The following is a 57,671-nucleotide window of genomic DNA, read 5'->3' as shown; positions in this document are numbered from 1 at the left end:
CGGGCTGCCGAGGCGTGTGGCTGGATCGTGGCGAGCTGGACAAGATCATCGAGCGCGCCGGTGCCGGTGCGGCCGTGCCGCCGCCAGCGCCCGTGCAGGCCCAGCCGGCGTCCGCGCCGCCACCGGTAATGCACCGTGATACCCGCCACCTCGGCCAGCGCTACGAGGACAACCGGGGCCACGGCTACAAGAAAAAGAAGAAGGACAGCTTCCTGTCGGAACTGTTCGATTTCTAATTTGTAGCGTCGAGCATGGCTCGACGCTACATGGATCGCATGATCACGCCCGGCGCAGGATGAACTCGCGGTCGTGGGTGTCGCCGACGATGAAGTCGTACTCGCCAGCCTTTTCGCAGCCATAGCGTGCATAGAAGCGCTGCGCACCGAAGTTCTCCTCCCACACGCCCACCCACAGGGTGCGGCGCTGCGGCTGGTCCAGCCAGGTCATGAACGCGTCCATCAGGCGCGCGCCGTGGCCGCCGTTCTGGTGCGCGGCCAGGATGTAGAACCGCTTCAGCTCGATATCGCCTTCGCGTGCATCCGCATGCGGCAGGGTGTTGGCACCGGCCGCCAGATAGCCGACCACGGTTTCATCGTCCATCAGCAGCCAGATGGCACTGCGTGGGTCGGACAGTTCGATGCGCTGCGGTTCGCGGCTGTAGTGCGCCTGCAGGAAATCATGCAGCTCCTGCGCCGGGTACGAGTCGCCCCAGGTTTCGTTGTAGGTGGTGATGGCGATCGCCGACAGGGCGTCGACATCGGCAAGGGTGGCGCGGCGGATCTGCAACGACATGGCGGGGCCTGCAATGGAGCGTGGCGCAGTGTAGCCGGCCCCGGCGACTGCCGGGGCTGGCCATTGCTCACGAACCGCTGCTCAGAACCACATGCGCACGCCGGCCACCCAGCGTGTGTCGCGCGCGTGGTCACCGGCGTAGTCGGCGGTGTCGCCAAACGTGCGTTCGTGGCTGATGCCGATGTACGGCGCGAAGCGGCGGCTGAACTCATAGCGCAGGCGCAGACCGGCCTCCACCTTGTTCAGTCCGCGACCAATGCCGTACTCCGGTTCATCCCTGGCCGCGATGGTGGCTTCCAGCAGCGGTTGCAGGATCAAACGGTTGGTCAGCAGCACGTCATACTCAACCTCGGCCTTGGCCAGCACCTGGCCACCGGAGCCCATGTACAACGTGGCCGAGCTTTCGAACTTGTACGGCGCCAGGCCCTGGATGCCGACCGCTGCCCAGGTGCGCGAGTCGGCCGGGCGGAAGTCCTGGCGCACGCCGACCAGCACGTCCCACCACGGCGACACGCTGCGGCCGTACAGCGCTTCCAGTGACGACGATTCGGTGCGGCCACGACTGCGTTCGCCATCGGTGCGCAGCCACAGGCGGTTGATGTTGCCGCCGATCCAGCCGGTTGCCTCCCAGGCCTGGCCATTGCTGCTCTTGCCATCCCAGTGTTCGAGGCGGTCGATCAGCAGCAGGCTGTTGATCTCCGGCGCATGCTCCATCGCACCGTGGGCGATGGGCGGGAAGGCAGCGGCGCGGTCGGCATCGGTCGGCACCGGGATGGGTTCGCGCGGCTCAGTGGGTGCGGGCGCGGCGTGACCCATCGCCGCATGATCCATCCTGGAAGGGGCCATCGTGGTGTTGTCCATCGCCGCCGGTTGCATCGCGCCATGGTCCATCTTCGAGTGATCCATGGCTGAGTGGTCCATCGCGCCCGGATCCATCTTCGAATGATCGACCGGTGCGACCGGCGTCTTCGCGGTCGTTGCGGGCGGATCCATCGCGGCCATGTCATGGCCTTCGTGCGACTGCGCGAACACCGGCAGCGCGGCGGCCAGGCCCAGCGCCAGCAGGCTGGGGGAAAGCAGTGAGCGGCTCATTCTTCGATCCTCACTTCGCGCATCATGCCCGCTTCCATGTGGTACAGCAGATGGCAGTGGTAGGCCCAGCGGCCGAGCGCATCGGCGCGCACGCGGTAGCTGCGGCGGGTGCCGGGTGGCATGTCGATGGTGTGCTTGCGCAGCTGGAACTCGCCCTGCGCGTTTTCCAGATCGCTCCACACGCCGTGCAGGTGGATCGGGTGCTGCATCATCGTGTCGTTGACCAGCACGATGCGCATGCGCTCGCCGTAGTTCAGCCGCAGCGGTTCGGCGCTGGCGAACGGGACGCCATCGAACGACCAGGAGAACTTCTCCATGTGGCCGGTCAGGTGCAGTTCGATCTCGCGGCTCGGCTCGCGGCCATCGGGATCCTCGAACAGGCTGCGCATCGCACCGTAGGTCAACACCTGGCGGCCGTTGTCGCGCAGGCCGATGCCGGGGTCGTCCAGCTTCGGTTCGGTGGCCGAACTCTGCATGTCCACCAGCGGGTTGTTGCGCTCGCTGGCCGGGTGCTTCGGCGCCTTGCTGGCGTCGCCGCCGGCGGACGCGCCGTGGCCCATGCTGGCGCCGCAGCCGCCTTCCATGCCCTTCATCGCGGCCATGTCGTGGCCGCCGTGGCCACCAGCGCCCATGTCGTGCCCCGACATGCCGTGGCCCATGTCGGCCATGGTCAGCAGCACGCGTGGGTCGCGCTCGGGAATCGGCGCCTGCAGGCCGTGGCGAACCGCCAGCGTGCCGGCGGCGTAGCCGGTGCGGCCCATGTCCTGGCAGAAGATGGTGTAGGCATCCTGGCCGCTCGGTTCGACGATCACATCGTAGGTTTCGGCCGGGGCGATGCGGAACTCATCGATGCTGACCGGGTGGATGTACTGGCCATCGGCAGCGACCACGGTCATCTTCAAACCAGGAATGCGCACGTCGAAGTAGGTCATCGACCCGCCATTGATGAAGCGCAGCAGCACCTTCTCGCCACTGCGGAACAGGCCGGTCCAGTTGCCGGCCGGGGCAGTGCCGTTCATCAGGTAGGTATAGGTGTTGGCGTTGACGTCGGACAGGTCGGTCGGTGTCATCCGCATCCGTCCCCACATGCCACGGTCGGACAGCGCCGCCGACCAGCCGTCGCGCTTCACGTCGCGCAGGAAATCCGGCAGCGTGCGCATGTAGTAGTTGTCGTACGCCGCCAGCTTCTTCATGCGGCGGAACAGCGCGCCCGGGTCCATGTCGGTCCAGTCGGACAGCATGATCACGTGCTCGCGGTCGTGCCGGTACGGCGCCGGCTCGGCGGGATCGATGATCAGCGCGCCGTACAGGCCGGCCTGCTCCTGGAACATCGAGTGGCTGTGGTACCAGTAGGTACCCGACTGCTTCAGCTCGAAGTGGTAGTGGTAGGTCTCACCGGGGCCGATGCCGTTGAAGCTCAGGCCCGGCACGCCGTCCATGTTGGCCGGCAGCAGGATGCCGTGCCAGTGGATCGAGCTCGGGTGGCGTTCCAGCGTGTTGCGCACGAACAGGTCCACGGTCTGGCCCTCGCGCCAGCGCAGGATCGGTGCAGGCAGCGATCCATTGACGGTGATCGCCGGGCGGGTGCGGCCGGTGAAGTTGGCCAGCGATTCGCCGATGGCCAGTTCGATGCGGGTGTCGCTGAGCACGGCGGGGGCGCCGGCCAGGCGCGGGGCGGCCGTGGCGGCGGCGAGCGCGCGCTGCGGCACACCGACAGCGGCGACGCCGGCAACCACGCCACCGGCGGCCAGGCCCTGTACGAACAGGCGGCGCGACGGCATGGGCACAGCGCCCGGACCGGGGGGAATGCGGGTATTCATGGTGGTGACTCCAGACACGTAAAGACGCCGGCAGGCGGCCGGCTACGGTGCGCAGGGCGCACGGTGCGTGTGGAATCAGCCGATGGGAGGACGAGAGATCGGCGGCAGCGGCGGCGCCGGACGGCCAGTGGCCGGAATCGGCTGCGGTGCCAGTGACAGTGCCGGGCCGGCCATGACCGGCAGCGGCAGCACCACCAGCAGCGGGTGCTGGGCGCAGCTGCGCACGCAGTCCTTGATCTGGCAGTGGGCGTCGTGGGGCGGGGCCTTGGCCTGTGGGGCCGGGTCGGCCTGCATGCCGGCGTGGTGGTGGCAATCAGGGGTGCCGCCATCAACAGCAGCGGCTGCGGCGTGGGCCATCCGGCCCATTTCCTCGTGACCGCTGGCCATGGCCGCGTTCAGCCCGTTGAGCAACAGGCTGAGCATGAGCACGACACGGAGCAGGGTCGAGGCCAGGGACATGGCGCTAATCTAGCTGCAAGTGGGCGCGGATGCACTTCCGGCTGAATGGCCGGTTCAAGATTGGAGCAGCACCAGTGTAGAGCCGAGCCCATGCTCGGCTGCTTCTGCGGCAACGGCAGCCGAGCGTCGCCCCGGCTCTGCAGGAAGCCCGGCGTCAACCTTCTTCGCGCACGATCTCGACCAGGCGCGGGCCGTAGCGGCTCAGCTTGGTGCCACCGATGCCGCCGACCCGGGCCAGCGCATCCAGGCTGGTCGGGCGCTGTTCGGCAATGTTGCGCAGGGTGCTGTCGTGGAAGATCACGAACGCCGGCACGTTCTGTTCGCGGGCCAGTTCGGCACGCAGGCCGCGCAGGGCGTTGAACAGGGCCAGATCCTGCGGCAGCACCGACAAGCCGGTGCGCTGCGCACTGCGCTCGCGGCCACTGGTGCTGCTGGCGGGATCGCGGCGCATGCTGATCTGGCGACGGCCGGTCAGCACGTCGCGGCTGGCATCGGTCAGGCGCAGGCCACCGTGGCCCTCGCTGTCCACTTCCAGCAGGCTGGCGGCGACCAACTGGCGGAACACGCTGCGCCAGGTGCGTGCATCCAGGTCGCGGCCGATCGCATAGGTGCTGAGCTTGTCATGGCCCTGCTGCTTCACCTTCTCGTTCTCGCTGCCACGCAGGATGTCGATCAGGTGGCCGACACCGAAGCGCTGGCCGCTGCGGTAGACGCAGCTCAGCGCTTTCTGTGCAGGAATGGTGGCGTCCCAGGAGGCCGGTGGTGTCAGGCAGTTGTCGCAGTTGCCGCAGGGCTGGGGGTAGGTCTCGCCGAAGCCGGCCAGCAGCACCTGGCGGCGGCATTGCATGGATTCGCAGTAGCCCAGCAGGTGGTCGAGCTTGGCCCGCTCCAGCTGCTTGCGCTCTTCACCGGCCTCGGACTGCTCGATCATCTGCTTGAGCAGCACCACGTCGCCGAGGCCGTAGCACAGCCAGGCTTCGGCGGCCTCACCATCGCGGCCGGCGCGGCCGGTTTCCTGGTAGTAGCCTTCCATCGACTTCGGCAGGTCGGTATGCGCCACGAAGCGCACGTCCGGCTTGTCGATGCCCATGCCGAAGGCGATGGTGGCGCACATCACGATGCCGTCCTCGCGCAGGAAGCGGCGCTGGTTGTTCGCGCGCACGTCCGGCGGCAGGCCGGCATGGTAGGGCAGGGCGTTGAAGCCCTGTCCGCAGAGGAATTCGGCGGTCTCCTCGACCTTGCGCCGCGACATGCAGTAGACGATGCCGGCCTCGCCACGGTGGCCGCGCAGGAAATCGGTCAGCTGCTTGCGGGCGTTGTCCTTCTGCACCACGGTGTAGCGGATGTTGGGGCGGTCGAAGGAGCTGACGAAGTGGCGCGCTTCCTGCAGATCGAGGCGCTCGGCGATCTCGCGCTGGGTCGGCGGATCGGCGGTCGCGGTCAGCGCGATGCGCGGGATCTGCGGCCAGCGTTCGTGCAGCACGGTCAGCTGGCGGTACTCGGGGCGGAAATCATGGCCCCACTGCGACACGCAGTGTGCTTCGTCGATGGCGAACAGGGCGATCTGGCTGCGCGACAGCAGCGACAGGAAGCGACCGGTCAGCAGCCGCTCGGGGGCGACATAGAGCATGTCCAGCTCACCCGCGAGCAGCTCGCGCTCGACGCGGCCGGCGGTCTCGGCGTCGAGGGTCGAGTTCAGGTATTCGGCACGCACGCCGAGCTGGCGCAGGGCTTCGACCTGGTCCTGCATCAGCGCGATCAGCGGCGAGATGACGATGCCGCAACCGTCACGCAGCAGGGCCGGGACCTGGTAGCACAGCGATTTGCCACCGCCGGTGGGCATCAGCACGAGGGCATCGTGACCGGCAGCCACATGCTCCACGATGTCCTGCTGGGGACCACGGAAATCGTCGTAACCAAAGACGCGTTGGAGCAGGTCGTGCGCGGGACGGGAAGCCATCCGGCTAGTTTACCCCGGCGGGGGTGTCTCGGCAGGGCTGCGCCCTGGGAACGCGCCATCGCATGCGCGCTGCCGCTCCCACGCTTCGCTGCGCGAAACGCGGGCCCACTTACCAGCTCCCAGACCCCCGCCGCTTCGCGGCCGCCCCCTGACTCAGGGGGCTCTCCCCCAGACTTGGCCCGGTGGCCAGTAGATCCACGCCATGCGTGGATGAAATCTGTCAGATATCGACAAACAAAATGGGTCAGATCCATTTTCCGCAGGAAAACGGATCTGACCCCAATGGCTTTGCTGGCAGATCGCGGAGACCTGTCGAAGGCGGGGTGGGTCCGGTGGCAGGGGTGTCCGCGGCATGGATGCCGCGGCCAAGCCCCCATGGGTGAGGGCGCTTTGCTTGCGAAGCACTGCTTCGCAAGCGCCCGAACGCACAGCCGCCAGCGGCTGGGCCGGACCGCGGAGCGGGGTTTACGGCGTCCCCTGCCACCGGACCCACCCCGCCTACCCACAGGAAACCAGCTTTTGCTCCGGCTGTTGCCGTTGCCGTTGCCTCTGCGGGTGCAGGGCTGCAAGCCCTGCCGCCCCCCCTCAAACCTTACTGGAGCAGGGAACGCAGCATCCAGGCGTACTTCTCGTGCGTCTGCAGGCGTTGGGTCATCAGATCCTCGGTCGGGGCGTCGTCACCCTTGGCCGCCACGTCCAGCACTTCACGTGCCGTACGGCAGACCGCTTCGTTGGCGACCACCAACTGGCGTACCATTTCACGCCAGTCCGCACTGTCGGTCAGGCCCGGTTCCTCGGCGATCGAGGTCAACGCAGCGAATTCCCGGTAGGAGCCCGGGGCATTGAAGCCCAGCGCGCGGATGCGCTCGGCCACGTCGTCCAGTGCAGCCCACTGCTCGGTGTACTGCGTCTCGAACATGGTGTGCAGCGAGTTGAACATCGACCCGGTCACGTTCCAGTGGAAGTTGTGCGTCTTCAGGTAGAGCGTGAACGCATCGGCCTGGAAGCGCGACAGACCGTCGGCGATCTTCTTGCGGTCGCCCTGGGTGATCCCGATATCGATGTTCGGCGCCGACGGTGCCGCCGCTGCAAGCTTCTGCTTGCCGGTCTTGGCCTTGGTCGTGCTCTTGGTCTTCGCCATGGGGTTCCTCCTTGTGGAATCGTTGGCCTTCACAATAAACCGGTCGTGATGACTGGTCGCTTTCAAAGTTTTGAACGAACCGATTGATGAACTCTATCGATAAAAATCCATCGCCCCGCCTGCGCCAACAGCGTGCCGCCATCGACGGCGCCATGAGCCGCGACCGGGGCCGTTTGCTGGGGATGCTCTCGCGTTGCCAAGCCAAGCCACAGGATGCGGCACTGGCCGCCACCTTCGAGCAGGCCTTGCAGGCATCGGTGCAGCGCCGAATGACACGGGCGCAGCAGCAGCCGTCCATTACTCTGGACCCGCAGCTGCCGATTGCGCGTGAAGCCGACGCCATCATCGGGCTGATCCGCGACCACCAGGTGGTGGTGATCGCCGGTGAAACCGGCTCGGGCAAGACCACCCAGCTGCCGAAACTGTGCCTGGCCGCAGGCCGTGGCCAGGCCGGCATGATCGGCTGCACCCAGCCGCGACGGATTGCCGCACGTGCGGTGGCCAGCCGCGTGGCGCAGGAACTGCAGAGCGAACTGGGCCAGCTGGTCGGCTACCAGGTGCGCTTCAACGACAAGGTCAGCGAAGACAGCCGCATCAAGTTCATGACCGACGGCATCCTGCTGGCGGAGATCGCCAGTGACCGCTGGCTGTCGAACTACGACACGATCATTGTCGACGAGGCGCACGAACGCAGCCTCAACATCGACTTCCTGCTGGGCTACCTGAAGCAGCTGCTGCGCAAGCGCCCGGACCTGAAGCTGATCGTGACCTCGGCCACCATCGACACCGAACGCTTCGCCCAGCATTTCGACAATGCGCCGGTGATCAGCGTTGAAGGCCGCACCTACCCGGTGGAAGTGCGCTATCGCGCGCTGGAAGGCGAGGGCGAAGACCAGGGCGAACGCACCGTCAACGACGCCATCGTGTCGGCCATCGACGAGATCACCCGCCTGGATGCGCGTGGCGATGTGCTGATCTTCCTGCCGGGCGAGCGCGAGATCCGCGATGCGCACCAGTCGCTGGAACGGCGCAAGTACCGTAATACCGAGGTACTGCCGCTGTACGCGCGCCTGTCCAACCAGGACCAGGACCGGGTGTTCAATCCCGGGCCGAACCGGCGCATCGTGCTGGCCACCAACGTGGCGGAAACCTCGCTGACGGTGCCGCGCATCCGTTACGTGGTCGATCCGGGCTTCGCCCGCGTCAAGCGCTACAGCCCGCGCAACAAGCTGGACCGCCTGCACATCGAGCCGATCTCGCAGGCCAGCGCAAACCAGCGCAAGGGCCGCTGCGGCCGTATCGCCGAGGGCATCTGCTACCGCCTGTACGCCGAGGCCGACTTCCAGGCACGGCCGGAATTCACCGATCCGGAAATCCGCCGCTCCAGCCTGGCCGGGGTGATCCTGCGCATGCTGCAGCTGGGCCTGGGCCGCATCGAGGAGTTTCCGTTCCTGGAAGCGCCGGATGAGCGCGCGGTGGCCGACGGCTGGCAGCAACTGACCGAACTGGGCGCGATCGACGCCGAGCGGCGAATGACCACCATCGGCAAGCAGATGGCACGCCTGCCGGTGGACGTGAAGCTGGCGCGCATGCTGGTCGCCGCGCAGGCCGCCGGCTGCCTGCGGCCGATGCTGGTGATTGCCTCGTTCCTGGGCATCCAGGACCCGCGCGAACGCCCGCCCGAAGCGCGCGGCGCGGCCGACAGCGCGCATGCGCAGTTCGCCGATGGGCGTTCGGAATTCGTCGGAGTGCTGCGCCTGTGGGACGCCTACCGGCAGGCCCACGAAGACCTGACCCAATCCAAGCTGCGCGACTGGTGCGGTCGTCACTTCCTCGGCTTCCTGCGTATGCGCGAGTGGCGCGAGCTGCACCGCCAGCTGCGCCTGCTGTGCGAGGAACTGGGCTGGAAGGATGAAGCCAGTGATGCCTCGATGGCACCGCTGCTGGCCGGCAGCAGTGCACCGGCCCCGGCGCGTGATGATGCCGCCGCAGTGAAAGCCACCCGTGGCCAGCTGCACCGTGCCGCGCGGCTGGCCCGCGAAGGCAAGGCCGAAGCGGCGCCGGCGCCATTGGCCGTGCGTGCACAGAAGGAACAGGCGCCGGTGGGCGGCGGTTTCAGCGAGCGCGTGCGTGCCGCTGCGTACCAGACCCTGCACCGCGCGCTGGTGGCAGGCCTGCCGACGCAGATCGGTCACCGCACCGAGAAGGGCGATTTCCAGGCGCCACGCCAGCGCCGTTTCCTGCCGTTCCCGGGTTCGGCGCTGTCCAAGCGGCCGCCGCCGTGGCTGCTGGTGGCCAACCTGCTGGATACGCAGAAGGTGTGGGGCATGACCCTGGCCGCGATCGAGCCGGACTGGGTCATCGCCGAGTTGCCGCACCTGCTGCTGCGCAAGCACTTCGATCCGCACTGGTCGCGCGCGCAGGGCCAGGTGCTGGCCTCCGAGCAGATCAGCCTGTTCGGCCTGGTGCTGGCGCCAAAGAAGCCGGTGCACTACGGCCGCATCGAACCGGGCGAAGCGCATGACATCTTCGTGCGCCAGGCGCTGGTGACCGGCGAGATCAACACCCGCGCCAGTTTCGTGGCCGACAACCAGAAAGTGCTGGAGATCGCCCGCGAGGAAGAAGCCAAGCTGCGCCGCGCCGGCATCGTGGCCGACGAGGACTGGCAGGCGCGCTGGTACCTGGACCGGGTGCCGCCGCAGATCCATTCGGCCGCAGGACTGGATACCTGGTGGAAGGGGCTTGCACCGGAACAGCGCAAGACCCTGCACTGGTCGCTGGTCGACCTGTTGCCGGGCGAGGGCAGCGAACAGGAGCGCTACCCGAAGTACCTGGCGCTGGGCCAGGCACGCCTGCCGCTGCATTACCGCTTCGAGCCGGGGGCCGACGATGACGGCGTGACCCTGGACGTGCCGCTGCACCTGCTCAATGCGCTGGATCCGGTGCAGCTGGGCTGGCTGGCGCCGGGCTTCGTTGCCGACAAGGCCTCGGCACTGATCCGCAGCCTGCCCAAGGCGATGCGCCGCAACTACGTGCCGGCGCCGGACTTCGGCCGCGCGTTCTACGAAGCGTTCCCGCAGCCCAGCGCCGATGCCATCACCGGCGAACTGGCGCGCTTCCTGTCACGCGCCACCGGCGCCACGGTGACCGCGCTCGATTTCGAACCCGGTTCGATCGAACCGCACCTGCACATGAATCTGCGCCTGCGCGACGAACAGGGCAAGGTGCTCGCGACCTCGCGCGACCTCGATGCGTTGCGCGCGAAGTTCGGCGGCCGTGCCGGCGATGCCTTCGCTGCACGTGCTGGCCGCGAGATGGCGGCCGATGGCCTGCGCACGTTCCCGGCCACACCGGTTCCGCTGCAGGTGCCCGGCGAAGCCGGCGTACCGGCCTATCCGGCGCTGCTGGACGAGGGCGACAGCGTGGCGCTGCGCATCTTCGCCGACCGCCTGCAGGCGCAGGAGGCCCACCCGCTGGGTGTGCGCCGGCTGCTGGAGATCGCGTTGGCCGAGAAGGTGAAGCAGGCACGCAAGCAGTTGCCGGTCGGTGCCAAGACCGGCCTGCTGTATGCCGCCATCGAATCGCAGGAGCGCCTGCGCGGTGACCTGGTCGATGCGGCGATGAACGCAGTGCTGGCCGAGGGCCTGGAAGACATCCGCGATGCGGCGGCTTTCGAGCAGCGCCGCGAGCATGCCGCCAAGGCCCTGTTTGGCGAGGCGATGTCGCGACTGAAGCTGGCCGAGAGCATCCTGGCGCTGGTGGCAGAACTGAAGCCGATGCTGGAAGCACCGTTGATGGGCTGGGCGCGCGGCAACCTGGACGATATGGAAGCGCAGCTGGTCGGCCTGATCCATCCCGGCTTCCTGCGCGATACGCCGGCCGACGCGCTGGCGCAGTACCCGCGCTACCTGAAGGCGATGATCCTGCGCACCGAGCGCGCCAAGCGTGATCCGCCGCGCGACCAGGCGCGCATGCTGGAACTGCATCCGTTCCTGGAGGCGCTGGAGACGGGCGAGCAGCAGGGGTTGCGCGAGCGGCCGCAGTGGCAGGCCCTGCGCTGGGACCTGGAAGAACTGCGGGTATCGCTGTTCGCCCAGGAGCTGGGCGCACGTACCGGCATCTCGGCGAAGAAGCTGGCGCAGCGGGTGGCCGCACTGCGCCAGGCGTAAAAGCGTGCAATGGCCGCCCCATCGGGCGGCCATTGCCGCCGGGCATGGACCCGGCGCGGCTGGAATGCCCGGGTGTTACTTGGCGCGGCGAACCTTCGGCTGCACGTTCACACCGTCCACCTTCATGTACCAGGCCCCCATCACGCCCGGGCGCATGCTGACCTTCGGAGCTTCCTTGCGGCCACCGGAATAGTGCGTGGCATCAATCTGCTCCCACTCCTGGCCGTTCTGCAGCACGTAGCGGCGGCCCTGGCTGAAGCCACGGAATTCGCCCTGCAGGGTGCTTTCGATCGGCTCGCTGCTGCCGAAATCGAAGAAGCCGCGGTTCTTCTTGATCACTTCCTGGCGGCCTTCTTCGCGCGCTGCGGCGACGGCCTGGGTGGTGGCCGCCTCCACTTTGCCCTGCAGCCAGCGATTGAGCGTGGCCAGTTCGTTGGCACTGAGCTTTTCCAGACCGGCGGCCTTGAACTCAGCGGGCGACATCTGCTGCTGCAGGTCGCCCTCCACCACGCGCTGGGCCAGCGCTGGCGCGGAAAGGGACAGCAGCACGGCGGCACAGGCCAGCATCCGGGGACGGACGCGCAGGGCAATCGAAGGCATGGCAGGTCTCTCCTGGGTGTGCTGGCGAGTGTAGCGGCATGTCTTCATGCCGGGTGATGGTGGCCGCGGTGATTGTCCCTGAACGGCGCCGGCGCTAGTGTAGGGGCCTCTGTCTTGCCTGCTCGATGCTGTGAACCGCGCTTCCGTCCCTGGCCTGGATGCCTTGTTGAACCGTCCCTCGGCAGCCGTGCTGCCTGCTCCGCTGCGCCAGGCCCTGCGCGAGCATTGGGAAGCGCCGGACTGCGACCACCAGATGCGCGCCACCTGGTCGGTGCTGGGCGATACCCTCGATGCGCTGGCGATGCTCTCGGCTGACGAGGGAGCGGTGGTGGCAGCATTGCTGTTCGACCTGCCGGGCCTGCGCGCCAGCCTGGACCAGCTGCCGCTGGGCAGCCACAAGGCGGCAGTGATCGGCCTGCTTGATGGCCAGGACGCCGCCGACCCGGTGTGGGCACTGCATGCCGGCCGCGAGGCCGGACGCAACAGTGAAGGCCTGCGCCGGCTGCTGCTGGCGATCATCCGCGACCTGCGCGTGGTGCCGATCCTGCTGGCACGCCAGCTGGCGCGGATGCGTGCGGCCGACAAGCTGGACGAAGAGCAGCGCCGTGCGCTGGCCCAGCTGACCCGCGATATCCACGCGCCCCTGGCCAACCGCCTGGGCATCTGGCAGCTGAAGTGGGAGCTGGAGGACCTGGCATTCCGCCACCTGGAGCCGGAGACCTACCGCCGCATCGCCCGCGAGGTGGACGAAACCCGCATCGCCCGCGAGCGCTACGTCGAGAACGTCAAGAAGGTGTTGTCGCGCGAGCTGGTCGCCCAGGGCATCAAGGCCGAAGTCAGTGGCCGCCCGAAGCACATCTACAGCATCTGGCGGAAGATGCAGAAGAAGCGGCTGGCCTTCGACCAGCTGTATGACATCCGTGCGGTGCGCGTGATGGTCGACGACGTCGCCGCCTGCTACGCCGCGCTGGGCGTGGTGCACGCGCTGTGGGCGCCGGTGCCGAGCGAATTCGATGATTACATCGCCCGGCCCAAGGCCAATGACTATCGCTCGCTGCACACCGCCGTGGTCGGTCCGGAAGGGCGCACCATCGAAGTACAGATCCGTACCCACGAGATGCACTCGCAGGCCGAGCTGGGCGTGGCCGCGCACTGGAAGTACAAGGAAGGTGGCAAGGGCGCGGAGAAGTCCTTCGACCGCAAGATCACCTGGATGCGCCAGCTGCTGGAACAGGCGCAGGACGGGCAGGGCAATGAACTGGCCGGGGCGCTCGATGCCGAGCTGACCGAGGACCGGGTCTACGCGCTGAGCCCGAAGGACGAAGTGCTGGACCTGCCGCAGGGTGCTACGCCGCTCGATTTCGCCTACCAGGTGCACACCATGGTCGGGCACCGCTGCCGCGGCGCCAAGGTCAACGGCCGTATCGTGCCGCTGACCTATCGGCTGCGCAGTGGCGATCGCGTCGAGATCCTGACCGGCAAGGAGGCCGACCCGCGCCGCGACTGGCTGATGCCAGCCAACGGCTTCCTGGCCAGCAACCGCTCGCGCGAGAAGGTACGCAGCTGGTTCCACAAGCTCGACCGTGCGCGCAACGTGCAGGCCGGTCGCGAGCTGCTCGAGCGCGAACTGAAGCGGCTGGGCCTGCAGCACTCGGACCTGGCCGTCGCCGCGAAGAAGTTCCATGCCGACAGTGTCGATGACCTGTACATCCAGGTGGCGCTGGGCGATACCGGCCCGAACCAGGTCAGCCGTACGCTGCTGGAAGCAGAGCGTGCCGCCAGCCAGCCGGCGCCCGCGCCGAGCCTGCCGCGGCCGACCGCGCGCCGCGAGAACCTGGGCAAGTCCAAGTTCACCGTGCAGGGCGTGGGCAACCTGCTGGTGCAGCTGGCACGCTGCTGCCAGCCGGTGGCCGGCGAGCCGATCGTCGGTTACCTGACCCGTAGCCGTGGTGTCACCGTGCACCGTGCAGACTGTGCCGCGCTGGCCCGGCTGGCCGCCACCAGCCCGCAGCGCATCCTGCCGGTGGAATGGGGCCAGGCCGGCGGTGGCTATGAAGTGGACGTGGTGGTCACTGCTGTCGACCGCCGCTGGCTGCTGAAGGACATCACCAACCTGATCGCCCAGGAAGACGCCTACGTGCTCGACATCCACAGTGACAACGTGCGCAACAGTGGCCGCGCCCATCTGCGGCTGCGGCTGAAGGTCAGCGACTACGGGCAGTTGTCGACCCTGCTGGGCAAGCTGGATGCGCTGCCGGGCGTGAGTGAGGCGCGTCGCCTCGGCTGAGCTTCACGCTGCCCCGGCTACCCTGCACGCATGGAACGCGAGCCCCCGCATCGCCCGCATGGCGCTGAACATCCTGCGCTGGACCGCGTCCGTCGCGAGGGCCGTTGGTGGTGGCTGCAGGCGCGCCATGCGCGCCGGATCTGGCGCTGGGCGCTGCTCGCAGCGCTGGCCGTGTTCGTGCTGCTGGTGCTGCTGCGCAAGCCGTTGGCAGACTGGTTCTGGGACGAGCCGCAGATCGAACAACTGCTGGCCGAGGGGGATCGTGCATTGGCCGCCGGTCGCCTGAGCGATGCCGACGGCAGTGGTGCGCGTGAGCGCTACCAGGCAGTGCTGGCGCTGGACGGTGATCGTCCGCAGGCGCGCCAGGGCCTGGCCAATACCGGTGCGGCAGCGCTGCAACAGGCGCGCGATCGCCTGCAGGCCGATGACCTGGACGGCAGCGCGCAGGCACTGGCACTGGCGCGTGAGCTGCAGGTGCCGCAGGGCGAAGCCGATGCGGTCGCCCGCCAGCTGCAGGCGCGACGCAGTGCCGGAGCGGGCATTGGTGCGTTGTTGGCACAGGCGCGCAACGCGTTCGCTGCTGGACGCCTGGATGACGGCGACAGCAGTGCGCTGCCCTTGTTCCAGCGCATCCTGGCCCTGCAGCCGGACAACCTGCCGGCGCTGGAAGGGCGCGAGGATGCGCTGAGCGACCTGCTGCTGCAGGCGCGCACGCTGGCGGGGCGTGGGGAGCTGGCCGAGGCGGCCGCGATCCTGCGTCGTGCCCGCCAGTTCGATGCCGGTCATGCCGATCTGCCGGCCAGCGAGGAAGCCCTGGCGCGCGCGGTGGACCAGCGCTTGCGGCAGGCGCAGCGTGCGTTGCAGCGGCAGCAGCTGGAAGCCGCGGCCAAGGGCTTCCTGGCAGTGCTTGCGGTGGCTGCCGATGATCCGAATGCACAGCGCGGGCGTGAGCAGGCACTGCAGGCAGTGGTCGCGCGTAGCCAGACATCCGCCGACGACTTCCAGTTCGATGCGGCGCAACGCGATGCGGCCCTGGCGGCGGAGCTGGGGGCTTCGCAGGCAATCCGACAGCAATTGACGCAGCGCCTGCAGCGCGCGCAGCAGGCACAACGGGCCCTGCAGCAGCCGGCGATCAGCACGGCGCAGCGCGAACGCCAGCTGCGCGACCATCTGCGGAAGATCGAGCATGCCGAGCGTGCAGGGCAATGGATCAGCCCACCGGGGCACAGCGCATTCGACGCGCTGCGCGAAGCCCAGTCACTGGCCCCTCGCGACGTGCGGGTGAAGGCCGCCGCCGCGCGCCTGCTGCCCGCCAGCCGCCGCTGCTTCGACGACAATCTGCGTCAGAATCGTGTACAGGCGGCAGGCGCCTGCCTGCAGGCCTGGCAGACCCTGTCACCGACTGCGGCCGGGCTGCCCTCGGCGCGGCTGCGGTTGGCCCAGCGCTGGCTGGCGATCGGCAGCGAACGGCTCGGCAATGGCGACCTGGCCTTCGCTGCGCACGCCGCCGAACAGGCGCGCTTGCTGCAACCCGACCTGGCCGAACTGCCGGCATTCGAAGACCGCCTGCGCCGCGCCGGTGGTGAGCTGCGACCACACTGATATCGACAGGATTCGTGCAGGTCGTACTGGTCGGGTATAGTCCAGCCGCTGCATCACGCTCAAGCGGTGCAGTGAGTTGTCAGTCTTGCTGTCAATGTTATTGCTGCAGGTTTGGCGGGAGATGGCCTTCGGTCGTTTTCATCGTTTTTCACACAGCCTGCGTTCCGCAGCCAGCGACATGACGTCATGAATCCAGTGATTCCGCAGGGACCCGGTCCGGGGTCCGCCTTCGATGCCTCCCTTGTCTGCGCTGTCATCGTCACCTATGGGCCCGAGCCGGACCTGTTGCGGCGGGTGGTTGACAGTGTGCTGCAGCAGGTGGGGCATCTTGTGGTGTTCGACAATGGCAGCACGGGTGTTGATGTCGACGAACTGCTGGCCGGAAAGGGCGGAATCAGCGTAGTTGCCTCGGCGCACAACGTTGGCCTCGGGAGTGCCTTGAACCGGGCCTATGAGCGGGCACAGGCGCTCGGCTTTGCCTATGTGCTGCTGATGGATCAGGACAGTGTGCTGGCGCCAGGGATGGTGGATGTCCTGGGGACTGCACTGATCGAATTGGCCCGCGCAGAGCGCGTGGCCGCTGTCGGCCCGCAGTTCCGCGATTCGCGCAGTGGCATGCTTGCCCCGTTCGTTCGCTTTGGCTTCCCGTTCAACCACAAGTTGCGGGGGGGAGCGGGCCAGCGCATCTCCTGCGATTTCCTCATTACCTCCGGTTCGCTGGTGCCGATGTCGGCATTGCAGGATATCGGTGCAATGGACGAATCCCTGTTCATTGACAACCTGGACATGGACTGGTGTTTCAGGGCCAAGCGCCATGGTTATTCCCTGTATGGCATCTGCGACGCGCAGATGACCCATAGCATCGGCGAGGAGCTGCTGCCATCACGTACGAAGCCGGATGGCGTGATCGTGCACAAGCCCTTCCGCCTTTACTTCATCATGCGCAATCGCGTTCTGCTCTACGCGCGTGCCTATACGCCACGGGTGTGGATTGCCCAGGATGTGCCGCGCCTGCTGCTGAAGCTGGTAGGCAACGGCGTGTTCCTCGCCCCTCGCTGGATTCGGTTGCGGTTCATGTTGAGAGGGCTGTGGGATGGGCTTCGGGGCAAGGCCGGGCCCCTGCCTCCGGTAAATCACTGAACAGGCAGTTTGGTGAACCTGCCTTGGGGAAATGGGCTGGGGTAGACTCCGCTGACGCCCCTGCCATGCTTCTCCCGTGCCCCGACGCTACGATTCCGACGACATCGACGATTTCGACGACGACGACCAGCAGGACAACGGTCCGCTGTGGCGGCGCCGGCTGATCACCTGGAGCATGGCTGCGGTCGCGTTGGGATTGGGTTTCCTCATCCCCTATACGCTGTACCTGAACCAACAGGTGACCCAGCGTTTCGGTGAACTGCGCTGGCAGATCCCGACGCGCGTGTACGCGCGCCCGCTGGTGCTGACTCCCGGCAAGGCGATGGATGCGTCCACGCTGAAGACCGAGCTGGCAGCCTCTGCCTACCGCGATGACGGGCAGGGCAAGGAGCCGGCCACCTATGCGGTGAACGGCGGGCGCTTCGTCATCTCCAGCCGCGGCTTCAACGACGTTGACGGCCGGGTGGCCCCGCGCCGGGTGGAGCTGTCGCTGGCCGACGGCGGCGTGGCCTCGCTGCGCGACGCTGACAACCGCAAGGCGCTGAAGGCCGCGCGGCTGGATCCGGCGCGCATCGCCACCCTGTACGGCCAGAAGCAGGAAGAGCGCCGCCTGATCCGCATGGACGAGGCGCCGGACCTGCTGGTGACCGGCCTGCAGGCAGTGGAAGACAAGGATTTCAACCGCCATCACGGCATCGACCTGTCCGGCATCGCGCGCGCGGTGTGGGTGACGATCCGTTCCGGTGGCCAGAGCCGCCAGGGCGCTTCGACGCTGACCCAGCAGCTGGCCCGCAGCGGCCTGCTCGGCATCGGCAAGGAACAGACGGTCACCCGCAAGTTCAATGAGGTGCTGTACGCACTGATCATGGAAGCGCGCTACGACAAGCGCACCATTTTCGAGGCCTACCTCAACCAGGTGTACCTGGGCCAGCGCGGCAGCCAGGCGATCCATGGCATGTCCTCCGGCGCCGAGTTCTGGTTCGGCCGTGACCTGCAGTCGCTGGAGACCGAGCAGATCGCACTGCTGATCGGCCTGGTCAAGGGCCCGTCCTTCTACGACCCGCGGCGCAACCCGGAGCGCGCGCTGGATCGCCGCAACTTCGTGCTGGGCAAGCTGCACGAGGCCACGCTGATCGACGATGCCGAGTACCAGCGCGCGCTGAAGGCACCGCTGGGCGTGCCCAAGACGCCGGGCCTGGTGGCAGCCAACCGCTTCCCCGCCTACGTTGACCTGGTTCGCCGCCAGCTCGGCCATGACTATCCGGAATCGGCGCTGCAGGGCGCGGGCCTGAGCGTGATGACCGGCATGTCGCCGTCCGCGCAGGCCTATGCCGAAGGCGCGGTGACCCGCACCATCAAGTCGCTGGAAAGCCAGCGCCGCCCTGAACTGCAGGCCGGCATGGTGTTGACCGACGTGCACAACGGTGACGTGCTGGCGGTGATCGGCAGCCGCGAGGTGTCCGAGGTCGGCTTCAACCGCGCGATCGAGGCACAGCGCCCGGTCGGTTCGCTGCTCAAGCCGTTCGTGTACCTGCTGGCCCTGGCGCAGCCGGACCGCTATTCGCTGGCCAGCTGGGTGGATGATTCGCCGGTGACGGTGCAGCTCGGCCGCGGCCGCAACTGGAACCCCGGCAATGCGGACAACCGCAGCCACGGCACGGTGCGCCTGATCGACGCACTGGCGCATTCCTACAACCAGGCCACGGTGCGCGTGGGCATGCAGGTCGGCCCCGAGCGCGTGACCCAGCTGATCCACGTGCTGGCCGGGATCAAGGCCGAGGCCAACCCGGCGGTGATCCTCGGCTCGACCGACCAGAGCCCGTACGCGATGGCGCAGCTGTACCAGTTCCTTGCGTCCGGCGGCGAGATCCAGCCGCTGCACGCGGTGCGTGGCGTGCTCGATCCGCAGGGCAAGCTGCTCAAGCGATACGACAAGACCCCGGCACCGGCGCAGGAAGGCGATTCGATTGCCGCCAACCTGATCAGTGTCGGCCTGCAGCAGGTGGTCGCCAGCGGTACCGCGCAGCGGCTCAATGCCGATGGCCTCGGCCGCCTGCAGCCCGCCGGCAAGACCGGCACCACCAACGATGGCCGTGACAGCTGGTATGCCGGCTACACCGGTGATCATCTGGCGGTGATCTGGATCGGCAACGATCAGAACGAGCAGGCCGGCCTGTATGGCGCCACCGGCGCGATGCGGGTCTGGTCGGGCATCTTCCAGCGCCTGCCGAGCGCGCCGCTGCGGGTCAGCAACAAGGGCCTGGATTGGCAGTCGGTGGCGCCCACCGGCCTCAACAGCACCGATGAAGGCTGCCCCGGCGCGCGTCGTTTCCCGTTCGTGGTTGGCTATGCGCCGGCCTATGCGCCGTGCGCACCGGCGGTGTCGCCGGACGGGCAGGGCGGGGCCGAAGGCGAGGGCGGTGGCTGGCGCAGCTGGTTCGGCCTGGACCGCAAGCCGGAAGCACCTGCCGAACCTGCCGCGGCACCCGCCGCCGCTACTCCTCCCCCGAGCCGATGATGCCGATGAACATGCGATCCCTGCTGCAGCCCCTGGCCCTGACCGGCCTCAGCCTGGCCCTGGCCGCCTGCGTGAGCAGCGCACCGCCGGTGGTCAAGCCGGTCGACACCACCACGCCGGCGCATCGCCTGGCTGCCGTGGATGCAGCAGCAGGCCCGGACGACAAGGAACTGTCGGTGCAGCCGCTGCGTGATTCGCAGGTGGAAGACCTGCGGTTGACCGCACAGGCGCAGCGCCAGGCAAACGATCTGGCCGGCGCGGCCAGCAGCCTGGACCATGCGCTGGAAATCGTCGCCGGCGACCCGGCGGTTTTGCAGGAACGTGCCGAGCTGGCACTGCTGCAGGGCCAGTGGGCACAGGCGGAGACGTTCGCGCGCAAGGCGGTGGATCTGGGTTCGAAGACCGGGCCGCTGTGCCGCCGGCACTGGGCGACGATCGAGCAGTCGCGCCTGGCGCGGGGCGAGAAGGAGAATGCGGTGTCGGCGCATGCGCAGCTGGAAGGCTGCACCGTGCCGGGGATCAAGCGGTACTGAGTTATTCCACTCCATCGGGCGCTGCCCCCTCTGCGGCAAGCGCTCGCACTGATGGATGGTCGTGATGGGCCGTGTGGGTGGGGCGTGCAGGACGCGCCGTAAACCCATCCCTGGGGGCTCGATGGCGCCATCCATGGCGCCAACGGTCCTGCACGCCCCACCCACCCGGCCCGCCATACATCGCGCGGGCCGCAGGCAAGAACAAAATCAAAATCAAAAGCGGGTCGCACGCTGCGCGCACTCGCGGTAACTCATCGTTCTTCCCGTTCCCTCCACCGCTTTTGACATCCCAGTCGAGCAAGCTCGACGCTACGAAGTGCGTCCCTCCGTCACCGGGAAACTGTCGGAGGCGGGGGACTGTGGGTTTGCGGGGTGTCCGCGGCATGGATGCCGCGGCCAAGCCCCCAGGGACGGGTTTACGGCGTCCCCGCAAACCCACAGTCCCCCGCCAGTCCCCAGTACAACCCAGAGCCATGAACACCGCTGTTGCTGTTGCTGTTGCTCCGGCTTGAAACGGGTGCCGGGCAGCGCCCGGCCGGGTATCCTTTCCCTCTGATGTCCGACCTTGTCCATGCCAGCCGCGAAGCCCTCAGCGAAGGCGGCGCGCTCGCCTCGCACCTGGATGCCTTTGTCCCGCGTCCGGCACAGCTGCACCTGACCGAAGCCATCGCCGATGCGCTGCAGCAGCGGGACCTGCTGCTGGCCGAGGCTGGTACCGGCACCGGCAAGACCTTCGCCTATCTGGTGCCGGTGCTGCTGTCCGGGTTGCGCACCATCATCTCCACCGGCACCCGCGCGCTGCAGGACCAGCTCTATCACCGCGATCTGCCGCGCGTGCGCCAGGCGCTGGGCGTCGGCCTGCGCAGCGCGCTGTTGAAAGGGCGCGCGAATTACCTGTGCCGCTACCGACTGCAGCAGGCGCGGGGTGAACCGCGGTTTTCCAGCCCCGAGCAGGCCGCGCAGTTCCAGCGCATCCTGGCCTGGTCCGGCCGCTCGGAGTTCGGCGACATCGCCGAACTGGAAGGCCTGGCCGATGACTCGCCGCTGCTGCCGATGGTCACCTCCACCGTCGACAACTGTCTGGGTACCGATTGCCCGTTCTGGGATGACTGTTTCGTGGTGCGTGCGCGCCAGCGTGCGCAGGCGGCCGACGTGGTGGTGGTCAACCATCACCTGCTGCTGGCCGACCTGGCACTGAAGCAGGATGGCTTCGGTGAGTTGCTGCCGGGGGCGCAGGCCTTTGTCATCGACGAGGCGCATCAGCTGCCCGAGTTGGCCGCGCAGTTCTTCGGCGAAGGCTTCGGCATGCGTCCGTGGCAGGAGCTGGGCCGCGACTGCCTGGCCGAAGCTCGCGGCGTGGGCGGTGCGCAGTCGGCCCTGCAGGAACCGGTCGACCAGTTGCAGCAGGCGTTGCTGGCGTTGCGTTCGGCGATGGAGGGGCTGCCGCCACGTGGTACGCAGTGGCGCGCGCTGGCGATGCCACAGGTGCGCGATGGATTCGATACGGTGATGGCCGGCCTGGTGACGCTGGAGCAGGCATTGCAGCCGCTGCGGGAAGCGGCGGCGGGCCTGGACGCCTGTCATGCGCGGGCGCGCGAAGCTGTGTCGCGGCTCCAGCGCTGGCTGGGCGATGATGAGCCCACCCTCGATTTCGATACCGATCCGGCGGAGACTCCCAGTGCCGCCGATGTGCTCTGGTATGAGCTCACCCCGCGGGGTTTCCGCTGCCAGCGTACGCCGATGGATGTGTCCGGCCCGCTGCGCGAGCATCGCGAGCGCAGCCGCGCGGCGTGGATTTTCACCTCGGCCACGCTGACCGTTGGCGGTGGCTTCGACCACATCGCCACGCGCCTGGGCCTGGACGATCCGCACACGCTGGTCCAGCCGAGTCCGTTCAATTGGCCCGAGCAGGCATTGTGTTACCTGCCCGAAGGCCTGCCCGATCCGGCGGCGCGCGGGTTTGGCACCGCGCTGATCCAGACTCTACGGCCGGTGTTGCAGGCCTCGCAGGGCAGGGCGTTCCTGTTGTTCGCCTCGCACCGTGCATTGCGTGAGGCCGCCGAGGCACTGCGCGACGGGCCGTGGCCGTTGTTCGTGCAGGGCGAGGCGCCACGCGCGACGCTGCTGCAGCGCTTCCGCGAATCGGGCAATGGCGTGCTGCTGGGCTCGGCCAGTTTCCGCGAGGGCGTGGACGTGGTCGGCGAAGCGCTGAGCGTGGTGATGATCGACAAGCTGCCGTTCGCGGCGCCGGATGACCCGGTCTACGAGGCGCGGCTGGAGGCGATCCGCAGCCAGGGCGGCAATCCGTTCCGCGACGAACAGCTGCCGCAGGCAGTGATCGCACTGAAGCAGGGCGTCGGCCGCCTGATCCGCAGCGAAAGCGACCGGGGCGTGCTGGTGCTGTGCGACCCGCGCCTGCTCAACCGCGGCTATGGCCGGGTCTTCCTTGAGTCGCTGCCGCCATTCCGGCGCACCCGCAGCCTGGCCGATGTGCAGGCCTTCTTTACGCCACAATGGCTACCCGTGGCCGATGATGCGGCTGCCCCGGCCGCCGTTGCGGCAGGGCCGGAGCCGGCTCCCGGTGCCACGTTCCCCTTGTTCTGACCTGATCCGATGAAACTGCTCGCCTTTGAAACCGCCACCGAAGCCTGTTCCGTTGCCCTGCATGTCGATGGGCAGGTGCTGGAACGCTTCGAGATCGCCCCGCGCCGGCACGCCGAACTGAGCCTGCCGTGGGCCGAGGCGCTGCTGGCCGACGCCGGCATCAGCCGTCGCCAGCTCGATGGCATCGCGCTCAGTCGCGGTCCGGGTGCGTTCACTGGCGTGCGCCTGGCGATTGCCATCGCCCAGGGCATCGCACTGGCACTGGACCGCCCGCTGCTGCCGGTCTCGACGCTGCAGGTGCTGGCGCTGCGGGCACCGGCGGAAGAAACGCAGATCCTGTCGGCGATCGATGCGCGGATGGGCGAACTCTACGTCGCACGTTTCGAGCGTGTGGACGGCCTGCCGGTCGCGCGCGATGCCGAGCGCGTATGCGCGCCTGCCGCGGTGACGCTGCCAGAAGGGCTGTCCGCCTACGGTGTGGGTACCGGTTTCGGCGCAGCCGAGGGCGCACTGGTGGCACAACTTGGGGCTGGCCTGAGTGGATTCGATGCCGCCGCTTTGCCGCGCGCGTCGGACGTACTGGCACTGGCGGTGCCGGCCTTCGCGCGCGGTGAAGCCATCGCACCGGAGAAGGTCGAGCCGGCCTACCTGCGCGACAACGTGGCACTGACCCTGGTCGAGCAGCAGGCGGCGCGCGAGGCGAAGGCGAAGGCCAACGGCTGAGCCCCTCGTGGCGGGGGTGGTTGCGTAGATCAAAAGCCGTGGTTTGGCCGGGCGGGTGGGCTGCGCAGGGGGCGCTGCAAGTACGTCCCTGTAAGCTCGGTCGCCGCATCCATGCGGCTCACGCCCCTGCGCAGCCCACCCGCCCGACCTCTGACAGTTTCCTTGTGCGTCCGCCACGGAAAATCAAAAGAAAATCAAAGTCAAAAGCGGGTCGCTTCGCTCGCATCCACGCATAGCGTGGATGTGTGTCGACCAAGGTCGACACCTACCAACAGCGGAGCGGGACGCGATGCGCCGGGATCTGTCAGAGGTGGGGCGGTGTGGGCTTGCAGGACCGTTGGCGCCATGGGCCCGAGGCATGCCTCGGGCGGGTTGGGCAGGACGCCCAACCCCGGTCTTGCCGTGTGCGCAGGACAGCGCACACGAGCAAGGCGCCATCGAGCCCCCATGGGTGAGGGCGCTTTGCTTGCGAAGCATTGCTTCGCAAGCGCCCGAACGCACAGCCGCCAGCGGCTGGGCCGGACCGCGGAGCGGGGTTTACGGCGTGTCCTGCAAGCCCACACCGCCCCGCCAAACCCAAAGCCCAACCGCCGCTTTTGACGTTGACGTTGACGTCCAGCGGGTCCCGGGCCGCAGGCCCGGGCAACAAAACCCTACCGGTCGTCGTGCAGGGTGCCACCGGGCAGGAACACCCACGTGCGGGTGACCTGCAGGATGTCGATCTCGTCCTCGGTCTTCGGCAGCGGCGGGAACGGCTGCGCCAGCTGCACCACCCGCAGCGCCGCCTCATCCAGCAACGGCGTCCCGCTTGAACGCAGGATCCGGCTGCTTTCCACGCTGCCATCGCGGCGCACGCCCACGCTGATCACCACCTGGCCGCCGAGCCGGCGCTGCCGGGCCTCGTCCGGGTAGTTCAGGTTGCCGACGCGCTCGGCGCGGTCGACCCAGGCGCGCAGGTAGTTGGCATAGGCATATTCGCGCGTGCTGGCCGACACGAACTTGCGGTTCGGGCGCTTGGCGTACTGCGCGGAACGCAGATGCACCTCGGCCGCCAGCCGTGCCATCTCGGCGTCGCGCTGTTCGCGCGCGGTCAGCGGTGCATCCGGTTCGGGCTGCTCCGGTGTCGGCCGCGGCTGGGCCTGGGCCACCGTCTCTTCGCCATTGCGGCTGCTTACCACGCGTGCCTGCGGCGGCGGAACCGGCGCGGCCGACTGCTGCTGTTGTGGCACTGGGCTCAGCCCCGCCTGCGCCTGCGGCACGATGCCGGCCTGGTTGTCGCGCGGGCGCTGCGCACGGTCGTGCTCGCCACCACCTTCCTGGCTCGCGGCGGCAAGGAAGTCGGCCTGCTTCGGCGTCAGTGCGGTGCGGGTCTGGCTGAAGATCACCTCCAGCGTCGGCACCAGCGGTGCGTCGCCCTTCACCGCAAAGCCCACGCCCAGGATCAGCAGGGCGTGGACCACGACCGACAGCGCGATGGTCGCGCCCAGCCGTTGCGCTTCGCGAGGCGGCGGGGGCAGGACGGCAGGTGCGGCCGCCATCAGCGCAGGCCGGCCTCGAGCGCGTCGAACAGGGTGCCGGCGATGTTCAGGCCGTACTGCGCGTCCAGCTCGCGCACGCAGGTCGGGCTGGTCACGTTGACCTCGGTCAGGTAATCGCCGATCACGTCCAGGCCGACGAAGCGCATGCCACGACGCTTCATCTCCGGGCCAACCTGGCCGGCGATCCAGCGGTCACGCTCGCTCAGCGGGCGCCCTTCGCCACGGCCGCCGGCCGCCAGGTTGCCGCGGAACTCGTCACCCTGGGGAATGCGCGCCAGGCAGTAGTCGACCGGTTCGCCGTCGACCAGCAGGATGCGCTTGTCGCCGGCCGTGATGTCGGGAATGAACTTCTGGGCCAGCGCCAGCTTGCGGCCGCCGTCGGTCAGGGTTTCCAGGATCACGTTCAGGTTCGGATCGCCCTGGCCGCTGCGGAAGATCGAGCGGCCACCCATGCCATCCAGCGGCTTCAGCACGGCCTGGCCGTGTTCCAGGGCGAAGGCCTTCAACGCCTTGGCATCGCGGCTGACCAGGGTCGGCGGGCAGCACTGCGGGAACAGCAGGGCGGCCAGCTTCTCGTTGTAGTCGCGCAGGCCCTGCGGGTTGTTGACCACGCAGGCACCGGCAGCGGCGGCCACATCCAGCACCTGGGTGTCGTAGATGTACTCGGCGTCGACCGGCGGGTCCTTGCGCATCAGCACGATCTGGCCGGGACCGAACTCGGTACGGCTGAACGCGCCCAGCTCATACCAGCCGGCCGGGTCGTCGCGAACCTGCAGCGGTGCGGTCTGGGCCACCGCCACGCCACCTTCCAGGGCCAGTCCGCCCGGCCGCACGTAGTGCAGGGCATGGCCGCGGCGCTGGGCTTCCAGCAGCATGGCGAAGGTGGTGTCCTTGGCGATCTTGATGTGGGCGATGGGGTCCATCACCACGATGACGTTCAACGGCATGGGCGCACCTGTCAGGCAAGGCGTTGATGGTAGCGGCAACGCCGGCCGCGCGCCTCCCCGCCGTACTGCAACGCAGCGTCCGCCTGCCGGCAGCGCAGTCATTGCGAACCCGGTCACGTTCAGCCGGGCGCCACCCCCTGCGCGGTAAGCCGGCCTTGAAGCGGGCGCGGAAAGTGCGATATAGATACGCTTTCGCAGCGGCTCCCGCCAGAGATTGGGCCGTGCGCTTGGGGATAGGCAATGACTGAAAACACGACTGCGGGCGGGGAACTCGCAGGACTCCGGGTGATGGTCATCGATGATTCGAAGACCATCCGCAGGACTGCGGAAACGCTGCTCAAGCGCGAAGGCTGCGAGGTGGTTACCGCCACCGACGGCTTCGAAGCGCTTGCCAAGATCGCAGACCAGCAGCCGCAGATCATCTTCGTCGACATCATGATGCCGCGCCTGGATGGCTACCAGACCTGTGCGCTGATCAAGGGCAACCAGCTGTTCAAGGCGACCCCGGTGATCATGCTGTCATCCAAGGATGGTCTGTTCGACAAGGCGCGGGGGCGCATCGTCGGCTCGGAGCAATACCTGACCAAGCCTTTCACGCGCGAAGAACTGCTGGGTGCCATCCGCACATACGTCAACGCCTGACCAGGGGGGAAAGGCACAATGGCTCGTATCGTCCTGATCGAGGATTCACCGACCGACCGCGCGGTGTTCACCCAGTGGCTGCGCCGTGCCGGCCACGAGGTGCTGGAAGCGGACAACGCCGAGGATGGCCTGCAGCTGGTCCGCGACCAGGTGCCGCAGCTGGTGCTGATGGACGTGGTCCTGCCCGGCATGAGCGGTTTCCAGGCCACCCGTGCAATGGCCCGTGATGCGGCGATCAAGCACATCCCGGTGATCATCGTCAGCACCAAGGCGATGGAAACCGACAAGGCCTGGGGCCTGCGCCAGGGCGCAGCCGATTACATCGTCAAGCCGCCGCGCGAGGATGAACTGATCGCGCGGATCAACGAACTGGTGGCCTGATGCGCTCGCCCTTCGACATCCTTGAAGCCTACGAACGGCGCAGCCTGGCCCACGCGGTGCAGCTGCCGGGGCGGCAGTTCGCCCAGGACCTGTGGCGTGGCGTCGGTTTCCGCGTCGGCCAGCGCCGGCTGGTGTCTGATTTCCGCGAAGTGGTGGAAATCGTACCGATGCCGCCGGTGACCCCGGTGCCCTGCGCGCAGCCCTGGCTGCTGGGCGTGGGCAACCTGCGCGGCAACCTGTTCCCGGTGGTCGACCTGAAGTACTTCCTGGAAGGCACGCGCACCGTGCAGCAGGAAGGCCAGCGCGTGCTGATCATGCGCCAGGCCGGCGGCGACGTCGCACTGACCATCGATGAACTGTTCGGCCAGCGCAGCTTCGAGCTGGAACAGCAGATCGAGGCTGGCACCCTGGCCGAAGGTCGCTACGGCCATTTCGTTGACCGTGCCTTCCATGCCGACGGCCATGACTGGGGCGTGTTCTCGCTCTCGCTGCTGTCGCGCACCCCTGAATTCCGGCAAGCCGCGGCCTGAGGCCGGGCATCGCCCCCTGCATTGAAGATCGAGGTTGAACGATGAGTACTGCTTCGGACGCCACCAAGACCGGCAAGCTGCGGCTGGGCGGCAGCAACCTCTGGCTGTTCCTGCTGCTGGCATCGATGATCCTGTTCGGCGTCAACACCGGCGTCGCCACCTGGCAGGGCAGCCGCCTTGCCGACGCCGGCTCCAAGGCCGCCGACCTGCAGGTGCTGTCGCAGCAGCTGGCCAACCAGGGACGTGACGCGGTCGGCGGCAACGCCCAGGCCTTCACCGCCTTCAAGGCCACCCGCAACGCGATCGAACAGAACGTGTCGACGCTGCAGGGCCGCTATGGCAAGGAGCCGGGCGTGTCCGGTGCCATCGCCACCCTGGGCGAGACCTGGGCACCGTTGGGCAAGCAGGCCGGGCAGCTGGTGGCCAGCGAGCCCGCCGTGCTGGCGCTGGCCGGCAATGCCAACAACTTCACCGGCGCGGTGCCGGGCCTGCAGGCCCAGCTGAACGAGCTGGTGCGCGCGATGTCCGCCTCCGGCGCGCCGTCGTCGCAGGTGTACAGCGCACTGCAGCAGGTCGTGGTGGCCGGTTCGATGGCCCGCCGCGTGACCGAAATGCGTGCCGGTGGCAGCGCCGCGGCGACCTCCGGCGATGCGCTGGCGCGTGACATCACCGTGTTCTCGCAGGTGCTCGACGGCCTGCGCAACGGCAACGAGGAACTGGGCATCACCGCCGTGCGCGGTGCCGCCGCCGTGGCCGCGCTGGAGCAGTCGCAGCAGAAGTGGGAGGCGATGAAGCAGGATGCCGACGCGATCCTGGCCAGCTCGCGCCAGCTGTTCGCGGCGCAGTCCGCCGCCACCGCGCTGGGCCAGGGTTCGGCACACATGCTGGACGACAGCCGCAAGCTGTTCGATGCGTTCTCCTCGTTCGGCTCGGTGTCCGACACCCGCCTGTTCCCGAATTTCTGGATCGGCGTGGTGTCCGGTGCGCTGTCGCTGATCGCGATCATCGGCTTCGTCTCCACCAACGTGCGCAGCCGCTCGCGCGAGCAGGAACTGCGTTACCAGACCCAGGTGGAATTCAACAGCCGCAACCAGCAGGCGATCATGCGGCTGCTGGACGAAATCTCCTCGCTCGGTGAGGGTGACCTGACGGTGAAGGCCTCGGTGACCGAGGACATGACCGGCGCGATCGCCGACGCGATCAACTACGCGGTGGACGAGCTGCGCCACCTGGTGACCACCATCAACGACACCTCGGCCAAGGTCGCGATGTCCACCCAGGAAACGCAGGCCACCGCCATGCAGCTGGCAGAGGCGGCGGGCCACCAGGCCAACCAGATCACCTCGGCCTCGGACCGCATCGGCGAAATCGCGGCGAGCATCGAGCAGGTGTCGCGCAACTCGGCCGAGTCGGCCGACGTGGCACAGCGTTCGGTGGTGATCGCCGCCGAGGGTGCCGGCGTGGTGCGCGAGACCATCCAGGGCATGGACCAGATCCGTGACCAGATCCAGGAAACCTCCAAGCGCATCAAGCGCCTGGGCGAGTCGTCGCAGGAAATCGGCTCGATCGTTGAACTGATCAACGACATTTCCGAGCAGACCAACATCCTGGCGTTGAACGCGGCCGTGCAGGCGGCGTCGGCAGGTGAAGCGGGCCGCGGTTTCGCGGTCGTGGCCGACGAAGTGCAGCGCCTGGCAGAACGTACCTCGGGTGCGACCCGACGCATCGAAAACCTGGTCCAGGCCATTCAGGCCGACACCAACGAGGCGGTCACCTCGATGGAGCAGACCACGGCCGAAGTGGTGTCCGGTGCGCGCCTGGCCGAGGACGCCGGTACCGCGCTGACCGAGATCGAGCGCGTGTCCAACGCCCTGAACACCCTCATCAAGAACATCTCCATCGCCGCCCAGCAGCAGTCGGCCGCCGCCTCGGACATCACCCGCACCATGGGCGTGATCCGGCAGATCACCGGCCAGACGTCGCAGGGTGCCGGGCAGACGGCAGAGTCGATCGGCCACCTCGCGCAGCTGGCGGCGGACCTGCGCCGTTCGGTCGCCGACTTCAAGCTGCCGGCGTGACGCGGGCAGGGCGGCGAGCAAGGAACCAGTCGATGAAGCATTTCCATTCCCCACGCCAGAACTCGCGCGGCTTCCGCGCGGCGGCGAACGGAGCGCGTCCATGAGCAGTCTGCGCGATGCGATGAGCCACGCAGCGCTGGGCTGGGTCAAGCCCGAGCTGGACGAGACCCTGCGCCAGGTGCGCAACGAGGTCGAGTACTACGCGGAAGATCCCACCGATGCCAGCCGCATGCGCATCTGCGCCGGCTACCTGCACCAGGTGCAGGGCACCCTGCGCATGGTCGAGCTGTATGCCCCGGCGATGGTGGCCGAAGAGCTGGAACAGCTGGCCAACGCCATCGGCGCCGGCCGTGTGGCCGACCGTGATGAAGCCTGCGCGACCCTGATGCGCGGCAGCGTGCTGCTGCCGGACTATCTGGAACGCCTGCAGAACGGCCATCGCGACATTCCGATCGTGCTGATGCCGCTGCTCAACGAGATCCGCGCGTCGCGTGGCGAAGAGGGCGTCAATGACAGCGTGCTGCTGGCCTTTGCGCCGGACAGCGTCACCGCCACCGAGGCCGAGCTGGACCATGCCCGTGGCAGCCTGAGCGGGCGCAACCGCGAGCTGCTCGACACGGTCGGCAGCGCGGTGAAGGAAGAACTGCTGCGCATCAAGGATGCGCTTGACCTGCACCTGCGCACCGGCGGTGCGCCGGAACAGCTGCAGACCCAGGCCAACGAGCTGGGCGCGGTAGCCGATACGCTGGGCATGATGGGCCTGGGCGTGGCCCGCGGCGTGGTCGTGCAGCAGCGCGACGCGCTGCGTGGCGTGGTCGAGGGGCGCCAGCAGATCGACGAGAACCTGCTGCTGGATATCGCCGGTGCGCTGCTGTACGTCGATGCCTCGCTGGACGACCAGGTTGCCCATCTGGGCGCCGGCGGCAGTGGCGAGGACGATCCGAGCGCGGTGGAGAACCGGCGCACGGTGGAAGTGCTGGCCCATGAAGCCATCGCCAACTTTGCCGCCGCCCGCGAGCATTTCGTCGCCTTCATCGAAACCAGCTGGAACCATGCCGAGCTGCAGGACGTGCCGCGCCTGCTGGGCGATGTGTCCGGCGCCCTGCGCATGCTCGACCTGGGCACCGCCGCCGATTACCTGCGTGGCGTGCAGCAGTACATCGAGGCCGAACTGATCGGCCGCCAGCGCGTGCCCAGCGGCCGCCAGCTGGACACCCTGGCCGATGCCATGGCCAGCCTGGAGTACTACCTGGAAGCCCTGCGCGATCGTCGCCCGGGCCGCGAAGACATCCTCGAAATCACCCGCAGCAGCCTCGAGGCGCTGCGCTACTGGCCGCTGCCCGAGCGTAATGCCGTCGCGCCGGATGCGCTGGCGGTACTGGCGGTCGAACCGGAGCCGGTTACCCTGCAGGCCGAACCGCTGCAGCCGGAACGCATCGAGATTCCGGTGCAGCCTGCCGCGCCCGCTGCCGGCGACATGCCGACGCCGCTGCCGGACTTCACCTTTGATCCGCCGCCGGCCACCCCGGCGCCGATGGTGTCCGACAACCGCCTGATGTTCGGTGCATTGGGCACTGTGGCCGCCGTGGCCGCCAGCACCGGTGATGCCGACGCCTCGCCGTTGCCGACGCACGATGATGCCGAGGCATCGCTGGTCTTCGCGGCGTCCAGCGCACCTGCACCGGATGTCCCGCAGTGGGAGTTGGCGCCGTTCCACTCGGAGGGCGACGTGGTCGCGCCTGCCGATGACGAACGCAGCCCGACCTTCGCCAGTTTCGATCCGGTCAGCTTCGAGCTGGCAGACAGTGGCCACTCCGGTGCACCGCAGTGGTCGCTGTCCGAGGCACCGCAGGTGCTTGAGGAAACCGTAGCGCCTGCGATCGACGAGACGACGGACGCCGTGGTTTCGTCCGCGACCGGATTCGATGCTGCACCGGTGTTCGATCCGGTAGCGGCCGAGCAGGACGCGGTTGCCGAGTCCGACGACGTGGTGTTCCGCTTTGACGCCGACGCATTGGACAACGCTGACGACGTACTGTCGCTGCATGCGATGGAAACGCTGTCGCTGGACGATGACGCCGGGTTGCATCCGGCGCTGGAGATCGTCGATGCCGTGGTGCTGCCGCCGGTCGATGCATCGCCTGCGGCGGAGGTCGAGGTGGACGAAGCTCCGGATGACCTGCCGGCACCGTCGTTCACGCCGCCGCCGATCGAAGCGCCCGCCCCGGCAGCGGAAATCTCGGCACCGGCCGTGTCGGTGATCGATATCGACACCATCGCGCCGATCGATTTCAGCGAAGCCGATGCCCAGTTCTTCGCCGAGCTGAGTGCAGCTGCTGCCGGCTTCAATCCGCAGGCGATGCCTGCGGCGGCGGCACCGGAGCAGGTGGTTGCGACCGACGCCGACACCAATGCCGACGCGAATGCGGGCTTCGACGCCGGCTTCGACGACGACGCCGAGAACATCGACGAGGACATCCGCGAGGTGTTCCTGGAAGAGTTCGACGACGAGCTGGCCAATCTCGGCACGCTGCTGCCGGCGTGGCGCGTGCAGCCGGACAACATGGACCGGCTGCGTCCGATCCGCCGCATCTTCCATACCCTGAAGGGCAGTGGCCGCCTGGTGGGCGCGCGCACGCTGGGCGAGTTCGCGTGGAAGATCGAAGGCATGCTCAACCGCGTGCTGGATGGCAGCCGCGCCGCGTCGCCGGCGGTGCTGGCGATGGTCGACAACGCACATGCGGCGCTGCCGCAACTGAACGCGGCGCTGCGCCATGGCCAGCGCATCAGCGTTGACCTGCAGGCCATGCAGGCCATCGCCGATCGTGTCGGTGCAGGCGAGGAAACCTACTACGTACCGCTGCCGGGTGCGGCTGCGCCGGTTGTACCGGTTGCCGAAGCCGACGGTGAAGACGAGATCAGCCGCATTCTCGACGCCGAGTCCGCCGCTTCGGCGCCGACCGATGCCGTCGTGGAGGCCGAAGTCGTCGGCACGCCGGCCAACATCGACAGCGTGCTGCGCGAGATTCTCGAGGCCGAGGTGGAAGTCCACCAGGCCACCCTGCAGGACTGGCTGCGTTCGGCGCAGCAGGCACCGCAACCGGTCAGCGATGCACTGCTGCGCGCGGTGCACACCATGAACGGCGCCTTCGCGATGACCGAAGTGCCCGAGATCACGGCTGTGACCGGCGGCGCGGAGTCCTACATCAAGCGCGCACTGGCCGCCGAGGTGGTCCCGGGTGATGAAGGCGTGGCCGCCCTGGATGCGACCGCGCAGGCGATCACCGCCACCATGGAAGCATTGCAGGCCGAACAGCCGCGTATTGCGCCGCAACAGGTGCTGGCACAGCGCCTGCAGGCGCTTGCTGGCGAGCTGCCGGAAGCGCGCTGGCCGATGGTGGGCCTGGAAGACGAAGAAGACGATCTGGCGCTGGATGACCAACCCACAGCGGAATCGGATGTGGAAGCATCGACGGCCATCGCGTCCGGAACCGATGCTGTACCGCTTTCGTCTGCCGCACCGGAGCAGGAACCGGAGGCACATGACGATGCTGCGCAAGCTCCGGTCGCCGACGTGGTGATCGAAGCCGGGCTGGAGGTCGGTGAGCTGACGGCCAGCGACGATCTTTCGCGCTACTTCGATGCCGGATGGCCGTCCGTGCCGGGTGAGCAGGAGGCGTCGCTGCCGGTGGTCGAATCGATCCAGGTGGCCGACGATGTTCCAGGCGTTGCCGTAGCCGGCGCCGAGGCGGAGTCCGAAAGCGTGCCGCCGTTGTCCGACGATGCCGGTTTGACCGTCGTGGATGATCTGTCGCCATACCTGGATGCCAGTGCGCTGCCGGTCGACGACCGCGACGCCGAAGAGATCCCGGTCGCTGTCGAAGCCGTCGCATCTGACCTGAATGCGCCCTCGGCCGATCACGCGCACGCCGCTGATGCCGTGGCGTTCGAAATGCCTGCTGCACTGCCACTCGACAGCGAGCTGTCGAGCCTGCAGGATGAAATGGCTGCGCCGGGGTTTGCAGAACCGGTCTCGCTGGAAGCCGCGCTCGAGGCCGGCCTGCACGTGATCGACGAAGAGCAGCCCCTGGCCGACGACGGGCAATGGCCCGTGCTCGGCCTGCAGGCCAGCGAACTCGCGCCGGGCGAGGCGGAAGCCTTTGCCGAGGATGCGGACGTCGGCGGGGAGGCGGCGATCGGTGAAGGAGAGAGCGCCGATCAGCCGTCCCCGGCGACGGTGAATGAGGAGATCGCGGAGTCCGCTGCGCCGGCCACCGCCGAACCGGTGCGCTTCTTCGAACTGGAAGACGCGCCGGGCCAGGCGGATGTCCACGCCGAAGCCGAAGCCGCCGACGTCGATGCGGTTGCCGTGTCGGATGCCGTGGCAGCCGGCACGCCTGAAGCCGACGTGCCTGAAACCGTGACACCTGACGTCCTTGCCATGCCGGTGCTGGAAGACAGCGCCGATGCGCTCGACTTCAGCGTCTACGATCGCGAGCTGGTCGACATCTTCGTCGAGGAAGGCAAGGACCTGCTCGACCACTGCGATGGCCTGATCAGCGAGCTGCGTGATGCACCGCAGGACCGCGAGGTGCTGGCCGGCCTGCAGCGTGACCTGCATACCCTGAAGGGTGGTGCACGCATGGCTGGCATCAACGCCATCGGCGATCTCGGCCACAGCATCGAATCGTTGCTGGAAGCCGTCGCCGCCGGTCGCACCGAGATCGAACGCCGCGATGTGCAGTTGCTGGAGCGCGGATTCGATCGCCTGCACCAGCTGCTGACCCGCACCGGTGACCACCGCGTGGTGGAACCGGCGCAGGATCTGGTCGACGCGTTCGAAGTGCGTACCACGACCGATATCGCTGCTGCGGCGGCGGCAGCGGCAGCCAACGTGGCGAACGTCGCAGAAGCCGCGTCGGCACCGGTCGCCAGCCCGGCGCCGGCACTGCTCGATGCGCCGTTGTCGGCACCGCTGCCGGCCGAAGGCGTTGTCGATGAAGATCCGCTGGCGCGCCCGCAGCAGGAACAGGTGCGCGTGCGCGCGGATCTGCTCGACCGCCTGGTCAACCATGCCGGTGAAGTGGCGATCTACCGCTCGCGCCTGGAACAGCAGCTTGGCGCCTTCCGCGGCGCGATGGGCGAACTGGAGCGCACCAATGCGCGACTGCGCGACCAGCTGCGCCGCCTCGACCTGGAAACCGAAGCGCAGATCGTCGCCCGCTACCAGCGTGAGCAGGACCAGGCCGATCAGAAGTTCGATCCGCTGGAACTGGACCGCTTCTCCACCCTGCAGCAGCTCAGCCGTGCGCTGAACGAATCGGCGGCCGACCTTGGCGGCCTGCAGGGCGTGCTCGACGATCTGTCACGCCAGTACGACTCGCTGCTGCAGCAGCAGTCGCGCGTCAGCTCCGAGCTGCAGGACGGCCTGATGCGTGCGCGCATGGTGCCGTTCGATGGCCTGGTCCCGCGCCTGCGCCGCGTGGTCCGCCAGTCCGGCATGGATACCGGCAAGCAGGTGCACCTGACCCTGGAAGGCACCCACGGCGAACTGGACCGCAACGTTCTCGACCGCATGGTCGCGCCGCTGGAGCACATGCTGCGCAACTCGGTGGCCCACGGCCTGGAAGCGCCGGAACAGCGTCGTGCCGCCGGCAAGCCGGAAGAGGGCGAGGTCGCCATCCGCCTGCACCGTGAAGGCTCGGAAATCGTGCTGGAAGTGGCCGATGACGGTGCCGGTCTGGACCGCGAAGCGATCCGCCGCCGTGCCATCGATCGTGGCCTGCTGGCCGCCGATGCGCAGCCGAACGAGCAGGAACTGGACAACCTGATCTTCGCCTCCGGTTTCTCCACCGCCGACCAGGTCAGCCAGCTGGCCGGTCGTGGCGTGGGCATGGACGTGGTGCGCAACGAAGTGCGCCAGCTCGGCGGCTCGGTCGACATCCAGTCGGTGCGTGGCCAGGGCGTGCGCTTCACCCTGCGCCTGCCGCAGACGCTGGCCGTCACCCAGGCGGTGTTCGTGCAGATCGGCGAAACCACCTTCGCCGTGCCGGTGGCCTCGGTCAGTGGTATCGGCCGCCTGTCGCGCGAACGCTTCGAGGCCGCCGACAGCAGCTACCGCTACAGCGGCGAAGACTATCCGCTGTATGATCTCGGCAGCCTGGTCGGGCAGGCCCCGGCACGCGCCGATGGCCAGGACCAGGTGCCGCTGCTGCTGGTGCGTGCCGGTGACCTGCGCGCTGCCGTGGCGATCGACCAGGTGCTGGGCAACCGCGAAATCGTGGTCAAGCCGGTCGGCCTGCAGATCGCATCGGTACCGGGCATCTACGGCGCCACCATCACCGGCGATGGCCGCGTGGTGGTGATCCTGGACGTCGCACCGCTGGTGCGCCGCTTCCTGGCCAATCCGACCGCACCGGTGCTGGCCAATGCGCCGCGCGATGAACGCCAGGTGCCGCTGGTGATGGTGGTCGATGACTCGCTGACCATGCGCAAGGTGACCGGTCGCATCCTGGAACGCCACAACTTCGAAGTCAGTGTCGCCCGCGATGGCGTGGAAGCACTGGAGCGGCTGGAAGAGCGCGTACCGGACCTGATGCTGCTGGATATCGAGATGCCGCGCATGGACGGCTACGAGCTGGCCACCGCGATGCGCGCCGACCCGCGCTACAAGGATGTGCCGATCGTGATGATCACCTCGCGCAGCGGCGACAAGCACCGCCAGCGCGCCTTCGAGATCGGTGTCCAGCGTTATCTGGGCAAGCCGTACCAGGAACTGGACCTGATGCGTAACGTGTACGACCTGCTGGGGATCGCCCGTGTCCGTGAGTGAAACCCATCCGGCCCCGGCCGTTGCCCTGCTGGCCCGCCCCGGTGCGGCGCGCGAACGCCTGCGCGAGGCGCTGTCGCATGCAGATGGGCAGCTGGTCCTGGAAGATGATCCGAACGGCCTGGAGCCACAGGTCCTGCAGGCCGCGGATCCGCAGTTCGTGGTGATCGCGCTGGAAGCTGCCATCGAGGACGCACTGGAACGGCTGGAAGCCGTGCTTTCGGCACCGGGGTTGACCCTGGTGTTCGATGAGGCCGAGCTGGCCGCGCGCCGCGACGGCTGGGAGGCCCAGCGTTGGGGGCGCCATCTGGCCGCCAAGCTGCATGGCCACCAGCAGGTGTTGCCGCCGGGTGCCGAGGAAGAGCCCAGCCTGCAGCTGGAGCCCGGCCATCCGGCGCCCGCGCCGGCGCCACAGGAGGAAGCCCTGCAGCCCCACCTGGAGCAGGCGCTGAGCTGGGCCGATGAGGTTCCGGCAGACGGCCTGTATTCGCCTCCGGCACACCTGCACGAACCGATCGCGCTGGAGCAGGCCCTGGCGGCGCTGCAGCCGGTCGTGCCCGAACCCCTGGAGCCGCCTTCGCCGCCGCAGGCGCTGGCCGAACCGGTGGCGCCTGCGGCACCGCCGATCTCCTTCGATCACACCGCCTGGTCGCTGGTCGAGGAATCGATCGAAGCGCCGGTACCGGCAGAAGCCGTGGCATCGGTCGCCGTGCCGCAGCCCTCCTTCGATACCGATCATCTGAGCCTGGTCGATCTGGATGCCACCGCCCCGGCCGGTGCGCGCGCCGCATCGCTGCTGGTGCTGGCCGGCATCGGTGGCCCGGATGCCTTGCGTCGCCTGCTCGGCGCGCTGCCCGCGTCGTTGAGCGTGCCGGTGCTGGTGCACATGCGCCTGGATGGTGGCCGCTACGGCAACCTGGTCAAGCAGATGTCGCGCGTTTCGCCGTTGCCGGTGCAGCTGGCCGAGGCCGGCCAGCACGCCGTGCCGGGCGAGGTCCACGTGCTGGCCGATGATATCGGCGTGCGCGCGGCCAGCGATGGCCTGCATTTCCAGAGCGATGCCACTGGTATTTCGCTCGCTGCATTGCCGGCCGAACACACCGCGCTGGTGCTGCTCAGCGGTGCCGACCTGGCTCACGTCGGCCCGGCGCTGGACCTGGCGGCTGCCGGTGCCTGGGTGGCCGGGCAGGTGGGCGAGGGCTGCTACGACCCGGCTGCAGCCACTGCGGTGGTTGCTGCCGGCATGGTGGCCGGTGAACCGCAGGAACTGGCGCAGGCGATTGCCGCGCGCTGGGGTGAGCAGGACGACAACGGAGAAGCACCATGAGCTACGCCAGCAATGACGAAATCCGCGGCGTCCTGATCCAGGCCGGCAACGAGCGCGTACTGCTGCCCAATGCCACCGTGGCCGAAATGATGTCGCGCGTGCCGGTGCAGCCGGTCTCCGATGCGCCGCGCTGGCTGGTCGGCGAGATCGGCTGGCATGGCTGGCAGGTACCGCTGGTGTCGTTCGCACGTCTTTCCGGGCTGGGCGAAGAGACGGTGGCCGGCCACAACAAAGTGGTGGTACTGAAGTCCCTCAGCGGCAATGCGCAGCGCCCGTACTACGCGCTGCTGACGCAGAACTTCCCGCAGCTGATCTCGGTGCCGCGCGACGGCCTGCTGGCCGACGCCTCCGAAGAAACCCTGCCGCAGATCGTGCACATGCGCGTGCTGCTGGGTGAGCAGAGCGCGCTGCTGCCGAACCTGGACGCGCTGGAAGCGGCGCTGGATTCGCTGGCGGCCTGATCGGGAACCCGCCGGTCGGATTCCCGGTCGTGCCGGCCGCTGGCCGGCAATCTCGTTATTCCCTGGATGCCGGCCAGCGGCCGGCGCTACCACGAACCAGCATTACCCCAGATCGCCCAACCGCGCCTGCAACGCCGCGATCGCGGCCAGCCCGGCCGTTTCCGTGCGCAGGATCCGCGGCCCCAGTTGCAGCCCTTGGAATCCTGCCGCGGCCAGTTGATCGCGGTCGCGCGGCGACCAGCCGCCTTCCGGGCCGATCGCAATCACGATGCCGCCGGCCGGAGCGGCTTCCAGCGTCGACAGGCGATGCGCCCCCTGCGGATCCAGGGTCAGCCGCAGCGAATCGGCTGGCAGCGCCGCCGCAGCCTGCGCCAGCGACAGCGGGGATCCCACCTGCGGAATGCGCGCACGCCCGGACTGGCCGCAGGCCGAGGTCACCACGTTGTTCCAGTGCGCCACGCGCTTCTCGGCCCGTGCCGCATCCAGCTTCACCTCGGTGCGCTCGGCGTTGACCGGAATGATCGAGGCCACGCCCAGTTCGGTCGCCTTCTGCAGGATCAGGTCCATCTTCTCGCCACGGGCGATGCCCTGCAGCAGGGTGATCGCCAGCGGCGATTCGTTGTCGATGGCCTGCACCGCGTCGATGCGCACCTGCACTTCGCGCTTGCCGGCCACGGTCAGCGTGGCGCTGTAGTCATGGCCGTCGCCGTTGAACAGCACGCAGGTGTCTCCCTCGCGCAGGCGCATCACCCGCACCAGATGGTTGGCGGTCTCTTCCGGCAGGGTCACGGTCTGGCCGCTGTGCAGCGCCAGGTCGATGGGGCAGCGGGTCACGCGCATGCAATCGCCTCGTCGATGGCCGCCAGCGTGGTGTGTGCCAGCAGCTCCAGTTGTTCGTCATCCACGCAATAGGGTGGCATCCAGTACAGCACGTCGCCCAGCGGGCGCAGCACCACGCCGCGCTTGAGCGCGGCCTTGTAGGCCTGCAGGCCCAGCCGCAGGCCCGGATCGAACGGCGTGCGCTTGTCGCCGTCGCGCGACAGCTCGAAGGCCACCACCATGCCGGCCTGGCGCACGTCGGCCACGTGCGGGTGGTCGGCAAACGGTGCCGCCAGCGTGCCCATCACCGAGGCGATGCCCCGGTTGCGCGCGATCACATCGTCGTCGCGGAAGATGTCCAGCGTCGCCAGCGCTGCGGCGCAGGCCAGTGGGTTGCCGGTGTAGCTGTGCGAATGCAGGAAGGCGCGCTCGCGCGAGTCGTCGAGGAAGGCGTCGTACAGTGCCTGCGTGGCCAGTACCGCGGCCAGCGGCAGGAAGCCGCCGGTCAGTCCCTTGGACAGGCACATCAGGTCCGGCATCACCCCGGCCTGCTCGCAGGCGAACAGGGTGCCGGTGCGGCCGAAGCCGGTGGCGATCTCGTCGGCGATCATGAACGCGCCATGGGCATCGCACAGTTCGCGCACGCGCTGCAGGTAGACCGGGTCATGCATGCGCATGCCGCCGGCACACTGCAGGCGCGGTTCCAGGATCACCGCGCAGATCTCGCCCGGGTGCTGGTCGAACAGCGTGGCCAGGCCATCGGCCGCCTGCCGCGCGCGATCGGCCGCGCTCTGGCCGGGTTCGGCCAGGTAGGCATCGGGTGAGGGTGCGAACAGGCCTTCGGCCAGCAGCGGTGCATAGACGCGGCGATACAGCGGAATGTCGCCCAGCGCCAGCGCGCCCAGGGTCTCGCCGTGGTAGCCATTCTCGAGCGCGATGAAGCGCGTGCGGCGCGGCTCTCCGCGGTTCTGGAAATACTGGAAGGCCATCTTCAGCGCCACTTCCACGCCGGCTGAACCATTGTCGGCATAGAACACCTTGGCCAGCGGCGCGCGGCCGGGCTGGCGGGGGGCCAGTGCCAGCAGGCGTTCGGCCAGGGTGATCGCAGGCTCGTGGCCGAAGCCGGCCAGCATCACCTGTTCCAGCTGCCCGGCCTGGGCGGCGATGGCGCCACCGATGCGTGGTTCGGCGTGGCCGAACAGATTGGTCCACCAGCTGCTCACCGCATCCAGATAGCGGTTGCCGTCGTGGTCGATCAGCCAGGCACCTTCGCCACGGGCGATCGGCACCAGCGGCAGGGTGTCCGGATGCTCACGCATCTGCGTGCACGGGTGCCACAGCACCTGCAGGTCGCGCTGCCGCCAGTGGCGGGCCAGCGGGGAGGGGGTTGGGTCTGCTAGCATTTCGGGCTCATGAACATGTTGCTGCCTGCACATTCTATCGGCCCCGGCGCAGCCGCCGGGCGCCGCGGAGATTCCGCATGAACGATGACCGTGCCGGCCGTCGCTTGCCGATCATCCATCGGATCACCGATGAGGAGAACGGCCCCTTCCAGCGCCAGCACCTGGACCTGGAGTTCTCCAACGGCGAACGCCGCCGCTTCGAGCGCCTCGTCAGCCGTGGGCACGGTGCGGTGGTGGTGGTGCCGATGCTCGATGACGAAACCGTGCTGCTGGTGCGTGAATACGCCGCCGGCATGCACCGTTACGAGCTGGGGCTGGTGAAGGGCCGTATCGATGCCGGCGAGACGCCTGAGCAGGCGGCCGACCGCGAACTGAAGGAAGAAGCCGGTTATGGCGCGCGCCGGGTCGACGTGCTGCGCGCGATGACCCTGGCTCCGACCTACATGAGCCACCAGTCGTGGCTGGTGGTGGCGCGCGACCTGTACCCGGAAAAACTGGCCGGCGACGAGCCCGAAGAGCTGGAAGTGGTGCCGTGGAAGCTGGCCGAACTGGACCAGCTGATGCTGCGCGAGGACTTCTCCGAGGGACGCTCGCTGGCGGCGCTGTTCATTGCCCGCCAGTGGCTGCAGGGAACGCGATGATCAAGCTGACGACGGACCTGCGCGAGACCGCCATCGCCATCGCCCAGGAAGCCGGACAGGCCATCATGCAGGTGTATGCCGATGGCTTCGACGTGCAGATCAAGGACGACAACAGCCCGGTCACCGCCGCTGACCTGGCCGCCAACCAGGTCATTGAGCTGGGCCTGCGCCAGCTGACCCCGGACCTGCCGATCCTGTCCGAGGAATCGGCGCAGGTGGGCTGGGAGCAGCGCCGCCACTGGGGCGCCTACTGGCTGGTGGACCCACTCGACGGCACCCGCGAGTTCGTCAAGCGCAACGGTGAGTTCAGTGTCAACATCGCCTTGATCTACCAGGGCGCGCCGGCCTTCGGCGTGGTGCTGGCGCCGGTCACCGGCATCGTCTGGCATGCCATGCGCGGTGAACTTGCCTATCGGCGGCAGGGCCTGCACGACACCGTGCTGCGTACCCGCACGCCGGCCACTGCTCCGCTGCGCGTCGCCGCCAGCCGTTCGCACCGCTCGCCGGAAACCGAGGCGCTGCTGGCGCGCATGGGCCGCATCGAGACCATCGCGCAGGGCTCGTCGCTGAAATTCTGCCGGATTGCCGAAGGCGGCCTGGATGTCTATCCGCGGCTCGGCCCGACCTCTGAATGGGATACCGCCGCCGGCCAGTGCGTGCTGCATGCCGCCGGTGGCGCGGTGCTGTCGGCGGCGACCGGCAAGCCCTTCCGCTACAACCGCCGCGAGACCCTGTTGAACGGCGATTTCATTGCCCTTGGTGATACCAGTCTGCCGTGGCGCGACTGGTTATCCGACTGAACCTGGAGCCCGCATGAGCGCGCACGATACCCCCACCACCGGCAGTGCCGCCAGCAACGAACTCGAGCGCCTGCTGTCGATCATGGCGCGACTGCGCGATCCGCAGGGCGGCTGCCCGTGGGACCTGGAACAGGACTTCGCGACCATCGCGCCGTACACCATCGAGGAAGCCTACGAGGTCGCCGATGCGATCGACCGGGGGGACCTGGACGATCTCTGCGACGAGCTCGGCGACCTGCTGCTGCAGGTGGTGTTCCACGCACGCATGGCCGAGGAGCAGGGGGCATTCGCCTTCGCCGAGGTCGCCCGTGCGATCAGCGACAAGATGCAGCGCCGTCACCCGCACGTGTTCGCCGATGTCAGCGTCGACGATGCCGATGGGGTGATGCGCAACTGGGAGGCGATCAAGCGCGCAGAGCGTGCCGCCAAGGGCGAGCAGGACACCTCCGCACTGGCCGGTATCTCGCGTGGCCTGCCGGAATGGCAGCGCGCCGTGAAGCTGCAGTCGCGCGCGGCCAAGGTCGGGTTCGACTGGCCGGGCCCGTTGCCGGTGCTGGACAAGGCGGCCGAGGAGCTGCAGGAGCTGCGCGAGGAATTCGAGCGCGGAGATATCGCCGGCAACAAGGCGCGCCTGCAGGAAGAACTGGGCGACCTGCTGTTCGTCTGCGCCAACCTTGCCCGGCACGCCGATATCGATCTGGGCGCCGCACTGCGCGGGGCCAACCACAAGTTCGAGCGGCGCTTCCGCGCGATGGAAGCGCAGGCCGCCGCCCAGGGCGAGGCGCTGGCCGCACTGGACCTGGATGCGCAGGAAGCACTGTGGCAGCACGCCAAGGCAGCGGAAAAAGCGTGAAGACGCTCGGCCTGTTCCTGCTGACCGCGCTGGCCGAGATCATCGGTTGCTATCTGCCGTGGCTGTGGCTGCGCAAGGGCGGCAGTATCTGGCTGCTGCTGCCGGCGGCGGCCAGCCTGGCCCTGTTCGCCTGGCTGCTGACCCTGCACCCCACCGCCAGTGGACGGGTCTATGCCGCCTACGGTGGCGTCTACATCGGCACCGCGCTGTTCTGGTTGTGGCTGGTCGACGGCATCCGCCCCAGCCGCTGGGACCTGTTCGGTGCAGCCCTGTGCCTGGCCGGCATGGCGGTGATCATGTTCGGTCCACGCACGCCCCCGGTGTAACGTCGAGCCAGGCTCTGCAACGGCCGCCGGGCCACGCCCGGCAAGCGCGCAGCGGCGCCTCCGCGGAAGGCGCATGATGGCAGTGACCACGGCCCCGGAGCACGCACATGTCCCGCTTCGCCAGCTTCCGCGAGTTCTACCCGTTCTACCTCAGCGAGCACCGCCACCCGGTCTCGCGGCGACTGCATTTCATCGGCAGCTGCGGAGTGCTGCTGCTGGTGGCTGCTGCCGTGCTGCGCGGCCAGCCGCTGCTCCTGCTGGCCGCGTTGTTCTGCGGTTACGGATTCGCCTGGGTCGGTCATTTCTTCTTCGAGAAGAACCGCCCGGCGACCTTTCGGCATCCGCTGTATTCATTCATGGGTGACTGGGTGATGTTCGCCGACATCCTGCGCGGGCGGGTGCGCCTGTAGCAGGCGGTTGCGGGGGAAGCCATTGCCTCGCCCGAAAGGGAAAGGGTGGGGCGGGCCGCGCTTCCGCTTCCACGAACCGCTGCGCTGCGGCACGCCTGCGGGCGACCGATCTGGGATAATGGGGATTCTTGTTTCCTCTGCTGCCGGATCCGGTCATGACCCAGAAGACGCTGCTCAACGATACCCACCGCGCCCTTGGCGCCAAGATGGTCGATTTCGGGGGTTGGGACATGCCCATCCACTACGGCTCGCAGCTGGACGAGCACCACCTGGTGCGCCGCGAGTCCGGTGTGTTCGACGTCAGCCACATGACCGTGGTCGACCTGCGCGGTGACCAGGTCAAGCCGTTCCTGCGCCGCCTGCTGGCCAACTCGGTCGACAAGCTGAAGGTGACCGGCAAGGCGCTGTACTCGTGCATGCTGAACCCGCGCGGCGGCGTCATCGACGACCTGATCGTCTACTACCTGGGCGACGATTTCTTCCGCATGGTGGTCAATGCCTCCACCCGCGAGAAGGACCTGGCCTGGCTGCGCGAGCAGGCGGCACCGTTCGGCGTTTCCGTCGAGCAGCGCCCGGACCTGGCCATCCTCGCCGTGCAGGGCCCGCAGGCGCGCGACATCGTGATCGGCCTGGCCCGCGAAGCCGACCGTGCAGCGCTGACCAAGCTGGGCCGCTTCGCCGCCCTGCAGGCGCAGTCCGACGACGGCGTCGAGCTGTTCGTCGCCCGCACCGGCTACACCGGTGAAGACGGTTTCGAGATCCTGCTGCCGCAGGATGCCGTGGTCGCCTTCTGGAACCGCCTGCTGGCGGCAGGCGTGAAGCCGGCCGGGCTCGGCGCGCGCGACACCCTGCGCCTGGAAGCCGGCATGAACCTGTACGGCCAGGACATGGACGAAGCGATCAGCCCGTATGAAGCGGCGCTGGCCTGGACCGTGTCGCTGGATGAAGGCCGCGACTTCATCGGCCGCGACGTGCTGGAGGCGCAGAAGGCCGCCGGCACCGCGCGCCAGATGATCGGCCTGGTGATGGACGAGAAGGGCGTGCTGCGCCACGGCCAGGCGGTGACCACCGCAGGCGGCCAGGGCGAGATCCTGTCCGGTACCTTCTCGCCGACCCTGGCCAAGGGCATCGCCTTCGCCCGCGTGCCGGCCGGTGAACTCGGCGAGGTCACCGTCGACATCCGCGGCCGGCAGGTGCCGGTGCGCGTGGTCAAGTTCCCGTTCGTGCGCGAAGGCCAGGCCCAGCCCGGCGTGCTCGCCGACGCCTGATCCGAACGTGCCGGTCGTCACTGACAGCAGTGGCGGCCGTTTGGTTACACTAGCCCCGTTTTTTCCACCCCTGCATATCTCTGGAGCAGTCCCATGAGCGAGATCCCCGGCGACCTCAAGTTCCTCAAGTCCCATGAGTGGGCCCGTGTCGAAGGCAATGGCCGCGTCACCGTCGGTATTTCCGACCACGCCCAGGGCCTGCTGGGTGACCTGGTCTACGTCGAACTGCCGGAAGTCGGCGCCGACGCCAAGGCCGGCGAGCAGATCGCCGTCGTCGAGTCGGTGAAGGCCGCCTCGGACGTCTACAGCCCGATCAGCGGCAAGGTCGTCGAGGTCAACTCGGCCCTGTCCGACAAGCCGGAAACCATCAACGAAGATGCCTACGGCGAAGGCTGGATGTTCGTGGTCGAACTGACCAACGCCGAAGAGGTCAACGAGCTGCTGGACCCGGACGCGTACGCTGAAGCCCTGGAGAACGAAGACCACTGAGTCGTCGTTTCCGGATTCTGGAACGGCCACCTTCGGGTGGCCGTTTTTGTTTTGGCGACCGCGTCGGACTCATGACGCGGGGTTCGCTGCGCACCCTCGGCGTGGCATCAGCCGACAGACGAACGGTGCCGATGGGCGTGCGCAGTTTTGCGCAAATCCGCGTTTCAGCCCCGCGCCGAAGCGTTCGAATGTGAAAACTTTTCGCCCCCCGTTGCGGCGCCGTTGTGCTGGCGTTGGCGGCGGTGCCGGTGACCATCGACGTTGCGCGTGCGCTGTTGTGCCCAACCTGCGCCTATCTGCGCGGAGTGCTTATTTCAAGTGTTTTTTGATCAACGCCTGCATTGGCATCGATGCAGGCAACGCGCGTGCGCGCCGCTTCCGCCGTCGTTGCAGGCCGTGCAGAGTGGTGGCGCCGGCGGCGCCCGGGACGGCGCGGATGTGAAAATTTTTCGCGGGGGTTGTTGACAGTAAAAAAAACCGTGATTAGGTTTCGCCTCAGCAGACCTTGCCTGCCCAACCGAGTGCGCAGAATCAATCGTCCGATGCGAAGCAGCCCCTTCAAGACCACCGCGACCCTGATGACGGTGGACATGGCCCCGCTTCCCCCGGAGAAATGCAAGGCAACTCCCGTTCCGATGCCCGCTCCGCCGATCGAGGCGGGCATTGCCGCATCCGTAACGGCGCGCCTGACGCGCCGGCGGTCCCCGCACGCAGCATCCGCGGGTTTGATCCAACTGGGCGTTTCAACTCCCTATCACTGACGAGGAGCCATCCCATGGCAACCAAGAAAGCTGCGAAGAAGAAGCCCGCCGCCAAGAAAGCGGTGAAGAAGGTCGCGAAGAAGGCCGCTGCCAAGAAGGCAGTGAAGAAGGTCGCGAAGAAGGCGACCGCCAAGAAGGCAGTGAAGAAGGCTGCGAAGAAGGTCGCCAAGAAGACCACTGCGAAGAAGGCAGTGAAGAAGGCGGCGAAGAAGGTAGCCAAGAAGTCCACTGCCAAGAAGGCCGTCAAGAAGACCGCGAAGAAGGCCGTCAAGAAGGTAGCCAAGAAGGCCACCAAGAAGACTGCCAAGAAGGCTACGGCCCGCAAGCCGGCCAAGAAGGTCGCAAAGAAGGCGACTGCCAAGAAGGCCGTCAAGAAGACCGCCAAGAAGGCAGTAAAGAAGACCGCGAAGAAGGCCACCAAGAAGGCTGCCCCGAAGAAGGCAGCGAAGAAGGTTGCCAAGCGCAAGCCGGCCGCCCGCAAGAAGAAGGCCGCTCCGGTCGCTCTGCCGGCAACCCCGGCGCCGCTGATCTAAGTACTTCCCGATAGCCGCATCCTGAAACCCCCTTCCCTGGCTGCCCAGCGGGGAGGGGGTTTTTTTATGGGCCGTTTGTAGCGTCGAGCCAGGCTCGACTGTTTTGCTGACGATCGGCGCTAGCCCTGCGGCGCCGCTGGAAAGCGCTCCACCAGGAAGTCGAGGAAGCTGCGCAGGCGGGTGGAGTGGTAACGGTCGTGCGCATAGACCACGTGCATCGGCCGACCGGCCTGGCCGTGTTCTGGCAGCAGCTGCACCAGGCGGCCCGCCTCGACATCGGCGGCCAGCAGCAGCGTCGATTGCAGGACGATGCCCAGACCTTGCAGCGCCGCCGAACGCAGGGCTTCGCCATTGTTGATCTGCAGCCTGCCATCGGGCACGCGGTCGAGCCCGCCAGCATCGGCCTGCAGCCACTGTGCAAGTGCGCTGGGTTCGAACGACAGGCATTGATGGCCGGCAAGTGCCTGCACGCTGAGTGGCGTGCCATGCCTGGCCAGGTACGCCGGCGAGGCGCACATCATCAGGCGATAAGGGGTCAGCGCACGCGCCACCAGCATGCTGCTGTCGGCCAGCGTGCCGATCCGAAGCGCCGCTTCGAAGCCCTCTTCTGCAAGGTCGACCACACGATCGGTCAGCGTGGCGTCGACCCGGACATCCGGATGGCGCGCCATGTACTCGGCCAGTGCCGGTACCAGCGCATGCGTGCCGAAGATCACCGGTGCACTGATGCGCAGCGTGCCCGCCGGTGCCAGGTGCTGGTGCTGCGCCTGCGCGTCGGTTTCATCCACCAGGCGCAGGATCTCCCGGCAGCGGGTGTAGTAGTCCTCGCCGAACGGCGTCATGTGCTGGCGGCGCGTGGTACGGCTCAACAGCTGCATGCCCAGCCGTGCTTCCAATGCTCGCAGGTGCTTGCCGGCCATCGTCGCCGAGATGTCCATCGCCGCGGCTGCGGCACTGAGGCTGCCCTTGTCCACGATCAGCACGTAGACCTGCATGCTTTCCAGCAGGTTCATCTGACACCCCGGGTGTTGAATGCTGAAACCTGCGCGGAGTTTATCAATCAGGGGTGATCAAACAGCATGTCGTGCAGGGGCCGGATGTGCCGGCCATGCTGACAGGAGAACACCATGGACTTGAATCTTGCAGGCCGTACCGCGTTGGTGACGGGCGCGGCCAGTGGCATCGGTGCTGCCGTCGCCAGGCAGCTGGCGGCCCAGGGCGTGCGCGTTGCCATCACCTCGCGTCAGCAGGCACCCCTGCAGGCGTTGGCGGCACGGATCGAAGCCGAAGGCGGCGCCACACCTGTCATCGTGGCTGGCGATGTCACGGTTGCCGGCGACGTCCGGCGCATCGCGGACGCATCCCGAGAGGCATTGCAACGTGTCGACATCCTGGTCAATGCCGCAGGCGGTTCCCGGCCGACCACGGTCGATGCCGATGACGATATCTGGGAGGAAGCGATCGCCCTGAACTTCTCCGCCGCGCGACGGCTGACCCAGGCGCTGTTGCCCGGCATGCAGGCGCAGGCTTGGGGACGGGTGATCAATTTCAGCGGTTCGATGGAACCGCGGGCGGTGAACGCTGCCACCGCGGCGAAGGCGGCATTGCACCTGTGGAGCAAGGGCCTGTCGTCGGAGGTGGCCGGGCAGGGCATCACGGTGAACGCGATTGCACCGGGGCGCATCAACAGCGCGCAGATCCTGGACCGCCTGCACCCCTCCGAGGAAAGCCGACGCGCGTTCATCGCCCGCAACATCCCGATCGGACGCTTCGGTGAACCGGAGGAAGTGGCGCCGCTGGTGGCGTTCCTGGCCTCGCCGCTGGCCGCCTACATCACCGGTGCGGTGATTCCGGTGGACGGCGGCATGCACTACTTCGCGCACTAGTTCCGCATGTGTAGCGTCGAGCCGTGCTCGACTGCTTCTTCGTGTCTGTAGAGTCGAGCCGTGCTCGACTGCTTCTTCGTGTCTGTAGAGTCGAGCCGTGCTCGACTGCTTTGCACGAACAGTCGAGCAGGGCTCGACGCTACAACGGCCAACAAAAAGGGCGGCCCGCAGGCCGCCCTTCATGCTCACTGTCGAGCCCGGCTGATCAGCGCGGCGAAGCCACCGCGCGATTGCCCGAGGCGCCCTTGCCCTTGCGCTTGTCCTGCTGCGCCGGGCTGGCGCCCTCGGCCATCAGGTTGTCGCTGCCGAAGTCAGTGTCCACGTCCAGCCAGCGCTGCGCCGGCAGGCCGAGCGCGGAGTCGAGCACGGTCGGCAGCAGGCCGCTGGGCAGGCCGCTTTCGCCATTCCAGAGGATGGCGATGCCGAGATCGCGTTCCGGCACCAGTGCGACCAGGCCGCGATAGCCCTGCACGGCACCGGCATGGAACACCACGTCGTGGCCGGCGTAGTCGAAGGTACGCCAGCCCAGTGCGTAGCCGGCCGAATGCAGGCGCTCGCGGCGCCAGCCCGAACGCATCTCGCCGGGGGTGTTGATCAGGCTCGAATGCAGGGTGGCCAGCAGGGGGGCCGGCAGTACGTCGGGGCGATGGCCGGTGTGGGCCAGCAGCCACTGCGCCATGTCGCTGGCGCTGGCGTTGACGCCGGCCGCCGGAGCAACGCGGTAGTAGGTCGGCTTCGGCGTCAGCGAAACCCAGCCGTTACGGCTGCGCACGTGTGGGCGCGCCCAGCGCGAGCTGGCCTGGATGCCGGCCAGGCCGAGGCTGGCATCGTTCATGCCCAGTGGCTTGAAGATGCGGCGCTCGACCGACTGCTCGTAGAAGCTGCCGGAGGCCGCATAGACGACGTCGCCGATCAGGCTGAAGGCCACGTTCTGGTAGGCGTAGCAGTCGCCCGGCAGGCACTTCAGGCTGGTGTTGGCCAGCTTCTGGGTCAGCGAGTAGTACTCGGCGTTGCCTTCGATGTCGCGGTCGTAGGCGTTGTACGGCAGGCCGACGCGATGGCTGAGCACGTCGGCCACGGTCAGGCGATCGGTGGCTTCCGGCGAGTTCAAGCGGAAGCCCGGCACGTAATCGGTGACCTTGCTGTCCCAGCGCAGCGTGCCGTCGTTGACCAGCAGGCCGGCCATGGTGCCGGCGAAGGCCTTGGACAGCGAGGCCAGGCGGAACACGGTGTGCGCATCGACCGGCAGCGGGTTGTTGACGTCGGTGACGCCATAGCCGCGCGCGCTGAGGATGCGGCCGCCCTGCACGATCGCCACCGCCATGCCTGGCACGCGCTCGCCATAGGTCAGCTGCTGCGCCATCGATTCGATGTTGGCGACGTTGAAGCCAGCCGCCGGCGCCTGGACGTGCGGCACCAGGCCGGTGCGGTAGGCCGCAGGCTGGGTGTGGGCGACGGTGGGAGCCGTCGCGGATTCGATGTTGGTCGGCATCGGCGGCAATGCCGGCGGTGTCTGCGCGGTGGTGGACAAGGCAACGGGCATCAACATGCCCAGCAAACCGGTGGCCGCCGAACGGATCGGACGACGCAGGCTGTTCTTTTTCATCGGTTGGACCCGTGCGCGACTGCTGATGGCGATTCTAGCGCCGCTTTTCCCCTGTGCACAAACAAAGCGAAGATGAATGCGCATCTTGTTGAAAAAGTTGGAATTTTGACGCCCCGAAAGTGTGTATCGGAACGTGTCATCCCGGCCGGTCGTCGTGCCCATCCGCAGGCGCGGGGGCGCGTCACGCTGGCGATGTTGCGGTGCATTGGCTAACGTACGCGCTTCACTGCCCCGGAGCCTGCCATGCTGCTGTCCAACCGCCGTCTGTGGGCGAGGGGCGCTGCGTGAGCGCTGCACCGGGCAAGGGGCCGCTGCGAGGCCTGACGGCGGCGCTGCGCGAGTCGCCGGCGCTGTGGTGGTCGTTCCTGTACTTCTTCTGCCTGCTCAGCGGCTACTACGTGCTGCGCCCGGTGCGTGAGGCCATGGCCGCCTCGGCGGACCTGGAAACGGTGTTCCCGCCCGTGCTGATCGCCTGGTTCGCCAGCCACGGCGTCGCGTTGAAGGACTTCGTCCTGCAGTTCCTGTTCTCCTGCGTGTTCGTGATCATGCTGGCGCTGCAGCCGGTGTACGGCTGGCTGGTCAGCCGCTTCCCGCGGCGGGTGTTCCTGCCGGCGGTGTATGGCTTCTTCATCGTCACCCTGCTGGGGTTCTACGTGCTGTTCGACAGCGGCATACCCGGCCGGGGCATGGCCTTCTTCTTCTGGGTCATGGTGTTCAACCTGTTTGCGGTGGCGGTGTTCTGGAGCTTCATGGCCGATGTGTTCTCCAATGCGCAGGCGCGTGCCTACTACGGCTACATCGGCGCCGCCGGTACCCTCGGTGCCTTCCTGGGCCCGTTGATCACCAGTGCGCTGGTGCAGCGCGTGGGCATCGCCAACCTGATGCTGGTCTCGGCAGGGTTCCTGGTCGTGTGCCTGCTGTGCATCTGGCGGCTGCGTCACTGGGCGGTGCTGCGCGAGCGCGAACAGCAACTGGTCTCCGGCGAGCAGCCGATGGGCGGCAGCGTGCTCGACGGCCTGAAACTGATCGTGCGCGAGCCGCTGCTGCGTTGGCTGGCGGTGATGGTGGTGTTCGGCGTGGGCGTCGGCACGCTGCTGTACAACCAGCAGGCCAGCATCGTGCGCGCGTCCTTCACCGACCCGGCGGCCAGTACCGCGTTCTTCTCGCGCATCGATCTGGCAGTGAATGCATTGGCGCTGCTGATGCAGGTGGGCCTGACCCGCTGGCTGTTGTCACGCCATGGCATCGCGCCGGCGCTGCTGATTCCCGGGTTCGCGATCCTGATCGGCTTCTCGGTGCTGGCAGCCTCGCCGATGCCGTTGATGGTCGCAGTGGTGCAGGTGATGACCCGCGCCAGCGAGTTCGCACTGGCCAAGCCGGCACGCGAGACGATCTACACGCGCGTGGACCGGCAGTGGCGCTACAAGGCCGGCGCGGCGATCGATACCGTGGTGTACCGCGGCGCGGACCTGGGTTTCACCTGGGGCCACAAGGCGCTGACCCTGTTCGGTTCGCACGTGGTGTTCATCGGCGGCGTGCTGGTGGCCGGCTTCATGACCCTGGCTGCGTTCGGCGTGCTGCGCGAAGAAAAGAAACTGCCGCGCGACCGCTGACGCGGCCCCATCTTCCCGAGGAGAGAAACGATGTCGCTGATCGCGCTGCTGCTGACCGTACTGGTCGCGGTGCTTCACCTGTACTTCCTGGTGCTGGAGATGTTCCTGTGGACCCGCCCGCTGGGCCTGAAGACCTTCCGCAACACGCCGGAGAAGGCCGAGACCACGCGCGTGCTGGCGGCCAACCAGGGCCTGTACAACGGCTTCCTGGCGGCGGGCATCGTGGTGGGGCTGGTGATCGAGCAACCGGTGCTGGTGACGTTCTCGCTGGCCTGCGTGGTGGTGGCCGGGTGCTATGGCGCCTACAGCGTGAGCCGCCGCATTTTCATGATCCAGGCGGTGCCTGCGATCCTGGCGTTGGTGTTTCGCGCGGTAGCGTAGTTTCCAGCCAACGGCGCAGCCCCTCGTGGGTTGGTCGCGTGGAGCTTGTCATGGGGTTGGCCGGGCGGGTTGGGTTCGCGGGGGACGCCGCAAGTACGTCCCTGTGGGCTTGGCCGCGGCATCCATGCCGCGGACACCCCCGCGAACCCAACCCGCCCGGCCCCTGACAGTTTCCGTGCGCGGCCAGCCCACGGAGAAGAAAAAGAAGATCAAGAGCAACAGCAACAGCAACAGCAAAAAGCGGCCGGTGGGCCGCTTTTGCTGTTGCTCTTCTTTTTTCTCTTCCGTGGCTGGACGCCGCAGTGATCTGTCCGAGGCCGGAGGGGTGGGGCCGGGCGGGGTATCCGCGCCATGGATGGCGCGGCTAAGCCTACAGGGACGTACTTGCGGCGTCCCCGCATGGACCCATCCCTCCGGCCCAACCGATAAACCGCTTTCGCCGTCCACCCACGAGGGGCTGCGCCGTTCGCGGGAACCTCACTTCGCCGGCGACATCCACATGTCGATGACCGCGCTGAACACCTCGTTGCCCGCACGGTCGCGCACGCTCACTGTCACCGGCAGCGCATAGCCCTCGGCCGCGACGACAATCGGCTGTGCCGGCAGCGCCACCGCCTGCAGCGTGCCGCGTGCCTTGGCCAGGTACTGCACCTGCATCCCCTTCGGGATCCAACGCATGCCCTTTGGCAGCGACGCGTCGACCATCAACCCGGCGGTCAGTTCGGCCAGGTTGCACATCGCGATCGCGTGCACCGTGCCGATGTGGTTGCGCACCCTGCGGCGGTCGGCCAGCGTGCCTTCGCAGCGGCCGTGCTCCAGGCGGGTGATGCGCGGCGCGATGCTGGCGAAGTAGGGCGCCTTGAAGCACACCGCGCGCGAGAACAGCCAGTTGCCCGCGGGCCAGCGCTGCAGGCGGTGGTAGAGCGAGAGCAGGGGCGTGGACATGAGGGGTATTCCGGTCGGCGGATAAAGCGACGGCGGGCCGAGGCCCGCCGTCGAGGCAGCGCGTTTCGCGGGCGATCAGGCGGCCTGCGAATGCGGATCCTTGTGCTGGCGGTCGTAGTAGCTGGCCGCGCGCAGTTCGTGGGTGTCGAAGTCGTCCACGGTGATGGTGTCCAGGGTCAGCGTACGCAGCTCTTCCAGCAGGCTGCGCTCGTCCTGGGTGATCACGCCCTCGGCCACGGCTTCGTCCAGCTGCGCCTTGAAGTCCAGCGCCTCGATGCCCTTGCTCTTCAGTGCCTTCAGGAACTTGCGCTCCACCGGCTCGGCCATGATCGCCTTGCTCAGGTAGCTGTTGATGCGGCCGCCCGGGTTGTTCTCGCACGGGGTCAGGAACACGCCACTGGCCAGACGGTCGCGGGCTTCATTCGGCGCCATCAGCAGGGCGGCGACACGGCGGCTCAGGCGATCTCCCGGAGCCTCGGCGCGACGGCCCAGCGGGAAGATCAGCGCCCACATCAGCCAGCCGATCGGACGGATCGGAAAGTTGCGCAGTGCGGCCGACAGCGACTCTTCGATCTTGTGCACGCTGTCATGGAAGGCCCACGCCAGCAGCGGCTGGTCGGCCTGCGGTGCGCCTTCGTCGTGGTAGCGCTTGAGCATGGCGCTGGTCATGTAGACGTGGCTCAGCACATCGCCCAGGCGGCCGGACAGCGATTCCTTGAACTTCAGCTTGCCGCCGAGGGTCATCATCGAGATGTCGGCCATCAGCGCCAGGTTGGCCGAGTAGCGGTCCAGCTTGCGGAAGTAGCGGCGGGTATAGGCATCGCCCGGGGCGGCACCGAAGCGCGCGCCGGTCAGGCCGAACCAGAACGAACGCACGGCATTGGAGATGCCGAAGCGGATGTGGCCGAACAGGCTGCGGTCGAAGTCCTGCAGGCCGGCACGGGTATCCGGATCCTGCGCGGCCTTCATTTCCTTCAGCACCCACGGGTGGCAGAGGATCGCACCCTGGCCGAAGATCAGCAGGCTGCGGGTCATGATGTTGGCGCCTTCCACGGTGATCGCGATCGGCGCGGCCTGCCAGCTGCGGCCGGCGAAGTTGCGCGGCCCCAGGATGATGCCCTTGCCGCCGATCACGTCCATCATGTCCGAGATCACTTCGCGACTCATGTTGGTGCAGTGATACTTGGCGATCGCCGACGGCACCGACGGCACGTCACCACGATCGACCGCGGCGGCGGTGGCCTGCGACAGTGCGCTGATCTTGTAGGCCTTGCCGCCGATGCGGGCCAGCGCTTCTTCCACGCCCTCGAAGCGGCCGACCGACAGGCCGAACTGCTTGCGGATGCGCGCATAGGCGCCGGTCACCGCAGCACCGGCCTTGGCACCGCCGCTGGCGGTGGACGGCAGGGTGATCGAGCGACCCACGGCCAGGCACTCGTTGAGCATGTTCCAGCCCTTGCCGGCCATGGCAGCGCCACCGATCAGCTGGGTCAGCGGGATGAACACGTCCTTGCCGCGGATCGGACCGTTCTGGAAGGTCGAGTTCAGCGGGAAGTGGCGACGGCCGATTTCAACGCCGGCGGTGTCGCGCGGCAGCAGGCCCAGGGTGATGCCGATGTCGCGGGTTTCGCCGATCAGGCCATCCGGGTCGTACATGCGGAAGGCCAGGCCGATCAGCGAAGCGACCGGGGCCAGGGTGATGTAGCGCTTGTCGAAGGTCAGCTTGACGCCGAGCACCTGCTCGCCGTTCCACTCGCCCTTGCAGACGATGCCGTAGTCCGGGATCGAGGTGGCGTCGGAGCCGGCGAACGGACCGGTCAGGCCGAAGCAGGGAACTTCGCGGCCATCGGCCAGGCGCGGCAGGTACTGGTCCTTCTGTTCCTGGGTGCCGTAATGCACCAGCAGTTCACCCGGGCCCAGCGAGTTGGGCACGCCGACGGTGGAGCTGACCACCGAGGACACCGAGGCCAGCTTCTGGATGACCTTGTGGTGAGCCAGCGCGGAGAAGCCCAGGCCGCCATATTCCTTCGGGATGATCATGCCGAAGAACTTGTTCTTCTTGATGAAGGCCCACAGTTCCGGCGGCAGGTCGGCGTGGACATGGGTGATTTCCCAGTCGTTGACCATCGTGCACAGCTCTTCCACCGGGCCATCAAGGAAGGCCTGTTCTTCGGCGGTCAGCTGCGGCTTGGGATAGTTCAGCAGGATGTTCCAGTCCGGATCACCGGTGAACAGTTCGCCCTCGAAACCGACCGAACCGGTTTCCAGCGCGATGCGCTCGGTCTGCGACAGCGGCGGCAGCACCTTGCGGAACACCTTCATCATCGGGCCGGTCAGCAGCGGCTTGCGGATGAACGGCAGCAGCAGCGGCACGGCGATGACGGCCAACACAGCGGCCGCGACGATCGTGGCGGTCTGGTTGACGTAGGGAATGAACCAGCAGGCGGCCAGCAGGGCCACGCTGATCAGCGTCCAGGTAACCAGCCGCATGCGGTGGTAGGCGACGAACGCGCCTGCCAGCAGCAGGGCGAGGAAGGGAAGAACGATGCTCATGAGCGTGCTCCGGTGACGTGCTCGTTTGTGGCGGACGAAGCCGCAGCGTCCGCTGCGGGCAACACGTCCAGATAGTCCAACACAGTAGCGGTAAAGGCGTCGTTGTCATCGCCGGCGACCATGTGCGTGGCCTGCGGCAGCTGTACATGGCGCGCATGCGGCGCCAACGCCAGGAATTCGGCCACGGTCTGCGGCGTGACCAGGTCACTGCGTCCGCCGCTGACCAGCAGCAGCGGGCACTTCACCTGGCGCGCGGCCTCGGCCAGCGCATCCTGGTGCTGTTCGCTGTCGCGGGCCAGCTCGGCCACCAGGCGCGGGTCCCAATGCCAGCGCCAGCGGCCGTGGCCGTCCTCGCGCAGCAGGGCACGCAGCGACTGCTCGGATTTGCGCGGACGGTGCGGCATGTACGCCGAGATCACGTCGGCGGCCTGGGTCAGCGAGGCGAAGCCGTCGGGATGGGCGGTCATGAAGGCCAGGATGCGCTCGACGCCGGCCGTGTCCCAGCGCGGGGTGATGTCGACCAGCACCATCGCCGAGAACAGGCCCGGCCAGCGTGATTCGGCCAGCAGGCCGAACAGCCCGCCCATCGATGCTGCAACCAGTACCGGCGGGCGCGGCTGCTCGCCGGCCAGCACGATCAGGTCATCGGCGAACTGTTCGCCGTGATAGGGCAGGTCGGCGGCATTCCAGTCCGAATCGCCGTGGCCGCGGGCGTCATAGGCCAGCGTCTGCAGGCCGGCCGCGTTCAGTGCGCGGGCGGTGGCATTCCAGGCGTGGCGGGTCTGGCCGAAGCCATGCGCGAACAGCACCCGGCCGCGCCGGCCATGGTCGCTGGCGGTGGCTGCCAGGCGGGCGCCATGGGCGGCGTCCAGGCGCAGGTCATGGAACGCAGCGGGAGGTGGGGACGTAACCATACTTGCTAGTATGGATCGCTTCGGGGGGAAGTCAATACTGCACGGTATGGTGCGCTGCGGAACGCGCCTGAATTGACCCTCCCGAGGGATCTGCGACGGTTTCGACCGCAACCGCGTACTGCAACGAACCCCGGCGTATGGTTAAATCAGCCCATGAATCAACCTGACGCTTCCGCCGGCGAACCGCGCGCCGGCCGCAACAGCCGCCTGAGTGCCGAAGACTGGGCCCAGGCGGCCCTCGATCTGATTGCTGAACAAGGTGTCGGCGCCGTCGCGGTGGAGCCGCTGGCACGGCGGCTCGGCGTCACCAAGGGCAGTTTCTATTGGCATTTCCCTTCGCGCGATGCCTTGCTGCAGGCGGCGCTGGAACGCTGGGAACTGTTCGAACAGGAACAGGTGTTCGGCAGCCTGGAAGACGTGCCGGATCCGCGCGTGCGCCTGCGCCAGCTGTTCCAGATGGTGGCGCATGAAGTGCAGCCGCACATCATCTACAGCGAGCTGCTGAAGGCACTGGATCATCCGATGGTGCGGCCGGTGATCGACCGCGTCTCGCAGCGCCGCCTTGATTATCTGGTCGCCTCGTTCCGCCAGGCCGGGCTCAGCTCGACCGATGCGCGTCATCGCGCACGTCTTGCCTACGCCGCCTATGTCGGCTTCCTGCAGTTGTCGTTGCAGCTGCAGCAACCCAAGCAGGCGCGCGAGGATTTCGAGGCGTACGTCGAGCATCTGATCGAGACGCTGATTCCGAACGGATGAGCGCCAGGGAATGATGTCGAAGCAAGGCCGCGGCGATGCCGCGGCCTTTTTTGTTGCGCGCTGGCCAGCTGTTTCCATGCGGCACAAAGAACAACGGCCCCTTGCGGGGCCGTTGCTGCATCAGCTGATCAGGCTGCCGATCAGAACTTCTGCTTGTACTGCATGTACATGAAGCGACCGATGTCGTAACCACCGTAGTAGGAGTACTGCGAGTTCGGTGCCGAGTACATCTGCGGGCCGTAATGGTCGAACACGTTACGCGCGCCCACGGCGATGGTTGCATTCCACGGTGCGTTCCAGGAGACCTGGACGTCGTGGAAGGTGGTGGCGCCACGGCGGTTCATCGGCTGGTTGCGTGCCGGATCCGGCGAGCCGAAGTCAGGCAGGCTGCACTCGGTCGAGAAGTAGCACTGTTCCTTCACGCTGGAGAAGTAACGGGTACCCCAGGTGATGCCCCAATCGCCATATTCCCAGCCCAGCACCAGGTTCGAACGCAGGCGGAAGTTGCTGCTGAAGCCATTGAGCACCGACACCGGAACCG

Annotated in this window: 46 protein-coding genes (2 of these 46 running past the window's edge); 28 read left to right on the top strand and 18 right to left on the bottom strand. The window is 67.7% G+C overall.

What is annotated here, in order from left to right; all coding sequences use genetic code 11:
• Positions 1 to 236, top strand: partial view of a TFIIB-type zinc ribbon-containing protein gene (locus ACZK1G_RS17230; protein ID WP_014038203.1) — the 3' portion only. The gene continues 73 nt to the left of window position 1, outside the view; the window shows 236 of its 309 coding nt (coding positions 74-309); the start codon falls outside the window, past its left edge; its stop codon occupies positions 234 to 236.
• A gap of 43 nt (positions 237 to 279) precedes the next feature.
• On the opposite strand, the gene ACZK1G_RS17225 is transcribed toward ACZK1G_RS17230, so the two are convergent.
• The 6 genes from ACZK1G_RS17225 to ACZK1G_RS17200 form a co-directional block, all read right to left on the bottom strand.
• Positions 280 to 792, bottom strand: coding sequence for a GNAT family N-acetyltransferase (locus tag ACZK1G_RS17225; protein WP_101765950.1), 513 nt, complete (start codon positions 790 to 792; stop codon positions 280 to 282).
• A gap of 81 nt (positions 793 to 873) precedes the next feature.
• Positions 874 to 1,884, bottom strand: coding sequence for a copper resistance protein B (locus ACZK1G_RS17220; protein ID WP_101765949.1), 1,011 nt, complete (start codon positions 1,882 to 1,884; stop codon positions 874 to 876).
• Positions 1,881 to 3,704: a copper resistance system multicopper oxidase gene (locus tag ACZK1G_RS17215; protein ID WP_101765948.1), complete on the bottom strand. Its 1,824-nt coding sequence runs from the start codon at positions 3,702 to 3,704 to the stop codon at positions 1,881 to 1,883. Before ACZK1G_RS17215 ends, ACZK1G_RS17220 begins: the two co-directional genes overlap by 4 nt.
• Before the next feature lie 75 nt (positions 3,705 to 3,779).
• A complete protein-coding gene (locus ACZK1G_RS17210; RefSeq protein ID WP_197659435.1) occupies positions 3,780 to 4,163 on the bottom strand; it encodes a CopL family metal-binding regulatory protein in 384 nt (127 codons plus the stop codon).
• A gap of 154 nt (positions 4,164 to 4,317) precedes the next feature.
• On the bottom strand, positions 4,318 to 6,123 hold the full coding sequence (recQ, locus tag ACZK1G_RS17205; RefSeq protein ID WP_014038198.1) for a DNA helicase RecQ: 1,806 nt from the start codon (positions 6,121 to 6,123) through the stop codon (positions 4,318 to 4,320).
• A gap of 592 nt (positions 6,124 to 6,715) precedes the next feature.
• On the bottom strand, positions 6,716 to 7,264 hold the full coding sequence (locus ACZK1G_RS17200) for a Dps family protein (RefSeq protein WP_006439098.1): 549 nt from the start codon (positions 7,262 to 7,264) through the stop codon (positions 6,716 to 6,718).
• Between the two features lie 86 nt (positions 7,265 to 7,350).
• Here ACZK1G_RS17200 and hrpA point away from each other — a divergent pair, with 86 nt between their 5' ends.
• On the top strand, positions 7,351 to 11,433 hold the full coding sequence (hrpA, locus tag ACZK1G_RS17195) for an ATP-dependent RNA helicase HrpA (protein ID WP_101765947.1): 4,083 nt from the start codon (positions 7,351 to 7,353) through the stop codon (positions 11,431 to 11,433).
• 75 nt (positions 11,434 to 11,508) lie between these two features.
• On the opposite strand, the gene ACZK1G_RS17190 is transcribed toward hrpA, so the two are convergent.
• Positions 11,509 to 12,033 carry a hypothetical protein gene (locus ACZK1G_RS17190; protein ID WP_049442966.1) on the bottom strand — a complete coding sequence of 175 codons (525 nt, stop codon included), beginning with the start codon at positions 12,031 to 12,033 and terminating at the stop codon, positions 11,509 to 11,511.
• A gap of 130 nt (positions 12,034 to 12,163) precedes the next feature.
• Between ACZK1G_RS17190 and ACZK1G_RS17185 the strand changes: the two genes are divergently transcribed.
• From ACZK1G_RS17185 to tsaB, 7 genes are all read left to right on the top strand, one after another.
• Positions 12,164 to 14,320, top strand: a complete 2,157-nt coding sequence (locus ACZK1G_RS17185; protein WP_075676820.1) for a RelA/SpoT family protein — start codon at positions 12,164 to 12,166, stop codon at positions 14,318 to 14,320.
• 30 nt (positions 14,321 to 14,350) lie between these two features.
• Positions 14,351 to 15,922: a hypothetical protein gene (locus ACZK1G_RS17180; protein WP_101765946.1), complete on the top strand. Its 1,572-nt coding sequence runs from the start codon at positions 14,351 to 14,353 to the stop codon at positions 15,920 to 15,922.
• A 186-nt stretch (positions 15,923 to 16,108) separates the two neighbouring features.
• On the top strand, positions 16,109 to 17,062 hold the full coding sequence (locus tag ACZK1G_RS17175) for a glycosyltransferase family 2 protein (protein ID WP_049442969.1): 954 nt from the start codon (positions 16,109 to 16,111) through the stop codon (positions 17,060 to 17,062).
• 76 nt (positions 17,063 to 17,138) lie between these two features.
• A complete protein-coding gene (mrcB, locus tag ACZK1G_RS17170; protein ID WP_101765945.1) occupies positions 17,139 to 19,580 on the top strand; it encodes a penicillin-binding protein 1B in 2,442 nt (813 codons plus the stop codon).
• Positions 19,577 to 20,113 (top strand): hypothetical protein, encoded by a 537-nt coding sequence (locus ACZK1G_RS17165; protein WP_101765944.1) that lies wholly within the window; start codon positions 19,577 to 19,579, stop codon positions 20,111 to 20,113. The genes mrcB and ACZK1G_RS17165 overlap by 4 nt, the downstream gene beginning before the upstream one ends.
• Positions 20,114 to 20,668: 555 nt before the next feature.
• The gene (locus tag ACZK1G_RS17160) at positions 20,669 to 22,717 is read left to right on the top strand and encodes a DNA repair helicase YoaA (RefSeq protein ID WP_101766440.1); all 2,049 of its coding nucleotides are present in this window, start codon (positions 20,669 to 20,671) and stop codon (positions 22,715 to 22,717) included.
• Positions 22,718 to 22,726: 9 nt separating this feature from the next.
• Entirely contained in the window at positions 22,727 to 23,440 is a 714-nt protein-coding gene (gene tsaB / locus ACZK1G_RS17155; RefSeq protein WP_101765943.1) for a tRNA (adenosine(37)-N6)-threonylcarbamoyltransferase complex dimerization subunit type 1 TsaB, read from the top strand.
• Positions 23,441 to 24,093: 653 nt separating this feature from the next.
• Here the strand turns inward: tsaB and ACZK1G_RS17150 are convergent.
• Entirely contained in the window at positions 24,094 to 24,978 is an 885-nt protein-coding gene (locus tag ACZK1G_RS17150) for an energy transducer TonB (protein WP_049442974.1), read from the bottom strand.
• Complete coding sequence (gshB, locus tag ACZK1G_RS17145; protein ID WP_014038187.1) at positions 24,978 to 25,925, bottom strand: glutathione synthase; 948 nt, start codon at positions 25,923 to 25,925, stop codon at positions 24,978 to 24,980. Before gshB ends, ACZK1G_RS17150 begins: the two co-directional genes overlap by 1 nt.
• Before the next feature lie 240 nt (positions 25,926 to 26,165).
• On the opposite strand from gshB, the gene pilG reads away from it, so the two are divergent.
• The 7 genes from pilG (at position 26,166) to ACZK1G_RS17110 (ending at position 38,173) form a co-directional block, all read left to right on the top strand.
• Entirely contained in the window at positions 26,166 to 26,567 is a 402-nt protein-coding gene (gene pilG, locus ACZK1G_RS17140) for a twitching motility response regulator PilG (protein WP_005418455.1), read from the top strand.
• Positions 26,568 to 26,585: 18 nt separating this feature from the next.
• Positions 26,586 to 26,948 (top strand): response regulator, encoded by a 363-nt coding sequence (locus tag ACZK1G_RS17135; RefSeq protein WP_005410717.1) that lies wholly within the window; start codon positions 26,586 to 26,588, stop codon positions 26,946 to 26,948.
• Entirely contained in the window at positions 26,948 to 27,478 is a 531-nt protein-coding gene (locus ACZK1G_RS17130) for a chemotaxis protein CheW (protein ID WP_014038186.1), read from the top strand. The genes ACZK1G_RS17135 and ACZK1G_RS17130 overlap by 1 nt, the downstream gene beginning before the upstream one ends.
• A 41-nt stretch (positions 27,479 to 27,519) precedes the next feature.
• Positions 27,520 to 29,556, top strand: a complete 2,037-nt coding sequence (locus ACZK1G_RS17125) for a methyl-accepting chemotaxis protein (RefSeq protein WP_014038185.1) — start codon at positions 27,520 to 27,522, stop codon at positions 29,554 to 29,556.
• 100 nt (positions 29,557 to 29,656) lie between these two features.
• Complete coding sequence (locus tag ACZK1G_RS17120) at positions 29,657 to 36,388, top strand: Hpt domain-containing protein (protein WP_101765942.1); 6,732 nt, start codon at positions 29,657 to 29,659, stop codon at positions 36,386 to 36,388.
• A complete protein-coding gene (locus ACZK1G_RS17115) occupies positions 36,375 to 37,712 on the top strand; it encodes a chemotaxis protein CheB (RefSeq protein WP_478447706.1) in 1,338 nt (445 codons plus the stop codon). Before ACZK1G_RS17120 ends, ACZK1G_RS17115 begins: the two co-directional genes overlap by 14 nt.
• Positions 37,709 to 38,173 carry a chemotaxis protein CheW gene (locus tag ACZK1G_RS17110; RefSeq protein ID WP_014648089.1) on the top strand — a complete coding sequence of 155 codons (465 nt, stop codon included), beginning with the start codon at positions 37,709 to 37,711 and terminating at the stop codon, positions 38,171 to 38,173. Before ACZK1G_RS17115 ends, ACZK1G_RS17110 begins: the two co-directional genes overlap by 4 nt.
• A 102-nt stretch (positions 38,174 to 38,275) precedes the next feature.
• On the opposite strand, the gene ACZK1G_RS17105 is transcribed toward ACZK1G_RS17110, so the two are convergent.
• Positions 38,276 to 39,013: a 16S rRNA (uracil(1498)-N(3))-methyltransferase gene (locus ACZK1G_RS17105; protein ID WP_049442978.1), complete on the bottom strand. Its 738-nt coding sequence runs from the start codon at positions 39,011 to 39,013 to the stop codon at positions 38,276 to 38,278.
• Positions 39,004 to 40,395 carry an adenosylmethionine--8-amino-7-oxononanoate transaminase gene (bioA, locus tag ACZK1G_RS17100; RefSeq protein ID WP_049442979.1) on the bottom strand — a complete coding sequence of 464 codons (1,392 nt, stop codon included), beginning with the start codon at positions 40,393 to 40,395 and terminating at the stop codon, positions 39,004 to 39,006. The genes ACZK1G_RS17105 and bioA overlap by 10 nt, the downstream gene beginning before the upstream one ends.
• A gap of 77 nt (positions 40,396 to 40,472) precedes the next feature.
• On the opposite strand from bioA, the gene nudE reads away from it, so the two are divergent.
• The 7 genes from nudE (at position 40,473) to gcvH (ending at position 45,182) form a co-directional block, all read left to right on the top strand.
• Entirely contained in the window at positions 40,473 to 41,036 is a 564-nt protein-coding gene (gene nudE / locus ACZK1G_RS17095; protein WP_005418435.1) for an ADP compounds hydrolase NudE, read from the top strand.
• Positions 41,033 to 41,836 carry a 3'(2'),5'-bisphosphate nucleotidase CysQ gene (cysQ, locus tag ACZK1G_RS17090; protein ID WP_014038179.1) on the top strand — a complete coding sequence of 268 codons (804 nt, stop codon included), beginning with the start codon at positions 41,033 to 41,035 and terminating at the stop codon, positions 41,834 to 41,836. The genes nudE and cysQ overlap by 4 nt, the downstream gene beginning before the upstream one ends.
• Before the next feature lie 13 nt (positions 41,837 to 41,849).
• Positions 41,850 to 42,689 carry a nucleoside triphosphate pyrophosphohydrolase gene (gene mazG / locus ACZK1G_RS17085; protein ID WP_049442980.1) on the top strand — a complete coding sequence of 280 codons (840 nt, stop codon included), beginning with the start codon at positions 41,850 to 41,852 and terminating at the stop codon, positions 42,687 to 42,689.
• Positions 42,686 to 43,015, top strand: coding sequence for a YnfA family protein (locus ACZK1G_RS17080; RefSeq protein ID WP_049442981.1), 330 nt, complete (start codon positions 42,686 to 42,688; stop codon positions 43,013 to 43,015). Before mazG ends, ACZK1G_RS17080 begins: the two co-directional genes overlap by 4 nt.
• 107 nt (positions 43,016 to 43,122) lie before the next feature.
• The gene (locus ACZK1G_RS17075) at positions 43,123 to 43,425 is read left to right on the top strand and encodes an Mpo1-like protein (RefSeq protein WP_049442982.1); all 303 of its coding nucleotides are present in this window, start codon (positions 43,123 to 43,125) and stop codon (positions 43,423 to 43,425) included.
• A gap of 155 nt (positions 43,426 to 43,580) precedes the next feature.
• Positions 43,581 to 44,693 (top strand): glycine cleavage system aminomethyltransferase GcvT, encoded by a 1,113-nt coding sequence (gene gcvT / locus ACZK1G_RS17070; RefSeq protein ID WP_014038175.1) that lies wholly within the window; start codon positions 43,581 to 43,583, stop codon positions 44,691 to 44,693.
• Positions 44,694 to 44,786: 93 nt separating this feature from the next.
• Positions 44,787 to 45,182, top strand: a complete 396-nt coding sequence (gene gcvH / locus ACZK1G_RS17065) for a glycine cleavage system protein GcvH (RefSeq protein WP_006464497.1) — start codon at positions 44,787 to 44,789, stop codon at positions 45,180 to 45,182.
• Positions 45,183 to 45,474: 292 nt separating this feature from the next.
• Here gcvH and ACZK1G_RS17060 read toward each other — a convergent pair whose 3' ends face one another.
• Positions 45,475 to 45,774 carry a hypothetical protein gene (locus tag ACZK1G_RS17060; protein WP_135967637.1) on the bottom strand — a complete coding sequence of 100 codons (300 nt, stop codon included), beginning with the start codon at positions 45,772 to 45,774 and terminating at the stop codon, positions 45,475 to 45,477.
• Positions 45,775 to 45,957: 183 nt separating this feature from the next.
• On the opposite strand from ACZK1G_RS17060, the gene ACZK1G_RS17055 reads away from it, so the two are divergent.
• Positions 45,958 to 46,476, top strand: coding sequence for a hypothetical protein (locus ACZK1G_RS17055; protein ID WP_032130057.1), 519 nt, complete (start codon positions 45,958 to 45,960; stop codon positions 46,474 to 46,476).
• A gap of 119 nt (positions 46,477 to 46,595) precedes the next feature.
• Here the strand turns inward: ACZK1G_RS17055 and ACZK1G_RS17050 are convergent, their stop codons facing one another.
• A complete protein-coding gene (locus ACZK1G_RS17050) occupies positions 46,596 to 47,489 on the bottom strand; it encodes a LysR family transcriptional regulator (protein ID WP_101765940.1) in 894 nt (297 codons plus the stop codon).
• 114 nt (positions 47,490 to 47,603) lie between these two features.
• Here ACZK1G_RS17050 and ACZK1G_RS17045 point away from each other — a divergent pair, with 114 nt between their 5' ends.
• On the top strand, positions 47,604 to 48,362 hold the full coding sequence (locus ACZK1G_RS17045; protein WP_101765939.1) for an SDR family NAD(P)-dependent oxidoreductase: 759 nt from the start codon (positions 47,604 to 47,606) through the stop codon (positions 48,360 to 48,362).
• A 205-nt stretch (positions 48,363 to 48,567) separates the two neighbouring features.
• Here the strand turns inward: ACZK1G_RS17045 and ACZK1G_RS17040 are convergent, their stop codons facing one another.
• Positions 48,568 to 49,968, bottom strand: coding sequence for a serine hydrolase domain-containing protein (locus tag ACZK1G_RS17040; protein ID WP_075676850.1), 1,401 nt, complete (start codon positions 49,966 to 49,968; stop codon positions 48,568 to 48,570).
• Positions 49,969 to 50,252: 284 nt separating this feature from the next.
• Here ACZK1G_RS17040 and ACZK1G_RS17035 point away from each other — a divergent pair, with 284 nt between their 5' ends.
• Both ACZK1G_RS17035 and ACZK1G_RS17030 read left to right on the top strand, forming a co-directional pair.
• On the top strand, positions 50,253 to 51,581 hold the full coding sequence (locus tag ACZK1G_RS17035; protein ID WP_101766439.1) for an NTP/NDP exchange transporter: 1,329 nt from the start codon (positions 50,253 to 50,255) through the stop codon (positions 51,579 to 51,581).
• Between the two features lie 30 nt (positions 51,582 to 51,611).
• Entirely contained in the window at positions 51,612 to 51,962 is a 351-nt protein-coding gene (locus ACZK1G_RS17030; protein ID WP_101765938.1) for a DUF1304 domain-containing protein, read from the top strand.
• Positions 51,963 to 52,439: 477 nt separating this feature from the next.
• Here the strand turns inward: ACZK1G_RS17030 and ACZK1G_RS17025 are convergent, their stop codons facing one another.
• From ACZK1G_RS17025 to ACZK1G_RS17015, 3 genes are all read right to left on the bottom strand, one after another.
• Positions 52,440 to 52,907 carry a hotdog fold domain-containing protein gene (locus tag ACZK1G_RS17025; RefSeq protein ID WP_101765937.1) on the bottom strand — a complete coding sequence of 156 codons (468 nt, stop codon included), beginning with the start codon at positions 52,905 to 52,907 and terminating at the stop codon, positions 52,440 to 52,442.
• 75 nt (positions 52,908 to 52,982) lie between these two features.
• Complete coding sequence (locus ACZK1G_RS17020; protein ID WP_014038165.1) at positions 52,983 to 55,460, bottom strand: acyl-CoA dehydrogenase; 2,478 nt, start codon at positions 55,458 to 55,460, stop codon at positions 52,983 to 52,985.
• On the bottom strand, positions 55,457 to 56,374 hold the full coding sequence (locus ACZK1G_RS17015; protein ID WP_014038164.1) for an alpha/beta fold hydrolase: 918 nt from the start codon (positions 56,372 to 56,374) through the stop codon (positions 55,457 to 55,459). Before ACZK1G_RS17015 ends, ACZK1G_RS17020 begins: the two co-directional genes overlap by 4 nt.
• Positions 56,375 to 56,527: 153 nt before the next feature.
• On the opposite strand from ACZK1G_RS17015, the gene ACZK1G_RS17010 reads away from it, so the two are divergent.
• Positions 56,528 to 57,130: a TetR/AcrR family transcriptional regulator gene (locus ACZK1G_RS17010; protein ID WP_005418411.1), complete on the top strand. Its 603-nt coding sequence runs from the start codon at positions 56,528 to 56,530 to the stop codon at positions 57,128 to 57,130.
• Positions 57,131 to 57,270: 140 nt separating this feature from the next.
• On the opposite strand, the gene ACZK1G_RS17005 is transcribed toward ACZK1G_RS17010, so the two are convergent.
• On the bottom strand, positions 57,271 to 57,671 hold the 3' portion of the coding sequence (locus tag ACZK1G_RS17005) for a TonB-dependent receptor domain-containing protein (protein ID WP_049442991.1). It continues 2,488 nt past the right edge of the window; 401 of the gene's 2,889 nt are visible here — the last part of the coding sequence; the start codon falls outside the window, past its right edge — the gene reads right to left on this strand; its stop codon occupies positions 57,271 to 57,273.

It is taken from the genome of Stenotrophomonas sp. 109824_Sma (assembly GCF_056480025.1).
This window is presented reverse-complemented; position numbering and strand designations above follow the sequence as displayed.

Coding starts and splice junctions, on each gene's coding strand:
- ACZK1G_RS17200 (WP_006439098.1), bottom strand. CDS start 7,264: ATGGCGAAGACCAAGAGCACGACCAAGGCCAAGACCGGCAAGCAGAAG.
- ACZK1G_RS17010 (WP_005418411.1), top strand. CDS start 56,528: ATGAATCAACCTGACGCTTCCGCCGGCGAACCGCGCGCCGGCCGCAAC.
- mazG (WP_049442980.1), top strand. CDS start 41,850: ATGAGCGCGCACGATACCCCCACCACCGGCAGTGCCGCCAGCAACGAA.
- ACZK1G_RS17030 (WP_101765938.1), top strand. CDS start 51,612: ATGTCGCTGATCGCGCTGCTGCTGACCGTACTGGTCGCGGTGCTTCAC.
- ACZK1G_RS17045 (WP_101765939.1), top strand. CDS start 47,604: ATGGACTTGAATCTTGCAGGCCGTACCGCGTTGGTGACGGGCGCGGCC.
- ACZK1G_RS17105 (WP_049442978.1), bottom strand. CDS start 39,013: ATGCGCGTGACCCGCTGCCCCATCGACCTGGCGCTGCACAGCGGCCAG.
- ACZK1G_RS17160 (WP_101766440.1), top strand. CDS start 20,669: ATGTCCGACCTTGTCCATGCCAGCCGCGAAGCCCTCAGCGAAGGCGGC.
- ACZK1G_RS17015 (WP_014038164.1), bottom strand. CDS start 56,374: ATGGTTACGTCCCCACCTCCCGCTGCGTTCCATGACCTGCGCCTGGAC.
- ACZK1G_RS17165 (WP_101765944.1), top strand. CDS start 19,577: ATGATGCCGATGAACATGCGATCCCTGCTGCAGCCCCTGGCCCTGACC.
- gcvT (WP_014038175.1), top strand. CDS start 43,581: ATGACCCAGAAGACGCTGCTCAACGATACCCACCGCGCCCTTGGCGCC.
- ACZK1G_RS17225 (WP_101765950.1), bottom strand. CDS start 792: ATGTCGTTGCAGATCCGCCGCGCCACCCTTGCCGATGTCGACGCCCTG.
- gshB (WP_014038187.1), bottom strand. CDS start 25,925: ATGCCGTTGAACGTCATCGTGGTGATGGACCCCATCGCCCACATCAAG.
- gcvH (WP_006464497.1), top strand. CDS start 44,787: ATGAGCGAGATCCCCGGCGACCTCAAGTTCCTCAAGTCCCATGAGTGG.
- ACZK1G_RS17215 (WP_101765948.1), bottom strand. CDS start 3,704: ATGAATACCCGCATTCCCCCCGGTCCGGGCGCTGTGCCCATGCCGTCG.
- pilG (WP_005418455.1), top strand. CDS start 26,166: ATGACTGAAAACACGACTGCGGGCGGGGAACTCGCAGGACTCCGGGTG.
- ACZK1G_RS17175 (WP_049442969.1), top strand. CDS start 16,109: ATGAATCCAGTGATTCCGCAGGGACCCGGTCCGGGGTCCGCCTTCGAT.
- ACZK1G_RS17150 (WP_049442974.1), bottom strand. CDS start 24,978: ATGGCGGCCGCACCTGCCGTCCTGCCCCCGCCGCCTCGCGAAGCGCAA.
- ACZK1G_RS17060 (WP_135967637.1), bottom strand. CDS start 45,774: ATGTCCACCGTCATCAGGGTCGCGGTGGTCTTGAAGGGGCTGCTTCGC.
- ACZK1G_RS17220 (WP_101765949.1), bottom strand. CDS start 1,884: ATGAGCCGCTCACTGCTTTCCCCCAGCCTGCTGGCGCTGGGCCTGGCC.
- ACZK1G_RS17020 (WP_014038165.1), bottom strand. CDS start 55,460: ATGAGCATCGTTCTTCCCTTCCTCGCCCTGCTGCTGGCAGGCGCGTTC.
- hrpA (WP_101765947.1), top strand. CDS start 7,351: ATGAACTCTATCGATAAAAATCCATCGCCCCGCCTGCGCCAACAGCGT.
- ACZK1G_RS17125 (WP_014038185.1), top strand. CDS start 27,520: ATGAGTACTGCTTCGGACGCCACCAAGACCGGCAAGCTGCGGCTGGGC.
- ACZK1G_RS17075 (WP_049442982.1), top strand. CDS start 43,123: ATGTCCCGCTTCGCCAGCTTCCGCGAGTTCTACCCGTTCTACCTCAGC.
- ACZK1G_RS17050 (WP_101765940.1), bottom strand. CDS start 47,489: ATGAACCTGCTGGAAAGCATGCAGGTCTACGTGCTGATCGTGGACAAG.
- ACZK1G_RS17120 (WP_101765942.1), top strand. CDS start 29,657: ATGAGCAGTCTGCGCGATGCGATGAGCCACGCAGCGCTGGGCTGGGTC.
- ACZK1G_RS17040 (WP_075676850.1), bottom strand. CDS start 49,968: ATGAAAAAGAACAGCCTGCGTCGTCCGATCCGTTCGGCGGCCACCGGT.
- ACZK1G_RS17190 (WP_049442966.1), bottom strand. CDS start 12,033: ATGCCTTCGATTGCCCTGCGCGTCCGTCCCCGGATGCTGGCCTGTGCC.
- ACZK1G_RS17025 (WP_101765937.1), bottom strand. CDS start 52,907: ATGTCCACGCCCCTGCTCTCGCTCTACCACCGCCTGCAGCGCTGGCCC.
- ACZK1G_RS17055 (WP_032130057.1), top strand. CDS start 45,958: ATGGCAACCAAGAAAGCTGCGAAGAAGAAGCCCGCCGCCAAGAAAGCG.
- ACZK1G_RS17180 (WP_101765946.1), top strand. CDS start 14,351: ATGGAACGCGAGCCCCCGCATCGCCCGCATGGCGCTGAACATCCTGCG.
- ACZK1G_RS17210 (WP_197659435.1), bottom strand. CDS start 4,163: ATGTCCCTGGCCTCGACCCTGCTCCGTGTCGTGCTCATGCTCAGCCTG.
- cysQ (WP_014038179.1), top strand. CDS start 41,033: ATGATCAAGCTGACGACGGACCTGCGCGAGACCGCCATCGCCATCGCC.
- bioA (WP_049442979.1), bottom strand. CDS start 40,395: ATGCTAGCAGACCCAACCCCCTCCCCGCTGGCCCGCCACTGGCGGCAG.
- ACZK1G_RS17135 (WP_005410717.1), top strand. CDS start 26,586: ATGGCTCGTATCGTCCTGATCGAGGATTCACCGACCGACCGCGCGGTG.
- ACZK1G_RS17130 (WP_014038186.1), top strand. CDS start 26,948: ATGCGCTCGCCCTTCGACATCCTTGAAGCCTACGAACGGCGCAGCCTG.
- recQ (WP_014038198.1), bottom strand. CDS start 6,123: ATGGCTTCCCGTCCCGCGCACGACCTGCTCCAACGCGTCTTTGGTTAC.
- nudE (WP_005418435.1), top strand. CDS start 40,473: ATGAACGATGACCGTGCCGGCCGTCGCTTGCCGATCATCCATCGGATC.
- ACZK1G_RS17110 (WP_014648089.1), top strand. CDS start 37,709: ATGAGCTACGCCAGCAATGACGAAATCCGCGGCGTCCTGATCCAGGCC.
- tsaB (WP_101765943.1), top strand. CDS start 22,727: ATGAAACTGCTCGCCTTTGAAACCGCCACCGAAGCCTGTTCCGTTGCC.